The sequence below is a fragment of the Tenacibaculum amylolyticum genome (genome assembly GCF_964511145.1).
Lineage (GTDB): Bacteria > Bacteroidota > Bacteroidia > Flavobacteriales > Flavobacteriaceae > Polaribacter > Polaribacter amylolyticum.
The window spans coordinates 1-57671 of the sequence record NZ_CAZEFZ010000030.1 but is presented as its reverse complement, the minus strand read 5'-3'; the positions used below and the strand labels follow the sequence as shown (position 1 = coordinate 57671).

Sequence of the window (57671 nt, the reverse complement as noted above, 5' to 3'; positions counted from 1 at the left end):
TCCAGGCCTTGGGTGAAAATCTGCATAGAAATAAGAAATAAAGTCACCATTAGAATTGGTTACTTCGTATGTTTTTACATCTTCATGATATTTATCGATAGTATCAATTTCTTGAAATTGTAAATCAAATAAACGGTTTGCCACTTCAAAAACTCCATAGATTACATTTTCTAACTTAAAATATGGTTTTAAAAGCTCTTGATCTAAATCGAATAATTCTTTCTTTAACTTTTCAGAATAGTAAGCACCGTCCCATTTTTGAAGTTGCTCAATATTATCAAGCTTCTTAGCATAATTTTCTAAATTTTTAAACTCACGTTCCGCAGCTGGCTTAGCCTTGGTTAATAAGTTATTTAAAAAAGTTAATACTTGTTTTGGTGTTTCCGCCATCCTTTCTTCCAGCACAAATTGTGCATGCGATTCATATCCTAATAGTTGTGCTCTCTGATGGCGAAGAGTAACAATGTCTAATACGATTTGTTCGTTATTATTATCATTCTTTTGAAATCCTTTTTTGCCCATAGCAATAGCTAACTCTTTACGTAATTCTCTATTATCAGCATACGTCATAAAAGGAATATAGCTAGGATAATCTAAAGTAAATAACCATCCTTCTTTATCTTTTTGTTGCGCTAATAGCTTAGCGGCTTCTTTAGTACTATCAGGCAAACCTTTTAAATCATCTTCATTTGTGATAAGTAACTCATAAGCATTGGTGTCTGCTAATACGTGCTCTCCAAATTGCAATGAAAGTTTAGCTAATTCTGCATCTAATTTTCGTAGTGTTGCTTTTTTATCATCGTCTAAATTAGCACCATTTCTAGCAAAACCTTTGTATTGTTTTTCTAGCAACATGTCTTGCTCTGGTGTTAAGGTCAAAGCATCTTTTTGATCGTATACAGTTTTTACTCTTTTAAATAAGTCTGCATTTAAGATCATATCATTTTTAAACTCACTAAGCCAAGGAGAAATTTCTTTAGCAATTGTTTGAATTTCTTCATTAGTTTCAGCTGAATTCAAATTGAAAAAGATAGCAGTTATTCTGCTTAATTTTTCACCTGTATAATCCAATGCAACGGTGGTATTTTCAAATGTTGGGGCTGCTGAATTATTTACAATTGCTTCAATTTCTTCTTTTGCAAGTTGTATAGCTTCTTTTATGGCTGTTTTATAGTGCTCTTCCTTGATAGATTGAAAAGGAGGAGTATCAAATTCTTTTAATAAAGGATTGTTAATCATTATTGAATATTAATTTTAATTAAAGGGTATGTACAAATACTAATTTTAAAAGAAAGTATATAATTGCTAAACATAAAACCCAATATTATTAATGAAACAAAACCTCACAAATTGATGAACTTGTGAGGTTTATTATTCTTGTACTAAGGTACTTATTTTTTTACGTTTTTAGAAGCCTTTTCTACCTTTAGTTTTAATCCTTCTTTATATGCTATAATTTTATCTAAAACACATTTGTCTGAAGCTCCAATAATTTGTGCAGCTAAAATTCCAGCATTTTTTGCCCCATCTAAAGCAACTGTTGCAACTGGAACTCCTCCAGGCATTTGTAAAATAGATAATACCGAATCCCAACCGTCAATTGAATTTCTACTTTTTACAGGAACTCCAATTACTGGTAATGGACTCATACTAGCTACCATACCTGGTAAATGTGCAGCGCCACCAGCGCCAGCAATAATAACTTGAATTCCTCTTTGATGTGCATTTGTAGCATAATCGAATAATTTTTCTGGAGTTCTATGGGCAGATACAATATCTACTTCTATTTGAATATCCATACTTTCTAAAACATCAATTGCTTCTTGCATAATGGGAAGATCAGAATCGCTTCCCATAATAATTCCTACCATAATTTGTTGTGTTGAGTTGTTGTATATTATTTAGAAATAACTTTTACAGTTTCTTTTACTTGTTGTGCAATTGCTCTTGCTTTGTCTACATTTTCATGAACTATAGTTACATGACCCATTTTACGAAAAGGTTTGGTAATCTTTTTTCCATATAAATGAGGAGTAACACCATCTATACTCATGATTTCTTCAATATTTTCATATAAAACAGGACCAGTATGTCCTTCAGCTCCAACTAAATTTACCATAATACCAGCAACTTTACTTGCAGTATCTCCCAATGGAAGATCTAGAATACTTCGTACATGTTGTTCAAACTGATTGGTATAACTTGCTTCAATACTATAATGTCCAGAATTATGCGTTCTTGGTGCTACTTCATTTACAAGAATTTGATCATCTTGAGTTTGAAACATTTCTACAGCAAGTAACCCAACGAAATCAAAAGCGTCTGCAACTTTTAATGCTACTTCTCTAGCTTTTTTAGCTACAGTATCATCTATACGAGCAGGACAAATAACATATTCTACTTGATTTGCTTCTGGATGAAATTCCATTTCTACTACAGGATAGGTCTTAACTTGTCCTTTTTTGTTTCTAGCAACAATAACAGCCAATTCATTTTTAAAAGGAACTAATTGCTCCGCAATACATTCTCCTTCGGGTAAATTTTCTAAATCACTATAATCTTTTACAACTTTTACACCATTGCCATCGTATCCAAATCGAGCTGATTTCCAAACGAAAGGAAAGTCAATAATGCTATTTTGATAAGAGTGTTTTAGTTCTTCCAAATATGCATAATGCATGAAGTCTGCTGTGGGGATATTATATTGCTGATAGAATTTTTTTTGCTGCGCCTTGTTCTGTATAATTCTTAAGTTACTAGGTTTTGGATATACAGGAATTCCTTCACTTTCTAATTTATCTAAGGCTTCTATATTTACATTTTCAATTTCAATGGTTAATAAATCAACGTTTTTACCAAAATTATATACCGTATCAAAATCGAGTAAATCTCCTTGATGGAACTCATTACAAATTCGAGCACATGGAGCATCTTCAGATGCATCTAGAATTACCGTGTAAATATCTAATTTTTGAGTTTCGGCTAGTAGCATTCTACCTAATTGTCCGCCACCTAAAACTCCTAGTCTAAAGTTTGAAGAAAAATAATGTTGCACTTTTGTTAGTTTGTGTTGTTGTATGCACAAAAGTAAGAATCTTATCGAAGTAGTAATACGATTTTACAAGGTAATTTGCAATGCACTACTACTAATTTGCGTAACAGTATATTCTAAGGCAAAACATCCATTACCATCTATAGGAGAACCATTTAAAGAATTATATTCTTTTTGGCTACAAGGGCAAATTAATTTTAAACCATCAAAGGTCATACGGTTAGAACAATCTTTTTCTGGACACTGTAAATCATATACTTTAAAAGAGCTAGAAGTTCTTCGTATAATAATAACATCTCGTCCTCCTATTCTTGCTATTGTATGTCCACCTGGTACTTGAATATCTATAAATTGAGGGTTTGATAAATTAATTGTTTCATTCATGGAAATCCCTAAAAAACAATTACTCACAACAGGATTGTTAGAACAACCCATAAAAACAACACCTACTAATATTAGGAAAAATTTCTTCATGATACTTAAAGCTTTATAACTTAACAAACGGCGCTAATTTACAAATATTTTGTACATTTGTAAGACAATCTCATTCCTAGCGGACTGAGATTTTTAGATTTTTAACCCCTCGTTTTTGAGGCGTAAAGAAGTTGTTTAGCACTATTTTATAGTGAAATAGTATAACTCTTTGCGTAATGTAGATTAAAAAAGAGAAGAGATGAGTAACGTATCATATTATACAGAAGAAGGATTAAGAAAGCTAAAAGATGAATTAGCACATTTAGAGCAAGTTGAACGTCCTAGAGTTTCTCAAGAAATAGCAGACGCTAGAGATAAAGGTGATTTGAGTGAGAATGCAGAATATCATGCAGCTAAAGAAGAACAATCGTTATTAGAAACTAAAATAGCGAAATTAAAAAATGTAGTTGCGAATGCAAGAATCATAGATGAAAGTCAATTAGATACATCAAAAATATTAATACATTCTATTGTGAAGTTGAAAAATTCAACAAACGGAATGGAGTTTACGTATACTTTAGTTGCAGATAGTGAAAGTGATGTTAGAAATGGAAAACTTTCTGTAAACTCACCTATAGGTAAAGGTTTATTAGGAAAAAAAGTAGGAGATGTTGCAGAGATTCAAGTTCCAAATGGACTCATGAAATTTGAAGTTATGGAAATTTCTAGATAACAATTGAATAGAAAAATAGTACAGTAAATATAAAAACGTGTTGTTAAGCAACGCGTTTTTTATTTACTTTTACTTTAAGAGAAACAATATTATGGCAAGCATTTTTACAAAAATCGTTCAAGGAGAAATTCCATCATATAAAATAGCTGAAAATGAGCATTTCTATGCTTTTTTAGATATCAATCCAAATTCAGCAGGACATACATTAGTAATTCCAAAAAGAGAAGAAAATAAGCTTTTCGATCTGTCTAAAGATGAATATTTAGGGTTAATGGAGTTTAGTTATAAAGTAGCTAAAGCATTGGAGAAATCTATTCCTTGTGAGCGTATTGGAATGAGTGTAATTGGGTTAGAAGTACCACACGTACATGTGCATTTAATCCCGATACATACTATGGATGACATGCGATTTGTAAACAAACAACAATTGTCAAATGATGAGTTCGTAGCATTAGCCGCTAAGATTGCAGAAAACGTTGAATAGTTAGATGAGAAATATTTTTTTTGGAAGTATTATAAGTCTTTTCTTTTTTTCTTGTACTAGTAAAACGAAGAAAGTAGAAAAGGTTGAAGAGGACTTATACCAGTGCTTAATGAGCTCTTTAACTAAGGCAGAAGAAAAAAAATTAGATTCGATTATAACCGCTTATGAAAAGCATTTGATTGATAAAGGAATTATAGCTTCATCTGATGCGAGAAGTTATTGGGGTTTATATAAGAATATCGCAAATACTGGGCGTTATAATTTTTCAAATGAGTTTGATTTTGCGAATAAAGTGAGCTTTTTAAATAGAAAAGATAGCATTCAAAACCAAAAACTAGTGGATTGCCACGAGAGTATATTTGCATCAGAGAAGTATTTAAACTCTAATCAGTATGCATTATTAAAGCAAATAGAGGCCACAGGAAAAGCAAATTCTCCTGTAGTTGTGGCAAAATCTATGGTAAAACACTTAGCAGTTGAAGATTTTGAATTAAAATATAATCGTTTAAACACATTAATGTTTATTGAACGTTTGAAGTAGACAAAGGGACTTTTTGCATTTGAATTTCAAAAGTAGTCCCTTTTCCAATTTCAGATTTTTGCACAAATATTCTTCCTTTATGATAATCTTCAATTATTCGTTTAGATAAGGATAAACCAAGTCCCCAACCTCTTTTCTTTGTAGTAAATCCAGGTTTAAATACTTGATTAAATTTTGATTTAGGAATTCCTTTACCAGTATCGGAAATATGAATAAAGACTCTAGTTTCATTTGTGGTAAGTGTAACATCTATAGCTCCTTTACCTTGCATAGCATCTATAGCGTTTTTAATCAGGTTTTCAATTACCCAACCATATAATTCAGTATTTAATTTTACAGGAATTGTTTCTGCAACTGTATTAAAAGAAAATATAACTTGTTTAGAGCTTCTTGTTTGTAAATAATCAAATGCATTTTTAGTAATAGCGACCAAGTTATGTTCATCTAATTTAGGCAAAGATCCTATTTTCGAAAAACGATTGGCAATAATATTCAGTCTATTTACATCATTTTCAATCTCATCTACATATTGCTGACTAATGTTTTCGCTTCGTAAAATAGCAACCCAACCCAGTAAGGAAGATAAAGGAGTTCCTATTTGATGCGCTGTTTCCTTGGCCATTCCAGTCCATAGTTTATTTTGTTCAGCAACTTTATTGGAGTTGAAAAAGAGGTAAATTACCGCTAGAAATAATCCTAAAATTAAAATTAAAGCTATAGGATAGTAGGTGAGCTTATAAATTAAATCCGAATCTCTATAATAGATATATTCTGTTTTACCTAAGTAATTTATTTCAATTGGTTTGTTTTGTTTTTTCATTAAAGCCAATTGCTGTTGTAGGTAGAAAATATCGTCTTCTCTGTTTGGGTCTAAATTATGTACTTCTTTAATAGTTCCATTTTGACTTACAGAAATACAAGGAATGTCATTGTTACCAATAGCTTTCAGTTCAAGATTCATATTTGCATCTAAATCTGGATTATTTCCAAACTCTTCTATAGCAGTAGCAAAGAGTTCCATTTTAGCTCGTTCCTCTTGTTTGAACTTTTTGAAAAAAATATAGGTGTTCCATAAGATTAATGATACAATAGAAAAAGAAATTAATATGATTAATCTTTTAGCAGAAAATATGTTTCTAGAAAAACTCATTCGTCAAATATAAACTATTCCTAAAGTATAACTTTATAACCAAAAGCATAGTATATTTACAGTCTAGAATTCCAAAACAACATCCAAAAAATGTTAACTATAAACCCAAAAGAAATTCCTACAGGAAAATTACATCAATATTTATTGGGAGCTATAGCACCTAGACCTATTGCTTTTGCTAGTACAATAGATGCAGAAGGAAATCCTAATTTATCTCCGTTTAGCTTCTTTAATGTTTTTGGTGCCAATCCGCCTATTATGATTTTTTCTCCTGCGAGAAGCGTGAGAAATAATACAACAAAGCATACATTAGATAATGCAGAAGAAATAAAAGAGGTAGTAATAAATGTTGTGAATTACGACATTGTACAACAAATGTCTCTAAGTAGTACGATGTATCCAAAAGGAGTAAACGAGTTTGAAAAATCTGGACTTACGATGCTACCTTCAGAAGAGGTAAAGCCTTTTAGAGTAGCAGAATCACCTGTACAGTTTGAGTGTAAAGTAATTGATATTATTTATACAGGAAAAGAAGGAGGGGCAGGTAATTTAATAGTTTGCGAAGTTGTAAAATTACATATAAACGAAGAGGTATTAGATGCAGATGGGCAAATAGATCAATACAAAATAGATTTAGTAGCCAGAGCTGGAGGGAGTTATTATTCTAGAGCCAGAGACGGGTTTTTTGAAATTCCAAAACCACTATTTACATTAGGAATGGGAGTAGATCAAATTCCAGAAAACATAAGAAATAGTAACGTCTTAACAGGGAATAATTTAGGGATGTTAGCGAATGTTGAAGGGATGCCAACGCAAGAGAATGTTGATAACTTTGCGAAAGAACATCCACATTTAGTTGGAGTTACAGAGGAAAAAAAACATACATTTGCACAAGAGTATTTATTAAAGAATGATGTAGAGAGTGCTTGGAAAGTACTTTTAATTAAATAAGTAAGATTATGGAAGTTATAGGGAAGATCAAAATTATTAACGAAACACAAACATTTGGTAGCAACGGATTTAGAAAGAGAGAATTAGTTGTAACAACTGATGAGCAATATCCGCAAATGATATTAATTGAATTTATTCAAGATAAGTGTGATTTGTTAAATAATTTCCAAGTTGGACAAGATGTAAAAGTTTCAATTAACTTAAGAGGAAGAGAGTGGATTAACCCAGAAGGTGTTGCTAAATACTTTAACTCAATCCAAGGATGGAGAATTGAGAACTTACAACAGGCAGCTTCTCAAAATGTACCACCAGCAGATCAATTTCAACCTGCTCCGGATTTAACAGATAATGAGCCAGACGATTTACCTTTCTAATTTTAGAAAGGAACTATATAAAAAAGAGTGCAAAATTTTGCACTCTTTTTTTGTTGGCTATATATGAATGTTTTTACTAAATTTAGTGACTAAAATTGAAATGAATATCCGATAATTTATAATTAATAAACTGTAAGACGCTGCTTCTAATGTGTTAGATATGTGGTTTATTTTTAGGTTTTATCATAAAATAAATGAATTAAAAATTTATGATGAAGATTTAAAATCGGATAGTCAATAAATTAATTAACAACCCAAAAAAATCACAAAATGTTAAACGAGATTCAAAAGTTAGGAACTGAATTAACCAAAGTAAAACAACAATCAATTAATGGAGGAGGAATACCTGTAATATGTCGTGTTCTATGTCCTTCTTATTGTCATTGTGCTGGTCAAAGATATGATCAATGTGCATATCCAGATGGAAGACATTGTCATGCATTATAGTAAAATGTAAATAAAAAATCTGTGAAAATTCATTCGCAGATTTTTATTTTTAATATCACTTTAGTGAAATCTTATTTTTTATCAGGCATAGGTCCTCTTAAATGTATGATTAAACCATTTAAGAAATTCCTCAAAATCTGATCACCACATTCCATATACTTAGGATGATCTTCTTTTCTGAAAAAAGCACCTAATTCTGCTTTAGAAACTTTAAAATCTACTAATGCACAGATTTCAATAATGTCTGTATCTCTCAATTTATGCGCTACACGTAGCTTCTTAAAAATATCGTTATTTGTTAATGCCATAGCACAAAGGTATCATTAAAATAAGAGTTAAAGTACTATTAGCATTCGAAAATTAGAAACAAGACGACTATATTTAAAGATACAAGAACAAAGACTCTTTGATTTCCTAATAATTATAATTTAATCTGGATGTTCAATTTATATTTTTTAAGATCTAGATAAAACTAGTAAGGTTTAAGTGTTTGTAAGATAGTTGCTTAATTTTATAAAAAGAAGTCGAGTGAGTTCTGTTTACAGTTTCCATTAAAAGACCTTCCGTAATCTAAAGACGAATAAAATTGCTACAATACAGCTAATAGTAAGCACACCAAAACTATAAGATAAGTTGCTAATCTTAGAAATATAACCCATAAAAACAGGAGCGCTAACAAAACCTAGAAAACCAATTCCAGAGACAAATGAAATAGCTACAGGTGGTGTATAAGTTTTACTTCTACTAGCTAATCTAATGAGTTCTGGGAAAATTACTGAAAAACCAATTCCTAAAAAGCTAAATCCAACGATCGTGATTATGAATTGCGCTGTTAAGACAAGTAAATGGCCTACAATAGCTATTAAAAAGCCATAAAGAAGCACTTTAAAAGAGCCAATATTAGCGCTAATTCGATCCCCAAAAAAGCGCCCGAGCATCATAAAAAAGGAAAAGAAAAGAAACCCTAAACCTATTGCATTATCATTAGCATGTACACGATCTTTTAAAAATAAAGAGCTCCAATGTTCAATAGCCCCTTCATTTCCTGAAATAATAATTCCTATAAGAGCCAGTAGTAATAATGGTTTAAATTTAGAAAATGAAAATTGCTCTTTTTCTTTTTTGATATATGTTTTTATAGCATAATACTGTCGTATACAGAATAAGTTTACAGAGCTAACTAATAGAATTATAATTAAAAAATGAATATATGGTTGCTCTATAAACGTTAGCAATATTCCTCCAAGTCCAGCTCCAATCACACCGCCTAAGCTAAAAAAACCGTGAGCAGTTGACATAAAGTTTACTTGATCTTCTCGTTCTATTTCTGCTACTAAAGAATTCATTGCAATGTTGGTTATAGAAGAGAAAATACCAACAATAAATAAAGCAAGGCATAATTGGTAATAGGAAGTTGATAGAATTGGGAAAATATAAAATACAGTAAATAATAAAATTCCGATACCTGTAATCTTCCCAGTGCCAAACCTATTGATAATTTTAGGAGCAAAAGGAATACTTATTAAAGCTCCAATTGCAAAAGAGAATAAGGCAATGCCTATTTCGGCATCATTTAAGTTTAGTTTGTCTTTTACATAAGGAATGTAAAGAATCCAAGTCCCCATTAAAATGTTAATAGAAGCAAACACAAATAAAGGAGCAAAATACCTTGGATTGCTAACTATTTTTAAAACAGTTTTCATAGCCACAAAGGAAACTTACTTTTTTAGGAAAAAATGTGCGTTTTTATGCGTTTTATAATATTAAATAATCACTTCTTAACTTACTACAGAAAAAATGGCCCATGCGTAAATAGCAAACCTTAGAAATCTAAATAATCCGAAGATAACCACATTCTTAAAAGGATATTTAATCATACCAGCAGTTAAACAGCTAATAGCAAAAGGTAATGGTAATAAAGCTCCAACTAAAATTAAAAAACCACCCCATTTTTTAGTGTTTTTTAGGTGTTTAGCCATTTTTACTTCTAAGTACTGTTTTACAGCATGAATTTTTAAAGAAGCTTTTCCTATAAAATAAGCGGTAAGACCACCTAAGTAAGACAATGTAGCGAGTATAGAAAGGGTAACAAAAGGATCAGAAGTTTTTTTAGACCAAGCAATAAAAATTTCTGGAGGAATTAATCCTAATATTGTTTCAGAAATGAAAAACGTAATTAACAAACTAGTTCTAGAGAAAGTCTCTGTCATAGTTTGTAAGCCATCATTAATATTATAAACATATTTATTAAATAGTACTAAAGCAACAACTACAGCTACTATTGGCCAAAAAGCTTTTTTTAAACTTTCCCATATAAACATGTAAAAACCTGTACGTTGATAATAATTATGCAAACGTTTTACATGTGGATCTTTATTCTTCTTTTTATTTTTTTGATTCATTATCGTCTCCTCCAAACTTTTAGACCGCAAAAATAGCTCCCTTTTTACGATTATGAAAGCTAAAACTTACTATTTTTATGAGCTAAATCAACTAAATATGAAGGTAACGAAACTCATTGAGAATCTTTTTAAGAAATACATTCCTTCTCCGTTTACAATAGCAATACTACTTACACTCTTTTCATTAGGGTTAGCTTTTCTAGTAACAAAACCTCAAAATGAAGCTGTAGGAAACTATATTTTTACTGTTTTTGGATATTGGGAAGCTGGTATTTGGAATAATGATTTGCTTGTGTTTGCATATCAAATGATGTTAATCTTAGTACTAGGGCATGTATTAGTATTGAGTAAACCAATGAGTAATTTAATATTAAAACTAACAAAATATTGCACCAATACAGCAAATAGTGCCATGTTAGTAAGTAGTGTAACCATGTTAGTTGCGTTCTTTAATTGGGGGTTAGGATTAATATTTGGAGCCTTATTAGCAAGAAAAGTTGCAGAAGATGCAATTAAAAGAGGTATACAATTAAATTATCCTATTATTGGAGCTGCAGGTTATGTAGGATTAATGGTTTGGCATGGTGGGATTTCTGGATCTGCACCCATAAAAATTAATGAGAAAGGACATATTAAAAGTATTATGGAATCTATTTCTTCTGAGGAAGTTTTAGCTAAAATTCCAGAGGTTATTAGTTATAATGAAACAGTATTGAGTTGGTGGAATTTAATTATATTTTTGGTTGTACTAATAGCTATTTCAACTACATTTTATCTTTTAGGAAAAAGAGCAAAACCCACTAAAATTGAATTTGAATCTACACAGAATATAGATGATAAAGAAGAAATACAAACTGAAGCAGAAAAATTAGATAGTTCTAAATTTTTAGCTATGTTATTTGGTGTCTTAATACTAGTAACATTTATTTATAAATATCATACAAACATTCTAGAGCTAAGAATTACGCCAAACTTGATTAATTTCTTTATGTTCGGTTTGGCTATTTTGTTGCATGGAAGTTTTAAGAAATTCACGAATGCAATTGGGGTGGCTATTTCAGATGTTTCAGGAATCCTGATTCAATTTCCTTTATATTTTGGAATTATGGGAATTATGAAAAGCACGGGAATGGTAGCTATGATTTCTAGCTTTTTTGTTTCCATAGCAACTACAACAACATTACCAATTTTTACTTTTTTTAGTGCGGGATTAGTTAATATTTTTGTGCCAAGTGGAGGAGGACAATGGGTTGTGCAAGGACCTATTGTTGTTGAAAGTGCTTTACAATTAGGAGTTCCATTACCTAAAGCAATTATGGCATTAGCTTATGGAGATCAAATTACCAATATGTTACAACCGTTTTGGGCATTGCCATTATTAGGAATTACAAAATTAAAAGCAAAAGAAATTCTTCCGTATACGTTAATAGCCATGGTAGTGGGAACTATTGTTTATGTGGCGGGCTTAATTATTTTATAATGTATTTTTGGTTAGGAGAAGAGATTGAATTTCCACCATATGAATGCACTTCAAAAGAAGGAGTAATTGCATTAGGAGGAGATTTAACAACAGAAAGATTAGTATATGCATACCAAAGAGGGATTTTTCCTTGGTTTAATGAAGGTGAACCTATTGTTTGGTATAGTCCAGAAGAACGAATGGTATTATTTCCTGAAGAACTCAAAGTTTCAAAATCGATGAAACAGGTTTTGAGAAAGGAGGACTTTACAATTACAGAGAACCAGAATTTTGCAGAAGTAATTCAGAATTGCAAACAGATTTACAGAAAAGATCAAGATGGTACTTGGATTACAGATAGTATGAAGCAAGCGTATATACAATTGCATAAAAAAGGATTTGCAAAGTCTATTGAGGTTTTGAAAGGTGGAGAATTGGTAGGAGGATTATATGGAGTAGATTTAGGAAATGGCGTGTTTTGCGGAGAAAGCATGTTTAGCAAAGCTAGTAATATGAGCAAAGTAGCTTTTATATATTTAGTACAAAACTGCGGATATAAACTAATTGATTGTCAAGTACACAACGATCATTTAGAAAGTTTAGGAGCCAGAGAAATACCAAGAGATGAATTTCTAACTTTTTTGAATGAAAAATAAAGATGAAAGTAAGATGGCTAAAAGGTGTATTAAAAACTCACTCTAAATAGTATATTAGGTGTAGTTCTTAAACCAATAACAGTTTCTTCTATAATTTGAGTAGTATCTCCTTCTAGTACAGAAGATTTGTCAATCTCATTTTCTTGATTGTAAACATTTAAAAAAGAAAGGCCCAGTCTAGCTTTAGTTTTTTTATGCTTTCCTAATTTAAAATCATAAATAATACTAGCATCCAATCTATGATAATTTGCTAAACGAGCATTGTTCTGTGAATCATACACTAAGGCATTTTCAACTTGATTATCTACATTTACAAAAGAACGTGTACCTGAAGGTTGAGCATAAGGTTTTCCAGTAGCGAAATGCCAACCTAATGAAAATTGGAATTGCTTGAGTTTATAAGTGTTCGAAAAACTAATTACATGTCGTTGATCGAAATTACCAGGAAAATTAGAAGCTTGTAATGCCCCAAAATTAAATAAGGTTTTACTTAAAGAGTAGCTTAACCATGTTCTAAATCGGTGAATTCTCTTTTTAACTAAAATGTCAATTCCGTAAGATGTACTTTGCCCAGAAAAATAATCTTCATTGGTTGCATTCGTAAAACCTCTTGTAAAGGTGGTTAAACCTTTGGTATATTTATAATAACCTTCCACATCAACCTTCCAGTTATTTTTATCATATAAAAAACCACCTGTAAGCTGATGGTTGTTCAATACTGGAATTTCACTATCGTTAGCTAAAGTCCAAGTATTATTATCTAAGCCTAATTCATCAAATTCAAAAGTTATTAATTGACTAATAGATTGGTTTTTAATTTCGCCAGAACCTTTTAGTTTTAAGACAGGATTGATTTGATAATCTGCATAAAAACGTGGCTCAAAAAAAGTTGTATTAAGCTTCGATAAAATACTCATTCTAGCTCCAGAACGTATATGCCATTTAGACGAGTTGTATACGTGTTCTGCATATAAACTAGTTGTATGTAATGTATTATTTTGAATTTCATCTTCTATAGTTGCATCCACAAAATCAATAGTAAAAGCAACGTCATAATCAGCATAATCTGCTCCAAAAATGAGCTTGTTTTTTGAGTTTAGAAGTACTTCAGACGCTACTATAATTCCAAAATCTTGTACTGAATTTGTTCGATTATAACTTCCATTATCTTCTGTGTTTGTTTCTAATAAACTACTATCCGACTTATAATCGGAATAATTAATACTAGTCGTTAATTTAAAGTTTTTAGTTAGCCAATTATCAGATTGTAAGCTAAAACCATTGTTTTGTAAATTCAGTCTATCATTAGAAGTCATACCTTCCAAATTAGCATTTGCATAATCTAATTTGTTTCGTACAAATAAGCTACTAAAGTTAAGCTGGTGTTTTTCTGAAATTCTCCAAGTTGCTTTTGCATTAAAGTCAACAAAGTAAAACTGGTCTTTTAAAATGCGGAGTTCTTCTTCTTGTACTTGCTGATTGTTGTCTTCAATTTTAGTGTTTTGAAAGATTTTATTACCAAGTTTTCGATAAGTTATAGAGTTAAAAACATCTGTTAATGAACGTCTAGCCGCTATAAAAATTCCTAATTCATTTTTAATAATAGGAAGTTTTAGAAATGCATCTGAATGCAAGAGATTACTACCTATTCCAGCAGCTGTTTTAGTAAAAATATCAGTTGCAGAATGCATATCAATAATTCCAGAAATTCTATTTCCATATTTAGAGCTAGCTCCGCTTTTGTAAATATCTACTCTTTCTGTGATATACGGATTAAAAGCTGAAATCATCCCAAATAAATGTCCTTGATGATACATTTTTATGCCATCCCAAAGAATCAAATTCTGATCGGGAGTTCCTCCACGAATATGCAAGTTGGTAGCGGATTCTGTAGGACTGGAAATTCCAGGAAGCAGTTGTAAACTCTGCATTACATCAGATTCTACCAAACCTGGAAGTACGCCCATTTTGGTTGGACTTAATACAATAGAACCATCCTCTTCATTTTGGTTAAAACCAGAAGTTAAGTATTCAGAAACAACCAATACCTCATCTAAAGTATAGTTAGAAATAGTTTGCTGCTTGGTTGTAAGTACAATATTTTTTGCATCTATAAACTCAGAGTTTATATTGTTTTGAAGTTCAATTTCTAGTAGAAAAATATCTAAATTTAAAAGGCCTTTGTATGTAAAGTATTGCGATTTAAAAATAGCATCGTTATATGAAAAACGTATGCTAAAATAGTTTTCTACTTCTTTAACAACCTCTTCTAAGTCTGCTTTGTTATAAGAGACATGTTTGTTTTGACAAGCTACATCAAAAGATAAAAAGAAGAAAATAAAAACTACTAAAAATTGTTTCACTATTATTTTTTAATCGTCACTTTGTTATTTTCAAAGCTAAAAGGAATATTCATAGAAACAAAAATAGTTTTTAATGCATTTTCAACATTATCATGAGAAAAACGTCCAGAAAAATAAGCTGGTTTTAAGTTGTCTTTTCCTTCGATAGTAATATGAAACTGACGTTCTAACTCATTAATAACTTCTAAAATAGGAACATTATTGAAAGAACTTTCATTAGCTATCCAACTAGGAGTACTGTCGCTTATACTATATGATTCGTGTGTGCCGTTCTTTATCGTGTAACCTTTCCCTTTTGTTAATATAACTGGAGTTTTATTGGAAACTGTAACTTGCACTTTCCCTTCATAACAAATGACATTATAATAGTTATCTCTATTATTTACAATGAATTGAGTTCCCAACACTGTTACTGTACCTTGTTCTGTTTCTACCTGGAAAGTTTGTCCTTTTTTCACTTTAAAATAAGCTTCACCATTTAAGACAACCTTCCGATTATTTTTCCAGTTAAAACGACTGTATGTAATTTTTGAATAGGCATTTAAGACAACCTCCGAACTATCTGGGAGGAAAAAACTAAGATGCTCTGCCTGCTGTGTTGTATATTTTATGTTTTGAAAGAAAAATAAATAACTAAAAACAACAATCACTGCAGCAGCAACGCCGCTCATCCAATAAGGATACAACTTACGTGCTTTTTTGGGAGTTGTTTTTTGCTGTTCAATTTTATAAAGTGTAGCATTTAAGTTCTCAGCAATATCATGCTGTGGAAATTCTGCAAATTCTAAGGTGCCTATAATCTGTGTATAGTACTCATAATCTTCAGAAGCTTCAAAATCTTTCAGTTCTTTTTCTGAAAGTTCATTAGCTAACCAGCGAGCTAAAAATGTATCATCGTATTTTTCAGCCATAAATTTTAATTTGCGTTGTTATGTATACAACCGTAAGGGATGAAAAAACCCTATTAAATTTTATAATTTTTAATATCTTTTCGTAAACTTTGTAATGCTGTATGCATTCTTCTTTCTACTGTTTTTACTGAAATATCTAGCATTTCAGCAATCTCCCGATATTTCTTTTTCTCGATTCTATTCAGTAAAAAAATCTCTCGATCTCTTGGATCAAGTTTATTAATAGCATTGGTTAATTCTTGCTGAAATTCTTTTTCTCTAAATAAAAATTCAGGATCTTCTTTATTTATGTTAACTCTTTTCTGATTGCGATATTTTAAGATTACCTTACCATGTTCATACTCATTAAAAAAAGCATTTTTAGTAACTGTAAAAAGAAATGATTTAGCTTTCTCTAAAGGTACTTTAGCACAGTTATTCCATAACTTCACAAAAGCTTCCTGACTTAAATCCTGTGCCTGTGCTGTATCTCCGCATTTCAAATAAATAAAATTACAAACAGTTTGAAAGTAATCGTTAAATACTTTCTTAAAAACAAGTTCGTTGCAAATGGAGCTTAGTGATTTTGCCATATATACTAGATAGTTGCAACAAATATAAAAATTTCTATAGGGTAAATTCTTTATATCCTGTTAGGCTTATATAAAACGAAAAATACCCAAAATATGAACAAAAGTTTTAACCTAACAATAAAAGTATTGATTGCGCTAGCTTTTATTTCTATGAGTTTTAAAATTAAGCCGATAAAAGAATCTTTTGAAAACTTTTTACCTAGTAAAGTGTATAAGGTGCATTATAATTTTTATACAAAAGCAAATGATAAAAAGATTTTTGTAAAAACATATCTTCCTATCAGTAATGAAAGACAGCGAATTGTAGCAAAGAAGGAACAGTCGAATAAAATGACTTTCAAAATAAAAAAAGAAGAAGAGAATATTAGAGGAATTTGGAGAGCTAAATCTGGAAGTAAATTTTATACAATTAATTACAGTTTTGTATTTAAAGGTAAGGCAGCTCAATATAAAATAGCTGATAATTTACCGATTCAGACTTCAGAACATTTTAAAGACGATACATATGTAAGAGCAGAAGAACATATTCAAGTAGATCATTACAAGATAGATTCGCTTGCAAATAGTTTGACAAAAGGGACGAAAGATTTGAAATCTTTGATACGAAAATTATACGATTACGTATATCAAATTCCTTCAGCACCTATTAGAGATTTAACCAGTGCCTTAAAAGCTTTTGAGCAAAACCAAGCATCGTGTAACGGAAAAGCACGTTTGTTTGTTGCTTTGTGTAGAAATAGAGGAGTTCCTGCTAGATTAAAAGGAGGTTTGATTTTAGAACAAACAAAAAAGAGAACTTCGCATCTTTGGAGTGAAGTATATATTCAAGGAAAATGGATTCCTTTTGATGTATTAAACAATCACTTTGCGTATTTACCTGCCTATTATTTGGAAATATATACTGGGGATCATTTTTTAATAACACATACACCAAACATACTGTTCGATTATAACTATGAAATTAAAAAAGGAAATAACGTACCTTTTATCAATGCGACTTCAGATGGAGGTTTATTAGAACATCCAATATCGTTTATAGGACTTTCTAAGAGTAATCTAATCTCTCAGAATATACTTAATTTTCTAATTTTATTACCATTAGGTGGATTGTTAGTTGCCTTATTAAAAAATGTTATTGGATTAAAAATATATGGAATTTTTCTGCCAATTCTTATGGCATTTACATTTACCACTACAGGATTGGTTACTGGATTGCTTTTATTTTTTATTATCACTATTGTAGTAATGTTAATTTCCATTCCGTTACATACATGGGGATTGTTGCATACACCTAAAATGGTAGTCGTTTTATCGGCTTCAGTAATTTTAATTCTTCTATTACTTTCTATAGGATTGCATTATAAAATTCAATGGTTACAATCGCTTTCATTCTTTCCAATCATCGTTACTTCAATTACAGCAGAACGATTTACACGCGCTATTGAAGAAGATGGCTATAACAATGCGATTAAGAAAATGCTACAAACATTGGTTGTTATTTTGTTGTGCTACGTTGTATTTTCTTCAGCTACTATAAAAATTGTATTTCTTGTTTTTCCAGAATTGTTTCTCATCATTATTGCCATGTCTATGTTATTAGGAAAATGGATAGGATTACGATTGTTTGAATATCAGCGTTTTAATGCAATATTAAATTAGAAAGCTTATGATACGAAGTTTTATAAAAAAGACACTGCATAATAATTTTGAAGTTATGGGGATTAACGAACGTAATGTGTCGCTAATTTATCCGAATAACGAACGTAAATATTACAAACTTGCAGATGATAAAGTATTGGCAAAAAATATTTTAGAAGCACATGCAATTCCATGTTCAGAAACGTATGCAGTAATAGAGCGTATTAGTGCTATTGAAAAAGGATGGAAAAAAGTAAAGCATCATAAAAAAATAGCCATAAAACCAGCTAATGGAAGTGGAGGAGGAGGTATTAAGATTATACAAAAAACAATACATAATGAATGGAAGAGTAGTAGAAAGATAATTCCAGAAGAGGATATTTTTTTACATATGGCTTCCATTATTATGGGACAATATTCTTTGGGTTCAGATGATCGCGTTTTAATAGAAAAATGTATTGAACCACATCCTTTCTTTCATGAAATTTATCCTGCAGGGGTTCCTGATTTTAGAGTGATTTTACTCAATAGAGAACCAGTAATGGCTATGTTAAGAGTTCCTACAGATAAATCTGATGGAAAAGCAAATTTGCACCAAGGTGGATTAGGTATTGGAATTGATATGGAAAGAGGTGTATTGACCTATGCTTATGATGGAAGGCAATATTTTGGAATACATCCAGATAATGGGAACGCGATTTATGGAAAACAAATCCCGTATTGGAAAGAGATTGTAGACGCTTCTGTAAAAGCTGCGACTCATTTTCCACTCAATTATTTAGGCGTAGATATTGCTATAGATAAAGATTTAGGACCTTTAATTATGGAAGTTAATGTACGACCAGGGCTGGGAATTCAGCTAGCAAATAAGCAAGGAATTAAAAAAGTTTTAAAAAAAGTATAGGGTTTTTTGAGCACATCCTGTTAACTAGTTAAACAGACAAAAAGTATGAAATATCAAAAATCACCCTTTCCGTATATTTTTCTTTTAATAGGCATTTTAAGTGTTGCTATTTATTCCAATTTAGTTACAGATAAACAAATAAATGCACCTATTGTACATATGGTTGAAATTACAAAAACACCAGAATTTAATGCTACGGAACTAGCAATTGTGTTAGAAAAAAAAGAACCTCAGTTACTCGTAAAAAAATAAGATTCATTCAATTTTAAAAGTTTAAAAATATGAAGTACACAACATTTTTTCTTTGTGTTCTACTAACTACTAGTGCGTACTGCCAAGTAACGACTTCTATTTCATCTTTCAGTGGTTATGAACGGAATATTTACAAAGTTCCGAATAGTCTACTCTCAGAAGGAACGGTATTAGGAGAAAATGATTTATACGCCAGTAGTATTTATCAAGATATATTAGCAAAATTAACGTATGAAAAAATATGGAAACATAGTAGTTTAAAGTTTTATGTCACACCAGAAATGCGGTACTATTTTTCAGAACAAAACGCTCGTAGAGTATTATTGAATTCAAGAGTAAAGTATACGTATAATTTTAATAGAAATACGAAATGGGAAAATACCTTTAGCTTCAAGAAAAAAGATCAAAAGGGGCAAGATTTAGATGCCAATGAATTGAGTACACCTTTAGGGTATGATAGACTAAATCTTTCTTCAGCCTTAATCTTTAGATTATCGAAAAGAAATAGAACTAGTCTAGCAGTACATTATGGAAACAAAAGTTTTGATGCTTCAGAGAGTAGACAAATATCATATACTATTTATGGAGCTGATATTACATGGAAACAAGTACAATGGAAAAATCATTTGCTATATGCGTATGGATTCAATGCAGGGTTTTCGAGTAGAGCTTATGATATTTTTGATATCGAAGAGGAAATTACTAATAAAAGAACTTGGAATTATTGGAATGCGGAAGTTTTTTACAAATTACCAGTTCATAAGAAATTAGCTATACAGCCGAGTATTGGTTATGAAAAAAGAATGGATGAAACCAATAATCAGTTTGGATACGATGAACTAAATGCAGCTGTAAAAGTAAAATATAAAGGAGAACGTTTCAACTTTAGTATGTATCCTAGTTATGGATACAGAGTGTTTGATGAATTGAATATTCCAGGAACTTCAAGTCAGAAATTAAGATATCACTACATCAGAGCGAATATGAATATGGAATACCGATTGAACAAAAAGTTTTTGTTGCTTTCAAGAGCATATTTGATAGATCGTAATTCGAACAATAATGATATTACAACTACGGCGTATCGCTCTTACAACAATAATTATATAGGATTAGGTTTGCGATTTATTTTTTAGGGTAGATTTTGGAAAGTTTTAGTTAAGTCCAGCCTAATTAAAAAGGGTATGATTTTAAATCATACCCTTTTGTTTTTTAATATTTTTTATTCTTATCAGTATTAATGTGCAATACATGAGGAAATTCACGAAAAAATATTTTTATAAATTAAAATATTTGACTCAAACTAAATTAGTGTGTTAGGTGATATTTAAGTTTTCTCTTCCAATTCATTGTTTTAAACTTGAAAACAAGCATTTTGTCTTCACAAAAAAGTTTTTCTTCTTTAGTGAAAAGTTTGTTGAATTTGTTGTTCTTTCTAACTTTTTCATCTCGTAATACGTCAAGGAATAAATTTGAATATGTTCGTTGAGTAATTATTAATTTATTGAATCCACAAAATATAGGAGTGAATTCTTTGTTTTTATTGAGGAATTCAACAATTGCTTCAGTTACACCTGGCCAATCTTCTCTAAAAGGATCGTCAACGATTATTAAGCCTCCATCGACCAACATTTTTTTTGCAATTTCTAAGTCTTCTAGTGCCTCATTAGCATGGTGTCCTCCATCAACATGAAATAAGCGATACTCTTTGGTAAGTGAATCGATTGCGATGTTACTGGATAGACAATGGTGGACATTCCTTAAGTTATTATTACCATGTGTGTTAAAGTTTTTTTCAAAAAGAGTTTTATTTCCATGTCCTGATTTGGAAACATTTGCAGATTGATTTTCAAAAATATCACAAATATCTAATTGTTCATTTTTGTTTAGTAATTTAGAAAAGAAAATTGAAGATTTTCCATGATGAACTCCTATTTCAAAGCAATTTCCATTGATTTTATTTTTAGCTTGAACATTGTTTAAAATGTTTAAAATAAGCATTGCTTCTTTTTCAAGCCATCCTTCAACATGCTTTACGTTATTATATATTTTCTTTACTGCAGAGTGATCCATCATAATTTAGTGTTTTCGGGTATTGTTATACTTGCTAACGCCTAAATATACGTTTTACATATATTTTGACTTTATAAATTTAGGATATCCAATTAAAGAAAAAAATGTTATTAAAAAAGGAGACCAAAAACTGGTCTCCTTTTTAATTATAATTTTAGTCTTGGCTAAGCTATTTTAAGTTTGATAACTTTTATGTCTAGTTTTTATTGTTCAATAACTTTTTCACTAGCGTTTCAAGTTGCTCAATTTTTTTCTGTTGTATCTCAATCTTATCGTTCTGCTTTTCTAAAGATTTAATTTTCTTTTCTTGTTTAATAGTGTATAATGTTAATTCTTCAACTTTTTTTAGAAGCATCATATCCATTTCAGCTTGCATAACTCCATTTTTGGCAAATTCTTTTGCAGAAGGAATTTCAGGTAAGTGACTATTTTGTTTAATAAAGTTTTCCACTTCTTCAATGCTACGTAAATTATAATCTGATTTAAATACGTAGTCTGGTGCTGGTACATTTAAATCGATCTTTACTTCTTCTGCATGAATTTTTCCTTTTACAGTTAACCTCATATCAGGGTTTGTTGTTCCTATCCCTAAATTCCCATCTTCATCCAATACCATTTTATCTGTTAAACCTTTAGGTTGAAATCTAATTTTTCCTGTGGATGTTCTAACTACAAGTCCACCGGTTACACCACTATCAGTACCAATAACTCCTGAGTTTTTCCAAGAAGGAATGCCATTATAATTGTTAGAAGTAGATAATAAAAACATTCTTTTACCAATAGATCTTCCTACTGTAATACCACTTCTAGCTCTATTCCCAGTACTTAAGTTTGTTACTTCAAGGAATACGTCTCCATCTATATTTTTCTCAATATCTAAGAAGTTTGATGGTTCTTTAGTTCCAATTCCTAACTTTCCGTCTAGAACAAGATCATTTTTTAACTGCATTACATCTTTAGTTTCAGTGTTTTCAATAGTAGATGGGGTGATAATAGAAAATAAACTTGTATCTACAGCAACAGTAGAGCTACCTTTAACATTGATTAATAGTGTGTTTCCTGTAGAGACTAAATGGTAAATAGGCAATACTAAATCTCCGTTTGAATTTATTTCAAATTCACCGATTTTCCATTGATTAGCAATAGGTCCTAAAGATACTGGAACTTCTGATTCTTGATGAAAGTATGCACCTGCACCTACATTTCTACCTATGCTAAATCTTTTAGTATATTTCCCTGTAGTTAGTTGATAGTTGTAACCAGATGTAAGAGTTATTTCAACATATCCCCAAACTCTATTTTTTCCAAAATTGATGTATCCTACTTGGTTTGCTAAACCATTAACAAAGGAGGGAGCATGTTGACTCCATTCAAAATTTTTTTCTTGGCTAGTGGCAGTTATACTTGTAAGAATAAAAAGCATAATAACGATTTGCAATCTCATAATAATTTTTGTTTTCATAATAATTTAAGTTTATGTAGTTTATGTTTGTTCCCTTTTATAGCGGTCAAATATAAGGATTGTGATTTTATCTAAAATTAATTATTAATTGAATAATAAGGAAAGCTTAGTATTCTAAAAAAGAAAAGAAGGTCTAAAATAGACCTTCTCTTTTATTATAAGTTTGATTGTAAAGTTTTATAAGTTAGCGTAAAACAGAAAATTCAATGCTAGAATCTGTGAATACAGTATGTGTTTGTGTTTTAAAATCTTTTTCCTCTGCTTTATAGATGTTGTCTACATAAGTTTGCGGATTTAAATCTATTAAAGGAAACCAAGTGCTTTGTACTTGAATTTGTAATTTATGTCCTTTTTTAACTGTGTGGAATACATCTTGTAATTTAATATTTACTTCTGTCTTCTTATTCGGAGTAAAAGGTTCTGGTTTAGAAAAATCATTTCTAAAACGCCCACGCATTACTTCACTACGTACCATCATGTGATAGTTACTTAATTTTTGATGCGATTGCATATCTTCATTATCGTTTTTTAGATCAGAAGGATGTACATCAATTACTTTTACAATCCAATCGGCTGCAGTTCCTGTGGTAGCTACTTTAAGTTTTGCTAAAATATCTCCCGCAAGTGTAATATCTTCTTCTAAAATATCCGTTTCAAAAACTAAAACATCAGGCCTACGAGCAGCAAATCGTTGATCGTCTGTCATATATTTACGTGGAGTAAATACCGTTTTAATGTCTTCAGAATAAGGTACAGGTCGTTTAATATCACTAACAAACTGAACTTTTTCTATACTTTTTGGCGAAGTTGTTAAAGCTTGATCTGGAGATAAGAAAAATGTTTGTTTCTTAATATTTTTAGGTGGCCAAGCATCGTATGATTTCCATGCTCTTTTTCCAGTATCGTATACATGTGCTTCAGGTAAACCAGAATTTTTAGAACCGTCCCCTTTTAAGAAATGATTAAAGAATTTTGTTTCAACATTTTTTTGAAAGTTTAAAGAAATTGAATCTCCAAAATAATAGTTTCCAACAGTGTTTTTGACTTTGTTTCTAGACCAGCCACCATGATCCCAAGGTCCGAAAACCATTGTGTTGTAATTGTTAGGTTCATGCTTTTCAATTCCTTTATAGGTTTCTAAAGGACCATATAAATCTTCTGCATCAAACCAACCACCAACAATCATTGTAGCTACAGTTGAAGGAACTTTATTTAAGTGTTGTATAATTCCTTTACTCTTCCAAACAGAATCATAATTTGGATTGTTTACAATTTCTTTCCAGAAGAAATCATCTATTCGTTCGTTATTGTCTGCAACTTTAGAATCTAATTTTTCATATTGGAAATACTTATTTAAATTCTTTAAAGGACCATTGTCTAAAAAGAATTGGTATTGGTCTTGTGTTTTCATATCAGGAAAAGAATACCAAGCAGAATCAGTTGGTTGATCTTTATACGTTCCAAATAAAGAAATAGCTCTAAAATAACTTAATAAGAAAGCTCCGTTATGATGAAAATCATCAAAAAAGAAATCACCAATACAAGCTTGTGGCGAAGCAGCCTTTAATGCAGGATGTGCATCTATAGTAGAAACCGTTGTGTAATATCCAGGATATGAAATTCCCCAAGTACCAACTTTTCCATTGTTATGTTGGACATTATTAATTAACCAATCAATAGTGTCATATGTATCAGTAGTTTCGTCAGATTGCTTTGCCGTTTTATTTGGAATATAAGCACGCATATTATCATACACACCTTCACTCATCCATCTACCGCGAACATCTTGGTAAACAATAATGTTTCCTTCTTTCATTAGAATTGGGTTAGGTCCAATCCTTTTTCGAAATTTATCTTTTCCATACGGACCAGCACTATATGGAGTTCTTTGTAATAAAATTGGGTAGGTTTTACTTGTATCTTTAGGTGAATAGATGGTTGTATGTAACTTAACACCATCCCTCATAGTGATAGCTACCTCTTGTTTGTTGTAATTGTCTTTCACATAAGTGTCTTCAGCTGGAGCTTCTTTTGGGGCTTTTTTAGGAGTACAGCTACTTATTATAAAAACAAGAAGGAAAGAAAATTTTAATATATTTTTCATAATGAAACTTGGTTGCAAATATTTGGGTAAATATATAAAAATAAAAGAGGCTTCGTTAGAAACCTCTTTTATTGTAATACGATTTATTTTGGATCCAAAATAAGATCAATTCTATCTACAGCATCTTGTAAGTGATAACGAGTAACTGTATTTTTTGCAGTTGGAATGTTTCGTTTAATATCTCTTTTTAAACGCTTTAATTCACCTCTTACAATTGGTTTAATGTCAGATTGACTAACATTTACAGCAGTTTGCTTGAAATAACCACCATCATTTCTTCCTCTTTGATCTTTAGCTTTATTTAATAAAAAGTCTAAACGATCTAAGTGTGCTCTCTGTAAGTTTCTTTTGTATGGATCAATCGCTTTTTTAGTATATAATTCACTCCAAACTCCTTTACGTAAATCTCCCATCATACTAATTAATGTATATGCTTTCGTTCCATTTAAAGCTTCATTCTCAAGCATACGTGTAAGTCTACCAGGCTTTAAAATTCTGTTTAACGTACGTACTTGTAATCCACGAATACGATCACCAGATCCTGAAAATTGCGTTTTATCAAAAATGTTTTTATCTAATAACCATTTTGGTGTTTCAAATAATTGAACGTTGATAAATTTTAGTGCATTTTTTTGATGATTTTTATCTACGTGAGTATATACAGCACCGTCTTGACCAACAGCTTTGTAATGTTCATATACACCTCCAATATTAGAGCTTACATGTCCCATGTATCTATTAAACTGACCTAAAAGCTGTCCGTACATAGTGTTTAACTCATCATATGTTTCCCCTTCTTCAGTAGTCCATTCTTCTAACTTAGGTAAAATACGTTTTAGGTTTTTAATCCCGTAGTCACTTGCTTTAATAGCATCATCTCCTAAATCTTCAGTTTGAGAACTAGGATCGATAATATTTACCACCTGTTGATGACCAAAACGATATAAAGGATTGTCTGCTTTATCAGTAATCCATTTATTAAGAATTGGTTTTTCTTCTTTAGCAGTTTTACCTAAAATAGGAGCGTATCCCCAGTGAATTGCATATTTGTCATAAGGACCAATATCTGGCATTAAGGCAACACCTTTGTCTTCTGGTTGTGCGATGTAGTTGAAACGTGCATAATCCATAATTGAAGGAGCAGTTCCATATTTCTTTGTAAATGTTGCAGAACGTAAAGAATCTACAGGGTATGCAACAGAACTTCCCATATTATGAGGTAATCCGATAGTGTGACCTACTTCATGTGCAGAAACAAAACGAATTAAACGCCCCATAATTTCATCCTTAAACTTATTTGTACGAGCTTCAGGATTGATGGCAGCAGTTTGAATAAAATACCAGTTATGTAATAGAGTCATTACATTATGATACCAATTGATATCTGATTCTAAAATTTCTCCAGATCTAGGATCACTTACGTGAGGACCATTAGCATTAGGAATAGGAGAAGCTAAATAACGAACAACAGAATAACGTACATCTTCTGGGCTCCATTCTGGATCTTCTTCTTTTGTTGGAGGATCTTTAGCAATAATAGCATTTTTAAATCCTGCAGCTTCAAAAGCAACTTGCCAATCTTCAATTCCTTGTTTTAGATATTTACGCCATTTTTTAGGGGTTGCTCTATCGATATAATATACAATTGGTTTTTTAGGTTCTACCAATTCACCACGCTTAAACTTTTCAATATCTTCATCTTTTACTTCTAAACGCCATCTGTCTAAGTACGTTAGTGATTTACTTTTTTGTTCATCTAAACCATAATCAGTTTGAGACCTAGCAAACCACCCAACACGTTTGTCGAAATAACGACGCTTCATTGGTTTTTCAGGAAGTAAGATCATAGAGTTACTCATTTCTAAAGAAATAGATCCTACACTTCTGTTTGATGGTGGCTGGTTTGAAAGGTATGTTTTTACATGACGTACCTCAACGTTTTTAGGATAACTGTTAATGCGCTCTATAAAAGAACGCTCTTTATCCATACGTGTAATTTTATAACGTTTTCTGCTAGCCGCAGGAAAACCAATTGCTTTTACATCTTTTGTGAAAAAAGGTGTTGCATCTATTACTGTAGCTGTAGAATCTTTACTATATGCTTTAATAGGAAAAGAATATAATATAGGTTCAAAGTTTGAGTTTACAACAGCTTCATAAACAGGTAGAATACTATCAGCTACTACTACATGAGAAACGACTCTTAATAAAATGTTTTTATGTTTTTTTTGCCACTGTAGTACTTGCGTATTTTGCTTTCCACCACCGAAGCCAATTCCATTAGCAGTCTTAGCAATTCTTGTAACCATTAACATTTGCTTTCCTAATAAAGAATCAGGAATTTCAAATAAATAGTTTTGATCTTTTGAGTGAACTTTGAATAAACCTTCATCAGTTTTATATTCTTTTGTAACGACCTTATCATAAGGTTTAATACCTCCTTTTTTAGGCTTTGCTTTTGAAGCAGTCGTAGCAGCTTCCGTCTTTTTTTTATGATGTGTTTTGTTTTTCTTTCTTCGTTGGGCATCTACATTTAAAGAAACTCCAAGTACTAAAAGAAAGGCTAGTGCCTTGGTTATTAATTTTATATTCATTGTTAAATCGGTTGTAATGTTTGTCGAAATTAAGCATAAGGGATGCTATAGGTTCTTAACGAAATGTTAAAGGCGTGCTATTTCTCTTAATTAAAACAGAAAAATTAGAAATTACGCTTTTTTAAACAACATAAATTCTTCATAATGAGAAAAGTTTGCTTTTTAATTCTTTTAGTGCTAGTAACAATAGGTTGTACTTCTGTTGAAAGTAAAAAAGAAAAAGAAATCGTAGAGATTCAAAAAACGGAAAAGATATTTCCTAAATTAAATCCGAATCGATATAATGTAGCTTTTCTAATTATGGACGGAACTTATAATACTGAGTTAACTGCTCCTTTTGATATTTTTCAGCATACAATATTTAGAGATGGAATAAAAGCAATGAATGTATTTACTGTAGCAGATACAGATGCTGCTATTACTACTTTTGAAGGAATACGAATATTACCAGACTTTAATTACTTAAAAGATAGTTTACCTAAAATAGATATTTTGGTAGTTCCTAGTGCAGAACACCATTTAGATACTGATTTAGAAAATACGAAGATGATTGATTTCGTACAAAAAGCCGCAAAAGAAGCAATGTTTGTGACATCTCATTGCGATGGTGCTTTCGTGTTGGCTAAAGCAGGACTTTTAAAAGACAAAGTATCTACAACTTTTCCTTCAGATATTGAAAAAATGAAAGAAATGTTTCCTGAATTAGATATTCGTAAAGATGTTTTGTTTGTTCATGATGGAAAATATATTACTTCAGCTGGTGGAGCAAAATCTTTTGAAGCTGCTTTGTACTTATGTGAATATTTATATAATAAGGATATTGCAAAATCATTATCTAAAGGTTTAGTAATAGATTGGGATGTGAATACAGTGCCTCATTTAATAATTAAGAAATCCAATTAAGGCTTTAACATGCTCGGGTTGTTATACCCCATAATAATACCTGCTATAAGAGTAAAAGCTCCTACAATGAGTGCTATTATGAGAATAATAATAATTGCAACTATAAAAAAACGTAATAATTTTAAAAAGAGTTGTTTTAAAGATAAACAATACAGTTGCTTATATGCATATAAATAATAAGCAACAAAGGTAAAGGTGCTAAATATGTATATTTTAGGATTAATTAATAGAGCCAATAAGAAAAATAGCATAGAAAAATACATAGTAGTACCTTGTAGATAACAATTCATTATAATGTGTTCTCCATAATTATGTGGTTTCCTAAAAGTAAATTTACTCATTAAAGCATATAAAGGAATAATTAGAAATGAGACAATATTAAAGTAATTTACAAAAAAGGAATAGAAGGCATTTTGGTATTTTACAGCAAATTGCGCGCTTTTTTTCTTGTTTTGTAATTTTTTAAATTCTTTTTTAGTAACTGTTTCTTTGTACTTCGTTAAGTCCTCGTTAGCTAATGTTTTTAATTGCTCGCTTTTTTCTTTGTTCATTGAATTATTTATGTCTATAAAGTCTTCAGTAAAAGAGCTAAAAAGAAGAAGCGATAATGCTGAACCAACGGCTAAATAAGCAAAAGGGTTTACATATTTTTTTCTAGTGCCATCCAAATATTCATTTAAAACTTCTTGCGGTTTTAAAATCATTTTTTTTAAAGTGCTAAAATATAAGCTGTCCCAGCCAAAGCTAGCAAAAAGCTCTTGTAATAAATGCTTAAAGGTAATTCTATCTTTGATGACTTTTGCTCCGCAATGTTCACAAAATAAAGCATCATTTTCAAGAGTATTTCCGCAGTTTTTACAATTCATGGCTAGTTTTGGTTAGTTTTTTCAAATATATAAAAGTAATTGAGATATGTAGCGAGAGTAGGTTGTTAGAGGTACAAGTGTAATCTATATACTAAGGTATTATTCTAAAAGAATTAATAAGGAGAATGCTATAAAAACTGAGGGGGGTTGAAAATTTAGTTATTTTTATTAGATATAGTGTTTTCTTAAGAAAGAATAAATTAAATGTTAAAAAACTTATAATAATGTAAATTATTTGTTTTTAAAGAAAGATTTATTTAGCTTCGTGGTGGAGAATAAAGAAAAGGTTATTTGGAAATTTGCTATTTTAAATTCCCTACCAAATTATTACAAATGTTTTTAGTACTTATTATGATTATCCATCTATAGATGGCTGTTATGCTATTGCTATAATGTTACTGTTTTAGACCTGTTTCTTTATTCTTTTAGAAAAATGAATAAGAAATAGAATAAAAAATGCCAGATACAACCAATAGTAATCAATATAAGGAGACTACAACATCTCAAGATGGGAAAAATGTGATGCCATTGTTACAGTCGAATTCGCATTTCTTTCTAAGTGATAAAGATTTCACTCAAGCAGATAACCAACGTTTTGGAGCGATATCAGAGAGTGAATTTAGGACGACAAGTGTTGTTAGCTTTAGTGGGGAGAAGAATGTGTATGCTATGTGCCAAGGAACTGTTTTTCTACAGCCACAAGAAGGAGATAATAGTAAAGTTAATCTAATCTTAAAGCCTTTCAGGCAACCTATTCAAGGTATCCCTATTAAATACATTGTATATAGAGGACTTAATAAAAGTGATTTTATTACCAGTGGTAATACATTAGCAGGAAGTGAAACTTCAGGTTCTGGATTTGTACAACATATTTGGAGTGAATTTAATAAGTTTTATGAAGATAATCCTAATACAACAAAACCAGAATTTTCTATAAGTTTAATTGGTTTTCCTGAAAGCGCAGAAGATCAAACCGTAACTAATTTAATAGATAATTATTTTTATAAAATAGCTGTTGACGAAGGAACCACCGAAGAAAATCCACAAAAGGCATACGAACTTCCAACAATACCCAAAGGGATAGAATTAGGAACAGCAACAAGTACTTTTGGAATAGACATCGTCTTGAATACTGGAGATTATTATATAGAAAATGATCCCAATCCATTTAAATTAGACTTAACATATGCTAGAGCGGCAAGATATTCTTTAGATACGAGTACCATTACAAATGAATTTCAACAGAAATTATTGAAAGAAAACGCTACGTTATTTATGGATGTAGCAGCTTTTTATGGATTGCATACGAATGGAGGAGGAAAGATATATGTAGGTAATTCAGATACACCTTTAACTACCAAAGAAACGATTTTTGAAATGTTAAATGGTTTTGTGTCTAAAAACAAAACATATATATACATACAAGCAAACAGACAGCGTTCTTATAACTTTTATAATAATTATATAGCAGCTGAAGATAATGATAATACTGTAAAAATAGGAAATACTGTAGCCGATGCCGTTGAAACAATTTTTGGAACGAATAATTGGCCAGTTCATGAATTTGTAAGTTCTGAAAATGGTAGCATTGCACTCCAGTTAACAACAGATAACTATAAAAATGCATCAGTATATGTTGTAACAGGGAAGCTAACGTCCAACCACGAAGAGAATTTTGTTAGAAATAGTAATCTGTTAGAAGAAGAAGTAAGTAGTTATACAAAACCAATTGTATTTCAAACAGAAACAATTGCTACAAATTCAATAGGGTCTTATATTTCTATTATTTGTGAAGCAAAGCAAATGTTAGCACAAGAATATGTATCTCCAGATACACCAGATGTAGTACCACAAAACTTTATTTTAAAAGATATAGACGATGTATTTGGATTGTTAGATGCCAAAATAATAAATACAAAGTTGAGTAGTGCGAAGTTGCCAACAATTGTGGATGAAAAATTACAAATTATAAATTTTCCAAATACTTCAGAAAATAATGATATAGGAGTTATAAAACATCAAAAGATTGAGGACACCATTCCTGTAAATGAAAATGAAGTGTTGCAAAGGGTTACCTATGAAACATTATTGCATAATATGAAAAGGACTGGTTCATCTTATATGAAAACAAGTACGCCAGTAGTAGACGCTGCTAAAACGAGTTTACAAGATTATGGGGCAAATCACAAACGGTTTTATCAGCCTAATTCACCTTATTACTTAAAAACACAATTATTTACAGATAGAGGACAAACTATTACAGGGCTAACCTTAAAAGCTTATGAAGGGAATATGCCAACAAAAAAAATATTGGGAATTACTAAGGAGGAAAGCCAAAAATTAAAAGATGTAGCAGCTCAATATGGATTAAATAATTGCAAGGTGTTTTTTATAAATGATTTGTATAACGAAGACGAATACTTTATATCTAATGAGAAGAGCAAGTATAAAAGATATTCGATTTCTATAGTAGGTGAAACAAATGGAGATTTAACGTTATTTAAAATTCCAGAAGAAATTAAGGTGTATAGTATTGATTCCTATTTTTTCTTTTCAGAAAATTATTCGAAGTATTCGTTCTTGCTATACGGAGACTATTATTCAAATCTAGAAATTTAAGCTATGAAAGATTTTTTAGTAACAAAAGACGGAAAGTATTTAGATTATTCTTTAATAAAAACTAATCAAGATTTAGGAGGGCAAGACTCATCTTATGGAACAAAATTTAATCCTGAAAATTTTAATCTTATATTTTTTGATGGAAGTGGTAGGTTAGCAACAATTGGTCAATATATGGCTATTAATGAAGCGATTTCGGAAGAATTTAAGGGGTATATAAAAATAGATGATTTTTTTAAAGCCAAAGCATCTAAGAAAAGAAATAGTAATACTATATCAAATGCGCAAACGCATACTGAAATTATCAGAAACTTTAATGCTATTCCTCTTATTAACCTAAGTGATGTTCATCAACCAAAAGCAGGAGATAAAATTAACTTAGCAAAACGATATATTGCTTTTGAAGATGGAAAATATATTGTTAAAACGCAGGTGAAATCTTTTTTGTATCCAGAATATCCAAATGAGAACTATAAAAATATCGAGAGTAAGTTACCTGAAAATATTCTGTTTAAAAATATAAACGAGTCTTTCCCTGGTTATGAACAAAAAAACTATAAAACAGATATTGTAGATATTAATGTAGGCACAATTAGTAACCCAGATTATAAAAGTTATCTAAGTAATTATTTTACAAGTGTAAATACAAAGAAATTTAAAAGGGCTAATGGTGAGTCTACAAGTTTAAGTGCATCTGAAAGAAATGTTATAGAACAAATAATGATGATCTATAATAAACTATTCAGTTCCGAAGAATTTGTGACTGTACTTAATGAAAATAATGTATTAAGGAGCTTATTTATAAAACATTTTGAAATTATTAATGATATTAATTTTACTGTTTTAAACCAAAAAATATACCATAACTATTTTACAAAGGAATACTTCTATATTTTACTTCAGCGATTAAGAGAGTTTTATTATTCTAGTTTCATTGCAGGAATAAAGGCAGGCAATCCTTTGGCTAGCACAGATTCAAATCTTTATGGATACATCATAGGATTATTTGGACCTAAAACGATGCAATATTTGGATTATAAGGAAGATAAAATCCAACTCTTTAAAGAATTTTTACAAGGCAATTGGTTTATTACAGGAAGATGGAATCCTACGTTACCAACTATTAAGCTAACCGAAGAAGAAGTGCTTATAACGATGATAGAATCCATACCTGTTTATGATATTAATGGGAACATTACCAATATAGAAGAGGTAAATAAATTTATGAATTTGTTAGCGAATAAACCATTTTATGAAAGACCTTTAAAGGGAGCTACTGTTTTCGAAGATTTATATAAAGATATAGACCCTGATGTAGTGTTTGGAGGTGCTGGAGCTCGAGGAAGGTTTGCAGATGCCGTATACAGAATGTGGTTGGCTAGTAAATACAACCCTAAAAATAAAGCTACACAAACTATATACGAATATACTTATACTCCAGAAGATGCTCAGTGGAAATTTTACGATGATGCTCAAGAAAATAAAATAGATAAAGGCGCAGCACCGAGAGTATTACCATATGAGTCTGAAAAAAAATTATTCTGGTATTACGACAATATGCAATTTGAGTTTGATGAGGATAAAATACGTGCTGATAAAAAAGTAATTGAGACTTTTTATGGAGGAAATGTAAGTCATAATCGTAGTACATATAAACCACATGGGTATTATCATATATTTCAACCTATCAACCTGATAAATGCCTCTGTAGATACCTTTGTTAAGGTACCTTTTGACAGAAGTGTTTTAACTGATAATAATCTTAATACCATAACACCTTGTGATATAGAACAAGAGGGAAGAGGAAGTAATTTACCTATATTTTACGCAAAATATATTGATGATATAGGAGATAAAAAAGATAATGAAGAAACTATCATGTTACTTGTTGATGTTGTTTCAATTGTTACAGGTGGTTGGGGTATTGCCAGAAGGTTATTGACAGAAGGAGCTAAAATAGCAGTTAAAAAAGCATTTAAAAGTGTTGCAGAAGGAGGCTTTACGAGTGCAGCTATAGCTGCAGCTAAAGCAGAATTATTAGCAACAGTTCCAAATTTATTAAGTGTTCTTAAAACTGTAGCTGTACCTACTATTGAATTACTTTTGGGAACAGCCAGTTTAGTACATAAGATAGCTACTGGTGGATGTACAGATTATCACAATTGCAACAATGAGCCTCCAACCCAAGGCCAACCTGGCTTTAAGAAATACCAACGATGTCAGGCAATAGAAAAATGGTTGTTTGCATTGGAAATGCTTACGTTAAGTGGTGATTTTATTGCTAAAAAATTCTTCAGAAAATCAACAGCTGAATTGAATGATGTGTTACCAGATCCAACTACTAATTCTAACCCTTTTGATGATGTAGAAGGTTTTACTGCTGATGATTATAGTAAAGTTTATGAAAATATAAGTTCGTTTAATGAATTAGGCGAAGCTTTCACCCGATTCCTTCAACGTATGGAAGCGGATTATCCAAAAATTGCGGAAAAACTTCGAGATTTTACCTCAGCCCAACAGCAGGCTTTTTTATTAGATTTTGAAAATGTAGGGGGTGATGTTTTAGAAAAGTTAAACGATGCTACAATCATGGAGCGTTGGCAAAAGTTATTTGATGTAAAAGCTATAGATCGTACTAGAGTAGATGAAGTTTTAACAAATACACAACAGTATAATAATACTGTAAAGTTTTATGAACTTGATAATTTAGCAGATGCTTTAAACGAATTAGAGTACGCTAGAAGAAAAGAATTTTTTGATAGTTTTGTAGACCAAAGTGATGAATGGTTAGCTAAATTATCGGAGAAACCAGAGGCTATTGGTAAATGGAGTAGAATGACGGCTGATATGAAATTGGTTGCAAAGAATGAACCAGAAATGTGGCTGTATATAATTGCAGATTTACCTGAAGGGACTAAGCTTAAAAGAAATAGTGTAAATTCAAAGCTTACTGGTCCAGATGGAACAGTATATTATAATATGCCTGAAATTGGCCCACCTCCAAAGATTAACTTTAAAACTTTAATAAAATTTAAAAAACTATCTCCTGATGAACAAAGTACCTATTTAGAACAGGCATATAGTAGGTTTACGGCTAATGCATCTGGTAATGCCTATACAGATGATCCTTTAAGAGTATTTGAGGGGGTCGAAATACCAAGAACTAGAGGAGGAGAGGGTATATCACCAGATTTTGAGAATACTGGATTACGATGGCAACAACCGACTCCACCATATAAATTAGGAGATAAGTTATTGTCTGAAAATGAACTTAAAAAGCTTAATTTAGAATTAACAGAACCTCTTGATGATATTATTGAAAAAATTAATAATGTAAACGGTCAAATAACTGCTCAAATAACAGGATTAAAAGATCGAAAAGATGATTTTGCCAATAGTTGGATAGCTATTGGAGTAAATTCAAAAGATGGTGAGAAAATATTGAGAAAACTCAAGTTAACTTGGCATCATGTTGATGATTTAGATACTAATATGTCGTGTACTATGCAACTAGTTAGGAGGTTGCCTCATCAAGATATAAGTCATTCAGGTGCTGTTAAACAAATGGAGTGGCTTTATGATATAATAAATGATTTACCTTAAAAACAGTTAAAATATAATAAAAAATGAATCCAGTAAAAATAACTTTTGAACCTAATGATAATGCTATTACTTCTGAAGAATTAAATGAATTTGAAAACTCTCTAGGGGGCTTAATTTTACCAGAAGACTATAAGGAACATATGTTGATTTATAATGGTGGAGATGTGGAGCAATATGATATAGTTCATAAAGATTATTATGGTTTAGGTGATGGAGGGATTAGTGATTTTCTTCCTATAAAATATGGTAACTATACCATAGAAAAAGTTAATATAGCTTTATCTGATAGATTACCTGTGGGTTATTTAGTAATTGGTTATACGAGTGGAGGAGGAGATATAATTATGTCACTAAACAACGATGATACTTATGGTAATACCAAAGTTCGGTATACAGAAGGAGAAATAATAGAGTTATCACCATCATTTACTGAACTCCTTAATGATATGGTTGAAGCAGAAGATTGATTTTAAAAAACAAATAATTGTTTGATTATAGTAGAATGTGGAAACATAGAAATAAAAATTACTATGAAATTACAAGAGAGTTACAAAGAAAAATAATTGCAAAAGGATAAAAAGGCAGTGTTGTAGACGGAAATTTTAGGTTACAATTATATGGCCAATTAAATTGCAAATAAAGCAAAGACAATTCACTAAGAAAACCTCTTAGTAATTAGTTAGTAAAAAAATGAATAAGTAAAAGGAAAATTATGGCAGATCAAAATAATACACCTGTTATTATACCAAGATATTACCCTAAATTATCATCAATTTTAGTAAAAGAAGATATTCCAGATATTTTAGGGTTCGTTAAAGACGGAATTGTAAATCTTTTTGATAATATTCACTATAAAGATTTACAATACAATAAAAGTCCAAGAGGAGATGCGGCTTTTTATAGTTTGTCTATCATCTCTAAAAAGAGATTAGATATAGAAATACCTGGAACAGGAATTTATTTAATTTTAAATCCTGATCCAGATGGAGATTTCAATATTTCAGCATTTCCCATTACAGTAGAATACGAATGGAAAATTCTATCGTATTTACGCTCTTTTAACTTAGATCAATTCGATTTTTCTCCGCAAGCATTCTTTGAGATTGCATTACGTGCGCTAAGTATTTCAGAAGAGCAGGCGGTGACTAACTTTATAAATACATTTACAGTTCCTGTTGACGATACCGTAACTGCTTTAGAGCAATTTGTAAATGATATAAATGAAGCAAATAGTGGTATTACATTACCCACTCCAACAGAGGATACTTCGATTTCAACTATTGTAACAGAATTATATTCGCAATCAGGTAACTATGCGTCGTTTATAGGTTTTGCTACATACATTTTAAAAAATGATCTGGAAGAAACTAAAAGAAAACTAAAAGCGTTTTTTGAAAGCTTATTACCAGAAGACATTGAAGAATATATAAAAGATATTTTAATTCCTAAGTTTAGTGCAAGCTTAGAATTATCGGCAGGTATAGAATTTCCCCGTAATTTATTACAACCAGTGTATCCTGTAGATCATCCAACACATGCATTATTACCATTACCAATAGAAAATGCAGAAACGGGACATCCATTAGCAGGATTTACGTTTGGAAAAGCATTGTTTTATGCCAATACGGAAAATGGTTTTGGATATCAAGTAGATTTAGAGCTCAATACGATGACACCTGTAATGATTGGAAATTCAGGGATTATCTTAAATATAGAGCGACTTAAAGTAGATTTAAGTGACACGGAAAATATTCGAGAAGCAGATTTAGAAGGAAGACCAGCTACCTTTAAAGGAGTGTATGCAGATGAAGTATCAGTAACATTACCAGCTCAATGGTTCGATGGAGGAGATAATCACCCAGGAACAACTGCGAAATTAGGAGGGTATAGTATGCTAATTGGTTCAGGAGGTATTTCAGGAACCATCATACTAGAAGCAATACAAATAGGATTAGGGGTTGTTTCTTCGTACTATGAAGACAATTTTAAGATTCAATATCCAATAGAAATAACGGCAAATAGTGAAACTAAAACAATTGCTAGTTATAGTGAATTGTTGGTGCATTTAAATAGTTTAAATGGAGCATCATATCAGTTTACATATCCGTTTTCTGTATTTGACTTAGAAACACAAGCACTCAAAACATTTAATATAGCTTCTGAATATGCAACTTATATTAATGGTTTACCTTCAAATACTCCACCTCCAAGATTAGTGAAAAAGTTCGGAGAAAATGGGTTTGAAATTTGGTTTACGAGTTTTGATATCAGTTTTCAACAAGGAAAAGTTACAGAATCAAATATTAAAGGAGGTTTAAAAATACCACGATTAAAAGATGCTAAAGGAGACATTGCCAGTATAGAAATTTCAGGGCATATAGATGATGGAGGAGGATTTAATCTAACAGCTTCAGAACAAGATGGTTTTGAACCTATAAATGTATTTGATTTATTCAAGATATATATAAATTCATTAGAAATAGGAAGAGATAGCGGAGATGAACCGTTCTATTTAGGAACTTCTTGTGATATTGAATTTACAAACCCACTTATAAGAAGTTTCTTAGGAGATCGTAAACTAGGTATCGATCGCTTAAGAATTTATAGCGATGGTAGTTTAGAAATTGAAGGAGGATCAATCCCGCTTCCAAAAAGTTTCCCAATACCGTTAGGACCAATAGATATGATGGTTACAGCTATACACTTTGGATCTTTCCAAGAAGAACACAATGGTGTAATGCGTAAGTATAACTATTTTGGTTTTGATGGAGCTATAAGTATGGGACTTATTGGAGTAGAAGGTCGTGGAGAAGGATTGAAGTATTTTTATACAGTAGACGATGGACCGGGAAAAGAACCACATTCTTACATAAGCATTCAAACAATTGAGGTAGATTTAACAATACCAGGAAATGCGTCAGCAAGTGAAGCTACAGCAATTATAAATGGTTGGTTAAGTGTAAACGATGTAGAATATGCAGGAGGAGTATCACTTAAACTACCTAAATTAAAAATGGCAGGTGGAGCAAGTATGCGTTTGCAGCCTAAAGAGCCAGCATTTTTAATTGATGCTCATTTGGAGATACCTACACCAATTCCATTGGGAGCAACGGGACTAGGAATTAGTGGGTTTAGAGGTATTATGGGATTCAGATATGTGGCTGAAAAAGAAGCTGTAGGGTTGCATTCGCATGATGATAAATGGTACGATTATTATACGCATCCACCAAGAGGAATACATGCATCTAAATTTAATGGACCAGATAAAACAGAGAGCTACACAAATCCTGTTACATTAGGAGCAGGAGTTACCATAGGAACGGTAGGAGCTAGTGATGTTATTTCCTTACGTGTAATGGTGTTATTATCTATACCTAATTTATTAATGATAGATGGTAGAGCAAGTATTTTAAGTAAGGAATGGGGCTTAGATGATAAAGGAGAACCACCTTTCTTTGCTTTCATGATATTGGCAGACAATGGTATAGAAATAGGAGCAGGAGTAGACTTTAAGTTGCCTGGATCATCAGGAAGTATTATTGATATGCACGCATATATGCAAGCAGGTTTCTTCTGGGATAATCTTTCAGGATGGTACTTGAATTTAGGAACACGAGAAGACCCTATTGCAGCTAAGGTATTATCATTAGTAGAGATGCAAGCTTTCTTAATGCTTTCAAGTAGTGGTATTGCAGCAGGAGCTAAAGTAATTTTTGATATTAGAGAACGTTTTGGTCCTATTAGAGTAGAAGCGTGGCTAATTGCAGAAGTAGGAGGGTTTATAAGTTTCGAGAGACCTCAAATAGGAGGTTATATGGGAGTAGATGCTGGAGGAACAGTCGATTTATTCGGAATTATTGAAGTGAGTATTTCGTTCTCTGTATTCTTTGCTGTAGAAGCAGCCAGTCCATTCTTAATTTATGCAGAAATACGTGTTTGTGGAAGCATAAAAATATGGTTTGTAAGAATACGTATTTGTGCAAGAGTTAAAATCAAATGGGAGAAAAACCGACGTGTAGATAGAACTCCTATTCCACCAATAACGCCAATTTTAGCACCACTTCCAGCTTTAACTAATGAAGTAAACGATCAAGCAGCTAAAGGAATTCATATGTTAACTGGAGAAACTTTTGAGCTAATTAACTTTGGTGAAGCAGTACCAAATGCAAATAGCGATAAATTTGATGAAGTTATTTTACCATTAGATACGTATGTAGATATAAAGTTTGATAAATCGTTGATAGCTAGTAGTGAAGTTGCTAATGTAATAGGTAGTTATAATAACCCTCCAGAAAATTACGAGGACTTAATACCACCTGTTAAGGTTATTAAAGGAAATGAATTACGTCAGGTAAAACATCGTTATGAAATAACAGATGTTAGCATTAAAGCAGCCAAAGAAGGTTCTTCTACATGGGTAGATTACCATCCTTATGAAGCTTTATTGAAAGGAGAAGGTTTAAGTGAACAAGACTATAATGGAATTGGAAACTTACGTATTGGTCATTGGCAAAAATCGAGTAAAGAGTATAATGCAATTAGAATCTTAGCAACTTCTCCGTTTTCGTATACAGAGCAAGGGGAGCCAGGTTGGTTTATTCCTGAGCAAATAGGACTAACACATAGGACTTTTTTCTGCGAAGGAACTCGAAGAGATGGAGATTGTGTAAACTGGTTAAATAGTCCTTTAAACAGTTCATATTATACACAAACAAACTTCCCATATTATCATTCGCATCAAGGTGTTTTCTTTAATGTTTCACAAGGACAACGATCTAATGTAAATGGTGTTGTAATGAATTCTGGAGCTCAAGTCGTTAATGATTTAAATACATTTGGATTCAAACAATCGTTAAAGTTCCCTAATACTAGTGCGCTAGAGTTTAAATTACCAAAACCATCTAGAGAAGTAACTTTAAAATTAAGTACAGCAGCAGAAGGAGTAAAAGTAATTTATTATAAATCATACCTTCCAGAAGGAGCATATAGGATAGAGTATTTACCAGTAGCAAGTGTTAATTATACACCGTTAGAGTTAGCCGATTCCGAAGGGGTAAAGTATACAAATACCTCAGATGCTATTAGTAAAATAGAGATTTACCCAATTAGTGCAGATCAATTTGAAATAGATAGAATTTATGAGCAAATAGAGGCATTATTCTTAGAAACCTATGAAGAATATGGAAGTGAAATACCACTTGAAGCAGAAATAGAAATCCCAGCAAATTCAGCAGAATATAATAGATTATTAGGTGAATTAGATGCTTTGCTAGGAAGAGGTTGTTCAACAAATCCTCCACCTATCAGGAGAGGAATTGGTTATATGGAAATACAAGCTTCTAATTTTACACAAAAAAGATTTGAAGTAGGAAAAACAGTAGAAGAACCAGTGGTTTCAGATAGTTCATGTAATCCATGTGAGTTACACGGGGTGCTTTTAGACCATTATAATAATTGTTTTACAGATGAAGCAGAAGAAAATGAAGATTATAATATTGAGTGTTTAGAAGAATTTTTAAACTTTATTACAGGTTGTGGAACAAATACAGCTCCAGTAGTTACTGGAATCACATTCCCAGATGGAAATTGCTGTGAAAATGTGGTTACAGGTAGTGGAGCATCAGTTTCTCCTCTTGTAACTACAGGTTCAGGAAATTGTAACAGAGGTGTTGAGTTTACGATTATAGGTGCTCCAAACGAAGTTATAAAGTATGATTTAATTTTTAACCCTCCAGTTGGAAGAAATCAAACAAACGTTGCTCTAACTTTAGATAGTTTTGGTAGAGGTACAGTTAATACCTTTATAGGAGCTGGCCATTCTGCACAAGCAACAGGAGTAGATGAAGTGAGATTGAATATAATTAATACGGCTTCAAGTAATAAAACAGCTAGAGTTTCTATGAGTTTTTCAAATTGTCCAGTTTAAGAAAAAAAATATGTGTCGAATAAATTTTACAATACAACATACAGATGCTAATGGAGATGGACTTCAAGCAGCACAAGGAAGATATAAATTTAAAAACGAAGTTGCGTTTCAAGATATATTTAATATTAATTTATCTAACCCACAAACACCAGATATTAATGTAAATGGGGAGTATGATTTACAAGTTAGAGTACAAGATGTAAGAGGACTTTGGAGTGAGTGGTTTACTTCTCCAGAAGGATTTAAAGTAGGTAATTGTACACCAAATCAAAAACCAACTGTATTTGCTGGAGTAGATCAAAATATAGCATCGAATAATACAACAGTAACAGCAATTGCATCAGATCCAGATGGAACAATTGTCAGCTATTTATGGGAAGTTATGAGTGGTGGTCCATCAGTTACTATTATAAACCCTAATGCAGCAACTACAGAAATTACGGGGCTTATAGAAGGAACACATAGATTTAGATGTACCGTTACAGATAATGATGGTTTAACTGCGCAAGATGAGGTTGAAATTATATATATACCTAATGTCAATGAAAATAATCTATTCAAGGTTGTTAAAATAGATGCAGGTAGATTTAAACTGGAAACAAGTAGGTATATTAATACAGCAACGTTTATTTTAAATTATGTAACTAAAGTTGAGGATGATCGTGAAAGTCAGGATGGAAATGCTACGTATGAATATTTTTCACAAACAATACATTTGAATGGAAACTTTGATTTGCAAAACTCATCAGATAAAAACACGATTATTAATGAAATTGTTTCAAAGCCTACAGTAATAGGGAATGCTACTTTATGGGAGGTTACTAACGGTATTTTTAGTATAGAATTTAATACCATTTTTGGTTCCTCAGACAATGGAATGTCATATACAGTTTTAAATAGTGTTACTAATGTATCTGCAACCTAAGTATGTTATTTAATAATTATAAAGCAGTAATAAGCATCTTATATTATTTGTTAGGGGAAGATAATTTTGCGATAACAGGAAGTCTGGCAGATTATAAACATTTAGAAAAGGATGTTGTAATAAATGACATAGATCTAATAATTGTAAATGAAAAGATTTTAGAAAATTTGAACCCTTACTTTAAAATGGTAAGAACAAAAGCAATAGAAGATTCAAATATTCCTCATATTAAAAGGGTTTATGTTTACAATATACTATATATAAAAGTAGAAATATTTGTGAATGAGGTTTTTAAAGAAGTAGAAAAGAAGTCTTTTTTAAATATGTCTTTAAATTTTATAAATAGGAATGGAAGGAAAAAAGAGCTTTTAGACTTTATTGAATTGTCAACGAAACAGGAAGATAAAGATAGAGTGAAGAAATATACTCAAAAGCTGAATAGATATAAATAAAATGATTTATAAGAACTGCTTATGAAGTATAGAAAATAGCAGGGAATATAAGATATGAAAATAAAAAGTTACTAAGAAGATTATGACGCCAATAAGAGATCAAAAAATAGCAGCAGCGATAGGATCTGAGTTTACAGAATATAATTCGGTTTTAGCAAAATTAAAAACATGTAAAAATCCAGTACAGTGTAAAGAGTATTATCTAAGATTAAAAGTGTTGGCAAAAGATATTATGGCTAGCATAAAAAAATTGTGTAATACTTCTAATTCAAAACAGTGTGGAACATTATTACACGAGTTATGTTGGTTATCTGTAGAAGATTGGACATACAATCTGAATATACCAAGTCAAGATGCTATACAGCAAGATCATGAAGCAACAGTAGAGGCTATTAACAAAGCAGGGGCACCTATTTGGCGTCCAAACACAAAATATCATGTTGCATTTACCGTAAAAGATATTGTAGATGATAGTCATGAGCATGAGTACAAATATCACTATGGATTTAAAACTGCAGGAACTATCGGACATTATCATAATGCACCAAATGTAAATTATGGAGGGGAGCGAGATGCAGATGGTAAACTATTAAATCCAGATCAATACGCATTAACATCTTTAGAACAATATATAGATTATAGACGTTCATACCCAAATGCAAACGGAAATTTATTGCGCTCTAAACCATTATTCTATGGTCATGAGCACGCAAAGCTTCAAATATTTTATATAAAACCATATGTGCCTCATATGTTTAAAAATAAATGGGCGACGTATGGAGGAAGTTCAGATACATTTTTACCAGCTATAGAAACAAAAGATAATGAGAATAATAGCTTAGAAGCTTTCAAAGTCTTTATTCAAGATCCAGTTTCAAATGTAATTTTAGAGCATCCAATGCCTCCAGAAGTGGATGTAACGAATATTCCTCAGACAACTGAAGAATGGACTGAAGATAGTGAAATTCCAATGCCTCCAGTATTACAATATGTAAAGAATTTTGTGGAAGCGCAAGGAGGAACTTGTGGTTTTGATGGAGGAGAGATTATTAAGCCAGCAAGTCAATATACAAAGGTTACTTTCCAGAATTTAAAGCCTCGTAAAATGTATACAGCTATCATAACGAATGCGTTTGATGGTGAACGAAAACAAATACATGATTATGTATTCCAAACATCTCGTTATGCTTCTTTTGAAGAGCAGGTAAATAGTTATAAACTAGATGAAGAAAATACAACAAAAGCAGTATATACGCTAGATTTAGATGTATCAAATGATACAATTAACAAAGCTTATAGTACACTTGTAACAACAGAGGCAACTAATGATATTCAAGAAACAGAATTTCTAGATTATTTAGATAGAATCTTAGAAGGAATTTTCAAAATGACTCCTTTAGATCCTCCTGCAACAACTGAATTTAATATTATTCGAAATTCAAATGCAAACGATGCTATTGGTATATTAGTTAGAAGCCCAGAGCCTTTTAACGATCCTAAAATACCGTTAGAAGAAATTAAAAATACAATTGCTGTATTATCAAATGATGATCCAACTACAGTAGATGGTGATTATTCTGTAATCTATGCGAAAGATTATTCACAAGCATTAATTATGCATAGCAATAAAAAAATAGCAGCTACGAGTTTAAATATTCGTTTCCAATATAAATTATGGAATGGTGATAGTTATGCTATAAACGACACTGTGATAAGTAACATTCAAATAAATTAATAAGAAAAAGAGAAAATGAGCTTTATAAATAAATATAAAATAAGTGGTGAAATCACTGATAATAAATATACTAAATCAGTTAGTAAAGAGTTTGTTGAAGGAGAGTTTTCCTTTATTTATAATATAGCCAGAAATGCTAGTGGAAAATGTATTATAACAAAGCTTAATACTTCAGGGAATACTATCTGGGTAAAAGAAATAGAGCAGTTTGATATACATTACGTTCATACGATTGAAGAAGTATCTTCTAATTTATCAGAATATACAGCTGTGGCTACTTTTGGAGCTTCTCCAGAAGCATTTATATATTTAATAAAATTTGATACTAATGGTAGTATTCTACAAATAAAAAAAATAACAACACAATCTCATACAGGTCAAGAAGGAAGGTATGTTCAGTATTATAACAATCATTTTTTTATAGTTTTTAACAAGGAAGTTTTAAAAATAAATAACAATGGAGACCTTGTTCAAAGGTGGGAGTTCTCTAATACAAAGTATATATCTAATAATGCTTACTCATTTTATGTTGAACCAATAACAGGCTATATGTTATTTTTTCACCACGTTTCTACCGATGAAAATCTTGCCTATTTAGTGGTAAGAGATCAAAATTTTGCAAAAGTAGAAGAAATACAAATAAATTATCCTAATGCAGTAAGTAGATTAAATCCAAACGATGCAATATTTAGAAAAACAGATAATGGATTTGATTATTTCTTTTCAATGTCTAAAGAATATGGAGCAGAAAACCAAGAAGTTTGTCTTGTAAAAACAGAGAACAATCAAATTACATATAACAAAGTAATTGAGGTTACAAGTTACAATAGTTTGTTGAGCAACTTAACATTAGTAGATAATTATATTTATTACCAGAGTTTAGAAGGAATTTTTAAGTTTTCCTCAAATGACTTAACACCTGTGTGGCTAAAGAGAATTAACGGTTTTGAGCAAGTAGAAAGATTAATATATAATGAAGTAACAAAAAAAATAACATGTAATTACTCTGATTTTTCAGGTGTGTATAATTATAATTTCAAGGCATTTTATTTAGATAGCGAACTTAATAGTTGTGTAACCGCTATACAAAGTATTCCTTCACTAAATACTGTAAATTTAAATTTTACAATAACAGATGATTATACCGAAACGGAACAAAATCTAATTAATAGTGAAACAATTTCTAATGAATTTGTTAGTAAAGAATTAACAATTACAGAAATATGTCCAAGTAATATATTTGATATAACGCAAAGTACAATTACAGCTAGTCCTAATATTATCAGCACTAGTGGAATAGAGTTTTCAACAATAACAGTACAACTTAAAGATAGTAAAGGAGAAAATATAACTAATGGAGGAGAATCTATTATTGTTTTAACAACCTTGGGAACAATAAGTTCAACTGTAGATAATGGAGACGGTACCTATACTGCTTCTTTAAATTCGACAGAAGTAGGTTCATCATTAGTATCTTTTACAGTGAATGGAGTTGTCTCACCTAATAAAGTTAATGTCAATTTTATAGAGTCTCAAGATATAGATCATGAATATTTTGTAAAAGATTTAAAAGGGGCATATCAACCGTTTTTTATTAGTAACTTTTTATATCATGCAAATTATAGAAATCAGAGTAATGTATATAAGAATATTCCAGTAAAGATTATAAAGACAGATGTAAACTATAATATTTATTGGGCAAAAGAGACAACAAATATGCATTTTGTGCTTAATATTATTGGTTGTGATAATGGAGATGTAATTGTTTATGGAGGAGAATATGAAGAAGTAGGGGATATAGCCAAGGTAGTTTTACTAAGATTAAATACAGATGGAAATGTTGTATGGTTAAAAAAATATGATATAAATACTGTTAGGTATCATTCAGATGCAACTAGACGAACCTATATCGCTAAATTAGAAGACGGGAAATATATATTTAGAGGATTTAAAGAAATAGGTACCATAGATGAAAATGGTAATTTAATTAAAACCATTGTCGTTAAAGATACGAGTACAGATAATGATGTTATTTTTTATGATTTAACAATCAGTAGCGGCAAAATTTTTCTTTTAACATCTTCTCTTACAAGTGGAGATATATTAGGTTTAGTATCATTAGATAAAAACTTTAATCTTTTAACTAAAGAAGTAATTTATTTCTCAGATTATAAAAATACAATTGCTTCAATCCCTTGGATAGGTACTTATGAAAATAAACTTTTTGTCATAGCTCATGGGCGGGTTAGAAGAGAGAATAGATATAAAAAGTATCTAGTATCAATAAATGCAGATACACTGAAAGTAGAACAAACTATAGGAATAGGATACTTTGGACCTATATATTCTAGAAACACCTGGTTTTTAGAAATTAATGATGAAGGCTTATACTTTATAGAAGTAGATAGCGCTAAATCATCTTCAACTATTTATTGTAAGTTAGATAAAGAACTAAATTTATTATGGATAAAAAGACAAGATAATTATGATATAAATCAAGAGACTTCTATAATTTGTAACGATTTTGCATTATTAAATGAATCTTCTACTAGAAAAATTATTAAAGTAAATAGCAATATTGATCCTAATAATTGTTTTAATCCAACAGTTACTAATGAAGAACATATCACTGAGACTTTAACTTCTGTTGTAAAGAAAAGGGATTTCAAAAATATATCATTATTAGAGCAGTCAATACAAGAAGATAACCCAGTTGTAGTATTAAATAATTTTGATATATCTTTTATAGATGATTGTATTGCTATCATTCCTGTTGATTTAACTAAAAGTAGTATTGTAGCTAATCCTACATCTATCTTAGCAAATGGTACATCAGTTTCGGTAATCACAGTTACGTTAAAAGATGCAGGAGGAAATATAATAACGAATTCAACAAGTAATGTTGTTATACAGACCGATATAGGTAATTTAAGCACAACAATAAATAATAGTAATGGTACTTACACTGCAAACTTAACGAGTACTGTAGGAGGTACTGCTACATTATCTTTTACTGTAGACGGAGAAGCTTCTCCTAATGAAGCGGAAGTAGTTCTTACTCCAGTTACTTTAGAATTAACAAACTCAACAAAACTTCAATCTACGAATTTATATGTACAAGCAGCAGGTTCTACAGGGAATGATGGTAGTGTTAAAGGTGTTCATTTAAGATGGTTATTAAAAGGATACCTAGGAGATACTCATTTACCAAAAGGGAATAATGCAAGAACAACGCACCATTTTAATAAACCAGATGACTTTGTACGTATTTATAGAGCTCCTTATGAACCTCAATACGTAACTTTAGATTTCGAAAATCTGTCACCAAGTGTGGTAGATCATAGCAATTACCTATGGATTTATCGTATAAATGAAGTGCCGTTTTACGTATATTTTAAAAATAAATTACAATACAATAGGGTAAAAGGTACTACTAATGCATTAGCAAATAGTTTTAGTTTTATTCAGAATTATGGAAATAATATTATTGAAATAGATCATAAAACTACCTTGTCTTTTGCAATAACAATGAAGGCGGCAAGTACTTCAACAAATATTCAAGCAGAAGTTTTATCTGTAGAGGACAATACGTTAACTGCACCTAAATATGTTACAGCACGAAAAGAATTTGTTGGCGAAGGACGATTAGAAGAAGAAAATATTAGGACGCTTAGATTCAAAGCGAATCATATCAAAGAAATTCAATTTGAATTATATGCAGATGCATTAACTCATAATTTAGTAGAAGAGAAATGGGCATTTGTAGGCGAGTATGCTTTAACTACTGAAGATACTATAGCAGAAAACAGATTAGAACCTGAAAATAATACAGCTACAATTCATGGAGAGTGGCCTCGATTTAATGATGGGGATACTGTTAATAAAGACAATTACATAGATAGATGGAATGGAGCAGAAACACAACCGTATAATTCAGCAACTGAACCAGCGTATTATGAGTATTATGATAGACGTTTAAAAACAACGGTCAAACGTTATATAGAACTTTCAGATGCCAGCGCGAATAACCCAGTAGCAATGGAAGGAATACCATTTGGTACAACATTACCTGAAGGTGTTACATCACAAGAAGAAGATACACAAGATATTTCTAATTTAACAATACTACAGTTAGCTTCAATGGATTATCATTTGGCTAGAATGTTAGGATTAGGGCATATAGATACGAGTATAGATACAAATGAAGAAGCAAAAAAGTATGTTTACTTAGCTGAATATAAAACCACTCATAACATTAATAATGGTTTAAACGATAATGGAGCTAAAGATATTCAACATATATTTTTATCATTACCAACAGCTATAACTGATGAAAGATTACCTATTCCAGTTAATTTACAAGAACCAGTCTTAGGAATCCATAATTCAACAAATGAAAATATTACTGAATTAGTAGATGAAGAAGGGTATTTATATGATGGAAAACAACGTTTTATAAGTTTAATTAATGAAGAGTTACCAAATAATCAAACAAATTTAGGTTTCTTTGAGGAAAGAACATTGTTTAGTACAGCAGAAGCTACAACACCAGTATATGCGGGAATAGAATATAAATTATTTGATCCAGCGAATCCTAATTCTTCTAATTGGAGAAAACCAGAATTATCAAATACGTCAAAATATAAAAATTACGCTACAGGCGATAATTCTTCAGCTGAATTTAATGAAGCAGTTCCTATTTTAGTTCCTGAAGCTAATGAAGTATTATTTCTGCATAGAGAAAGAGAAGAAGGATGGCACCGATATGGTTCTTACGGAATCAATTGGTTTAGCCGATCTCAACAAAGTACTGTTTTTTGGGATATAGAAACAAGTTTTAGCCCACAAAATAGATTGTTGCCTCCATCAAATATTAAGGCTTGTTTAATTGTAGAAGAAAGTCCATTAATGTTAACTTCTGCTAAGGAGCAAGAACTGTTCGAAGCAATAACAACAGAGGATAAAACATTAGTTCGTTTAACGTTTGATCATAACATTAATCAAGATAAAATTACATATCAGATTAATGAAGACTCTATGGGCACGTTTACAGACCCATTACACGAAAATGCTATTTATAGAGATGACAAAGAGGTTTTTGCAGATAGAGTTAATCTTTTCTTTAGGAATAAACCACCAAAAACAGTTACAGGGAAAATAAAGAGTATTGAAACACATGCTAACAATGCTTTGGCTATTATTAGAACTGAAGATTATTTTTTAGTAAGTACAGAAACTACAATTACTCCAGAAGTATTGCCTAATGAATTTACCAATTTTGTGGGAAGTGTTTTCATGTTTAACGATACAAAATATATTGTTCATGAAGTAACGGCTTCAACAGTAGCTGATGAAGGACCAATATTTACAGTATATAAAGAATTAGTTTCTGAAGCAATGTTAAACGGTACAGAGCCTGATCCAACAGTACCTTTAGAGTTACCTACTTTTAGTGATGTTACGATGTTTAACACTGTTGAAAATATGCTTACGGAAAGTAATTGGAAAGTGGGAGAGTCTTCGGCAATTAATAAACTTGACTTTCAAATTAATATAGGAAACAATTGGCCAATACACAGAGAGGTTATAGATGAAGAAAGTATTAGCGGCGTTCCTGAGCAAATACTTGAAAAATCTAGAGGAATATGGGAAACCGCAGTTATTGAAGAAGCACGTAGGCCTGAAGAAAATATCTATGATGCTGAAGGAGTTTTAATCGCTGAACCAAAACATGTTGGAATGTATAAAATTACATTTCCTAATTCATTAGATCATCATGCTCAGTTTAATTCTCATAATGTAGATTGGTACCAAGGTATTGTTAGAATACATACACAGAATAATCCAACAAAGAAACGTAAAGTACTAGAAGTAGTAAAAATAGAAAATGTTGGAACATCTGATCCACTTGTTGTTTATGCATTGGATCCTCAATATCCAACAAATGTTGATAATGCAAGTAGTGTTCCAGGTTTTGATCCTATACTAACTGGTAGTCAAGAGGTGAATTTCTATCCAGGTTATAGAGTATACTTATATCACGATGCTACTCATCATTTAACAGAAGAAGCAATACTTCCAAGTAGAGGAGAAGGATTAAAATATTCTATTGTAGGATTACAATCTGTAGATCCAGATTACCCAGAAAGTGCTACAAATCCAAATGAATGGTATACTTCTAAGATTGGTCAACCAGCACAGTTCTTTGCACAAGAAGTTATCCGTCCAGAAATTCCATTGTTATCAAATGGAGAAGAATTTGTTTATGCAACAAGGCCAGATACATTCGGAAAATCAACATTCTCTTTAACACCAGGGTTTAGACACATACCACATGGAGTACAGTTTTATAGAAGTAATGATGATGCTATTTTAAATGCATTATATAAGCCGAGTACCGTTATAGAAATTAAAGAGAAATTAAAAGAAGATATCGATTCTAAATTTCATTTAGTAAAAAGATGGCAGAATTTATTAGGCTTTAATTTTGAATACGAAGAAACATTTCAAACAGATAATGAATTCTTTATATATCCGGAAGATGAAACAGGATATCGTTTCCCAAAACCAGATAAATATGAGTTATATAACTCTATAAATAATGTGTTAGAATATAGAAATGAGAATTATGGAACAACATACAGTTTATTAGATTTAGGGGATCGAGCTGATGATACAAATAATGGTGTAATAGGAGCTGTAAATTTAACAGATGTAGTAATTCCTAGGTTAGAATCAGAAGGAATAAATAATGATGTAACATTTAAAGATTATATACAATCTGTAATTCATAACGTATTTACACCGCTTACAGAAATTCCTTTAATGTATCAGTATATTAAAGGTTCAGATTACCAGCCAATAGCTAAAAAACAAGTAATTCGAGATGCAAGTGGTAGTTTATTACCACCTACAAGCAATAAGTTTGATATGGCTCCAATGGCTAAAAGAATGTCAACAGAGTTTATTAACGAAATTCCAGGAGCAGATACTCGTATTTTATTTACAGATTTCAATTTAGATGGTACTTCAGATAATTTATATTTCTATGCTATCAGAGAAATGGGAAGTACGATGCAACTAGGAGATTTTAGTCCTGTGTTAGGCCCAGTAAAATTAGTAAATACGAAACCGCCTAAAAGCCCAAGTGTAAGGAGAATATTACCAATTTTACAGAATAGAGTTTTAAATATAAACCCAGGTGTATCTGTAGAAATAAATGCATATCCAAAGGTTGAAAATATTAAGCAAATAAAGTTGTACAGAACATTAGAACCGAGTAAAGCTTTATCTGTTAGAACCATGGATTTAGTAACAACAATAAATCTTGAAACTGACGGACAACTCACAAATAACATTTGGAAGCTGAAAGATGAGTTTACAGATTTAGGTTATGTACCATATGGAGATCCTTTATATTACAGAGTAACGGCTTTAAGAGAAGTTGAATATGCAGATGGAAGTAATACTGTAAAAGATGGACATCCTCAAATAACAGAATATGTCCCATCAGAATCATCAAAACTATTAATAAGTAGTATTGTAGAAAATGCGAATCCAGAAGCTCCAACTTTAGAATATAATTTTGATGCAGATTCAACTGATGCTACACTACTTAATCATGTTATATTAAAATGGGATAAGAAAGTCCACAATGGAAAGTACCATGTATATAAAATGAATGCACAAGGTAATTGGGTGAATATTCATTCTTTGAGTTCTAATGTAGAAGATGTACAATTACTATTAGATGATACTTCTCTAGGAAATGGAACACTTAAGGTAACAACTGAAACTGGAGATGTAAAGTATCATCATTTTAAAGTTGTTTCAGAGAATTCAACAGGCATGATGAGTACAGAAGAAAAAATACTTACGATTCCTAATTTAAATAATATCGACGATGAAGAAGGTATCGGAGATATGATCGTAGAAAACACAAATATTGTTAGATAAATAAAAAAAATAGATTATGGCAGAGCAAAATAGAAGTACACTAAAAGAATATTTTAAAGCGGGGGCTAAGCCAACCGAAGAAGAATACAAAGATTTAATAGATAGTTTCGTAAGTAGAACGGAAGATGATTACGTAGAAACATTACCACCTTTACCTAACGCAACTACTACAAAAAAAGGAATTGCAGAACAAGCAACATTATCTGAAGTACAAACAGGTACAGATGATACTAGATTTGTAACACCAAAAGGAGCAAAAAGAGCGGTGGAAACCTTTGCGTCTTCATTAGCACCAGTTCAAAGTGTTAATGGACAAACAGGAGATGTTGTTATTAATATTATTGAAGAAGATAGCGGGTGGCAAACACCGATATTACTAAACGGTATTCAAAACTATGATAGTTCCTACCAAGGAGTTAGATACCGTAAAAAGAACGGTGTTGTATATATAGAGGGAGCAGTAAAAGGTGGTGGAGCAGGTTTATTGACTGTTATTTTTACGTTACCAGTTGGTTTTAGACCTAGTAAAAGACTTATTTTTAATGGGGGTAAGTCTGGTAGTACGCCTGTAAGGATAGATATTGCCACTGATGGAAATATACATTGCTATGGTTATGATACTACTTTAACAAGTATTTCAGGGATTTCTTTCCTAGTTGATTAAAAAAATGAAAATTTAAAAGAATAAAAAATGAGTACATCAAAAAATATATTAAAAACATATTTTCAAACAGGAGATTTTCCTACAGAAGCACAATTTGCAGAATTAATAGATAGTTTTCGTCATGTAGATGATGGAAAAGTAATTAGAAATTTCACGATAAATGCAAATGGAGACTTAACAATTACCTTAAATACGAATGAAACAATACAAATTGATCAATTTGTATTGCCTTCAAGTATGCCTGTTAGTTTTATAGATGGATTACAAAGTATTATAGATAATAGCGTTACCGTTGGTCAACTAAATGAAGCTATAGCTACTTCTGCTTATGGGATTAAATATTCATGGAATTCAGATGCAGAAAGAAATGCTCAAACTGGAATGAAAAAGGATGAGCAAGGAGTACAAAAGAATACAAGAGAGGTCTATAAATATACTGGTAGTAACTGGCAATTGTTTTACACACTAGATGCTGTACATAACCATGACGATCGTTATTATACAGAATCTGAGAGTGATGCTCGTTTTTTAGGAAAGACAGCCAAAGCTGCAGATAGTAATAGATTAGATGGGTTAGATAGTTCTCAGTTTGCAAGAACATCTCACAGTCATCCATGGGAACAAATTACAGATGTTCCTGCTACTTTTCCACCATCATCTCATAATCATGATGATCGCTATTATACAGAGTCAGAAAGCGATGCTCGATTTTTAGAAAAGACGGGTAAAGCTACAGATAGTGATCGATTAGATGGGTTAGATAGTTCTGCATTTGCTAGAATGTCGCATTCGCACTCATGGAATCAAATTACAGGCAAACCTTCAACTTTCCCTGTATCATCTCATAATCATGACGATCGTTATTACACAGAATCAGAAAGCGATGCTCGATTTTTAGGGAAGACAGCAAAAGCTTCAGACAGTGATCGATTAGATGGTATTGATAGTAGTGGATTTGCTAGACAAGAAATAATATCCGCTAAAACCCTTAGTACTGGGTGGTATACAATTGCAGTGAATAATGGGGATAGGGCTAGTGCGAAATTTGTCATAAGAGAAACAAGGTCAAGTTATCATCAAGCAGTTCATTTTTATGCAGGACATCATTTTGGTAATGGGAATATCATCACTGTATTATCAAATTCTTCTTATGCTAATGGAGGAGTGTTTAGGTACTTAAGAATAAAAGAAGGAAGTACTTATGATGGAGTTATGTTACAAGTATATATAGATGTCAACGACTCACCAGTATATGGTATTATTTTAGAAGATATCCAAGCAAATGGCTGGATTGCTAAAAATTGGATACCTGATGGAACGAACCCAGGAAACGTCTCTAATTTCAGTGCGTTAACAAATGTCGCTGCTCAGGTAGACTTAGATAAAACTTTAGGAATTAACACAACAGAAGGTTTATACTCTAAGAATCTTAAAGTTTTAACAGAAGGAACAGATTTATTATTAACGGATCAAGAGTTAAAATGGGAAGAAAATACTGATGGTGCCGCTATAGGTTTTAAAAACTCTTCTGATGCAGATACAGATAGTTATTTGTATTTTAAGACGCTTGATAACGGAAATGAGTATTTTAAGTGGATTCATCAAGTACCTCAAAGTGCTGGAGGAGGTCAAACTGAATGGATGCAATTGAAAGCACAAGGTTTAAAGGTTTTAGGAAATATCTATGCTAATAATGCTTTGGTTGCAACTCAGGCTTGGTCTAATGGAGCATTCTTAGGAAAGACAGCAAAAGCTACTGATAGTGATCGTTTAGATGGATTAGATAGCAGTGCATTTTTGAAAACCACTGACTTAAAAAAAATATCATATGAGCAATCAGGAAGAGATTTTGCACATGGAACTTTAATTAAAACTAATATAGATTATAGTAGAGATGGTGGTGACCCATGGCTATTAGAGATCCAAGGTAATTCTTACGGTTCAAAAGTACCATTTGATGTAAAATACCAAGGATACATATATAATGGTACTATTATAAATCATGGAGGTATTTCTAATGGAACAAAAATCAATAATTTAGAAGTATTTAATCATGGTGGATTTCTATGCTTTTGGTTCCCAAGACAAGCTTATTGGCAAGGTTTTAGTGTTTTTGTTAATGATAGTAATGCCGGAACCAAAGAGAATAGATTAGTTAGTATAACAGATGAAGTTATTCCTTCAGGGATAACAAAAAGAGTCGACTTATCATCTTCATTAAATCAATCATGGCATAATGGAAATGACGGAGCAGGTAGTGGTTTAGATGCAGATAAATTAGATGGATTAGAAGGGGCTGCTTATGCTAGAGCCTCTCATAATCATAATGATTTATACTATACAGAATCTGAAAGTAATGCTCGCTTTTTAGGAAAAACAGCTAAAGCAGCTGATAGTGATAAATTAGATGGTTTAAATAGTACCTCATTTTTTAGAGACAACGCAAATAATATAGGAAATTGGCAATTAGCATCTAAAACTAAAAATTCAGCATATGGATATGCTGCGTTAGAAATAAGAGAGGCTAATTTTGGAAGTTCACAAACAGGAGCAAATTCAGAAGCACCTCGTATTTCTTTTCATTGGGGAGGAAGGGTTGCTTCACAGATTATGTTACGTACTGATGGAGATATTGCTATTATGAATAATCCAGGTACAGGTTATGAACATTTTAGAGCTGCCAATATTTACTCAAATGATGCTTTAGTAGCTACTCAGTCTTGGGCAAATGGAGCATTTTTAGGTAAAACTAGTAAAGCAACTGATAGTGATAGATTGGATGGCTTAAACAGTAGTCAATTTTTAAGAGGAGATACTTATAACTCTGGGAGTTTTGGGTTTACTGATTCCTCGAGATATATTTTATATACAGCTTCTAATTGGGGATTATATTGGGATACCGGTTCTAATATAATGAAATGGAGAGGAGCAGGAAGCGATAGAATGTTAATTAACCTTGGAAATGGAAATTTAGAAGCCAAAGGCAGTATAACTGCACAAGGGAATATTCATGCGAATAGCCATATATATGGAAGAACTGTAAATGGAGCATATTCTAATTTATACCGATTTGGAGGTGTTTATTTAACATGGGATTCTGATTCATACGGAACAAATACAGAGCATTCTATTAGAAGTACTTATGGTAATACCTACGGAGATAGTCTTACTATGAATTCATTTAATAATATTCGTTTAAATATTGATTCGAATAACAATAATAGTAATTCAAAGTTTGAAATAGGTAATAACACTACGGGAACATCGAATGTACTTTTTTCTTTAGACGAGACAGGAACCGTAAGAGCCAAAGGAGATGTTGTAGCTTACTCCACTTCAGATATGAATTTAAAGAGTGCTATTAAACCAATAGCAAGTCCTTTAACGAAAATTAATCAACTATCGGGTAATGAGTTTGTATGGAACGAGAAGCAAACTACTTACGAAGAAGGTAGTAAAGATTATGGAATTATAGCACAAGAAGTAGCAAGTGTATTACCGGAAGCAGTTCGTAAGAATGAAGACACAGGACATTTATCGGTACGTTATGAAAAATTAATTCCACTTCTTATCGAAGGAATGAAAGAGCAACAAGGGCAAATTGAAGAACTTAAAACAAAGCTATATGGCACTACCAATTAGTGGAGAAATAAGTATCAAGGACATCTTAGTTGAGATGGGACAACCAACTCGGACGAATGTAAGTTTAAATACATTAGCACAAGAATGGCTTAACTTTACTGGAGATCTTACCTTTGGTGGACAGGATCATAAGTTAAGTGATTGGTATGGTAAAGTATGGAGAATTTCGATAGACATGTTGAATGAATTTAGAATATCATTTCAGTCGAATCCTTCGGATGGTTTCGGAATAAATAATGCTTGTTCTTTTACGCTGAATAGAACGGTATATCATAATGGAACAGGAGGTTATAGAAGTGCTCCAGATGTAGGAGATACCGTATTTTACTATGATGGAAAAATTGGTTTAGAAGAAGAGATATTAGATCCGAATGTGAAAATTCCTGTATTAGGTGGCACTGCAGAACCTTTTAATGGAGGAGGATTAAGTTATAAGACAGAAGAAAACAAAGTCATTGTAATTGAAAGTAATGGTAGAGTAAGATCAGTTCATACTTGTCAAGTACAAGAAAGAATACTATCTATTACCCCAACACTAATAGAAGAAGTGCCTCAATCTGGTGGAACCTATACTGTTTATGTAACTTGCAACGGTCCTTGGACAGTACAAATATTCAGTGGGCAAACTGAGTCTACTGTATATCCAACATCTGGAAATGGAAATGGAACTTTTAGATTAAGTATAAAGTCATCTGGAGCTATAGATAAGTTACAACTTTTAATAGGAGAAATTAGAGTATCTTCTGGAAGTAAGTCAGTATTTTTGAATTGGCATAGAAGTTTCTTGTTTGATGGACCCGGAGGGGGAGGACCTGGTGGAGGTGGACCTGGCGGAGGCGGACTT

General features: G+C 31.4%; 40 protein-coding genes (1 of these 40 running past the window's edge). 24 read left to right on the top strand and 16 right to left on the bottom strand.

Annotation, left to right across the window (positions count from 1 at the left end; genetic code table 11):
* From ACKTTC_RS10930 to ACKTTC_RS10915, 4 genes are all read right to left on the bottom strand, one after another.
* A protein-coding gene (locus ACKTTC_RS10930) for a M3 family metallopeptidase (RefSeq protein WP_408039863.1) crosses the window boundary here: on the bottom strand, window positions 1–1239 show its 5' portion. The gene continues 795 nt to the left of window position 1, outside the view; the window shows 1239 of its 2034 coding nt (coding positions 1–1239); its start codon is at window positions 1237–1239; its stop codon lies beyond the left edge, outside the window.
* A 152-nt stretch (window positions 1240–1391) separates the two neighbouring features.
* Entirely contained in the window at window positions 1392–1871 is a 480-nt protein-coding gene (gene purE / locus ACKTTC_RS10925) for a 5-(carboxyamino)imidazole ribonucleotide mutase (RefSeq protein ID WP_408039862.1), read from the bottom strand.
* Between the two features lie 26 nt (window positions 1872–1897).
* Window positions 1898–3055, bottom strand: a complete 1158-nt coding sequence (locus ACKTTC_RS10920; RefSeq protein ID WP_408039861.1) for a 5-(carboxyamino)imidazole ribonucleotide synthase — start codon at window positions 3053–3055, stop codon at window positions 1898–1900.
* A 63-nt stretch (window positions 3056–3118) separates the two neighbouring features.
* Complete coding sequence (locus ACKTTC_RS10915) at window positions 3119–3526, bottom strand: Rieske (2Fe-2S) protein (RefSeq protein ID WP_408039860.1); 408 nt, start codon at window positions 3524–3526, stop codon at window positions 3119–3121.
* A 199-nt stretch (window positions 3527–3725) separates the two neighbouring features.
* On the opposite strand from ACKTTC_RS10915, the gene greA reads away from it, so the two are divergent.
* From greA to ACKTTC_RS10900, 3 genes are all read left to right on the top strand, one after another.
* The gene (gene greA, locus ACKTTC_RS10910; protein ID WP_408039859.1) at window positions 3726–4199 is read left to right on the top strand and encodes a transcription elongation factor GreA; all 474 of its coding nucleotides are present in this window, start codon (window positions 3726–3728) and stop codon (window positions 4197–4199) included.
* 91 nt (window positions 4200–4290) lie between these two features.
* On the top strand, window positions 4291–4683 hold the full coding sequence (locus ACKTTC_RS10905; RefSeq protein WP_408039858.1) for an HIT family protein: 393 nt from the start codon (window positions 4291–4293) through the stop codon (window positions 4681–4683).
* A gap of 4 nt (window positions 4684–4687) precedes the next feature.
* Window positions 4688–5224 (top strand): hypothetical protein, encoded by a 537-nt coding sequence (locus ACKTTC_RS10900; RefSeq protein ID WP_408039857.1) that lies wholly within the window; start codon window positions 4688–4690, stop codon window positions 5222–5224.
* On the opposite strand, the gene ACKTTC_RS10895 is transcribed toward ACKTTC_RS10900, so the two are convergent.
* On the bottom strand, window positions 5205–6374 hold the full coding sequence (locus ACKTTC_RS10895; protein ID WP_408039856.1) for a sensor histidine kinase: 1170 nt from the start codon (window positions 6372–6374) through the stop codon (window positions 5205–5207). The genes ACKTTC_RS10900 and ACKTTC_RS10895 overlap by 20 nt on opposite strands.
* A gap of 90 nt (window positions 6375–6464) precedes the next feature.
* Here ACKTTC_RS10895 and ACKTTC_RS10890 point away from each other — a divergent pair, with 90 nt between their 5' ends.
* From ACKTTC_RS10890 to ACKTTC_RS10880, 3 genes are all read left to right on the top strand, one after another.
* Window positions 6465–7325: a flavin reductase family protein gene (locus ACKTTC_RS10890; RefSeq protein WP_408039855.1), complete on the top strand. Its 861-nt coding sequence runs from the start codon at window positions 6465–6467 to the stop codon at window positions 7323–7325.
* Window positions 7326–7333: 8 nt separating this feature from the next.
* Window positions 7334–7699, top strand: a complete 366-nt coding sequence (locus ACKTTC_RS10885; RefSeq protein WP_408039854.1) for a DUF3127 domain-containing protein — start codon at window positions 7334–7336, stop codon at window positions 7697–7699.
* Window positions 7700–7969: 270 nt separating this feature from the next.
* Window positions 7970–8146: a hypothetical protein gene (locus ACKTTC_RS10880; protein ID WP_408039853.1), complete on the top strand. Its 177-nt coding sequence runs from the start codon at window positions 7970–7972 to the stop codon at window positions 8144–8146.
* Window positions 8147–8217: 71 nt separating this feature from the next.
* Here the strand turns inward: ACKTTC_RS10880 and ACKTTC_RS10875 are convergent, their stop codons facing one another.
* The 3 genes from ACKTTC_RS10875 to ACKTTC_RS10865 all read right to left on the bottom strand — a co-directional run bounded on the left by ACKTTC_RS10875 (window position 8218) and on the right by ACKTTC_RS10865 (window position 10548).
* Window positions 8218–8454, bottom strand: a complete 237-nt coding sequence (locus ACKTTC_RS10875; protein WP_408039852.1) for a DUF1456 family protein — start codon at window positions 8452–8454, stop codon at window positions 8218–8220.
* A gap of 243 nt (window positions 8455–8697) precedes the next feature.
* Window positions 8698–9849: an MFS transporter gene (locus ACKTTC_RS10870; protein ID WP_408039851.1), complete on the bottom strand. Its 1152-nt coding sequence runs from the start codon at window positions 9847–9849 to the stop codon at window positions 8698–8700.
* A 75-nt stretch (window positions 9850–9924) separates the two neighbouring features.
* Complete coding sequence (locus ACKTTC_RS10865) at window positions 9925–10548, bottom strand: YqaA family protein (RefSeq protein WP_408039877.1); 624 nt, start codon at window positions 10546–10548, stop codon at window positions 9925–9927.
* 97 nt (window positions 10549–10645) lie between these two features.
* On the opposite strand from ACKTTC_RS10865, the gene ACKTTC_RS10860 reads away from it, so the two are divergent.
* Together ACKTTC_RS10860 and aat are read left to right on the top strand one after the other, a co-directional pair.
* Window positions 10646–12028 carry a short-chain fatty acid transporter gene (locus ACKTTC_RS10860; RefSeq protein ID WP_408039850.1) on the top strand — a complete coding sequence of 461 codons (1383 nt, stop codon included), beginning with the start codon at window positions 10646–10648 and terminating at the stop codon, window positions 12026–12028.
* Window positions 12028–12663, top strand: a complete 636-nt coding sequence (gene aat, locus ACKTTC_RS10855; RefSeq protein WP_408039849.1) for a leucyl/phenylalanyl-tRNA--protein transferase — start codon at window positions 12028–12030, stop codon at window positions 12661–12663. Before ACKTTC_RS10860 ends, aat begins: the two co-directional genes overlap by 1 nt.
* Before the next feature lie 29 nt (window positions 12664–12692).
* On the opposite strand, the gene ACKTTC_RS10850 is transcribed toward aat, so the two are convergent.
* The 3 genes from ACKTTC_RS10850 to ACKTTC_RS10840 are packed head-to-tail and all read right to left on the bottom strand — an operon-like array spanning window position 12693 to window position 16509.
* Window positions 12693–15026: a TonB-dependent receptor plug domain-containing protein gene (locus tag ACKTTC_RS10850; RefSeq protein WP_408039848.1), complete on the bottom strand. Its 2334-nt coding sequence runs from the start codon at window positions 15024–15026 to the stop codon at window positions 12693–12695.
* Between the two features lie 2 nt (window positions 15027–15028).
* Window positions 15029–15937: a FecR family protein gene (locus ACKTTC_RS10845; protein ID WP_408039847.1), complete on the bottom strand. Its 909-nt coding sequence runs from the start codon at window positions 15935–15937 to the stop codon at window positions 15029–15031.
* A gap of 53 nt (window positions 15938–15990) precedes the next feature.
* Entirely contained in the window at window positions 15991–16509 is a 519-nt protein-coding gene (locus ACKTTC_RS10840; RefSeq protein ID WP_408039846.1) for an RNA polymerase sigma factor, read from the bottom strand.
* 93 nt (window positions 16510–16602) lie between these two features.
* Here ACKTTC_RS10840 and ACKTTC_RS10835 point away from each other — a divergent pair, with 93 nt between their 5' ends.
* From ACKTTC_RS10835 to ACKTTC_RS10820, 4 genes are read left to right on the top strand one after another with little or no spacing between them, the layout of a single operon-like run.
* Window positions 16603–18168, top strand: a complete 1566-nt coding sequence (locus ACKTTC_RS10835; RefSeq protein ID WP_408039845.1) for a 7TM domain-containing protein — start codon at window positions 16603–16605, stop codon at window positions 18166–18168.
* A gap of 7 nt (window positions 18169–18175) precedes the next feature.
* Complete coding sequence (locus tag ACKTTC_RS10830; RefSeq protein ID WP_408039844.1) at window positions 18176–19051, top strand: sugar-transfer associated ATP-grasp domain-containing protein; 876 nt, start codon at window positions 18176–18178, stop codon at window positions 19049–19051.
* A 45-nt stretch (window positions 19052–19096) separates the two neighbouring features.
* A complete protein-coding gene (locus tag ACKTTC_RS10825) occupies window positions 19097–19303 on the top strand; it encodes a hypothetical protein (RefSeq protein WP_408039843.1) in 207 nt (68 codons plus the stop codon).
* A gap of 29 nt (window positions 19304–19332) precedes the next feature.
* Complete coding sequence (locus ACKTTC_RS10820; RefSeq protein WP_408039842.1) at window positions 19333–20439, top strand: hypothetical protein; 1107 nt, start codon at window positions 19333–19335, stop codon at window positions 20437–20439.
* A 172-nt stretch (window positions 20440–20611) separates the two neighbouring features.
* On the opposite strand, the gene ACKTTC_RS10815 is transcribed toward ACKTTC_RS10820, so the two are convergent.
* The 4 genes from ACKTTC_RS10815 to ACKTTC_RS10800 form a co-directional block, all read right to left on the bottom strand.
* Window positions 20612–21379, bottom strand: a complete 768-nt coding sequence (locus ACKTTC_RS10815) for a class I SAM-dependent methyltransferase (protein ID WP_408039841.1) — start codon at window positions 21377–21379, stop codon at window positions 20612–20614.
* Between the two features lie 193 nt (window positions 21380–21572).
* Window positions 21573–22838, bottom strand: coding sequence for a mediator of RNA polymerase II transcription subunit 21 (locus tag ACKTTC_RS10810; RefSeq protein WP_408039840.1), 1266 nt, complete (start codon window positions 22836–22838; stop codon window positions 21573–21575).
* A 184-nt stretch (window positions 22839–23022) separates the two neighbouring features.
* The gene (locus tag ACKTTC_RS10805; protein WP_408039839.1) at window positions 23023–24942 is read right to left on the bottom strand and encodes a CocE/NonD family hydrolase; all 1920 of its coding nucleotides are present in this window, start codon (window positions 24940–24942) and stop codon (window positions 23023–23025) included.
* Window positions 24943–25025: 83 nt separating this feature from the next.
* Window positions 25026–27536 carry a zinc-dependent metalloprotease gene (locus ACKTTC_RS10800; protein WP_408039838.1) on the bottom strand — a complete coding sequence of 837 codons (2511 nt, stop codon included), beginning with the start codon at window positions 27534–27536 and terminating at the stop codon, window positions 25026–25028.
* Window positions 27537–27680: 144 nt separating this feature from the next.
* Here ACKTTC_RS10800 and ACKTTC_RS10795 point away from each other — a divergent pair, with 144 nt between their 5' ends.
* A complete protein-coding gene (locus tag ACKTTC_RS10795; protein ID WP_408039837.1) occupies window positions 27681–28439 on the top strand; it encodes a DJ-1/PfpI family protein in 759 nt (252 codons plus the stop codon).
* On the opposite strand, the gene ACKTTC_RS10790 is transcribed toward ACKTTC_RS10795, so the two are convergent.
* Window positions 28436–29305 (bottom strand): DUF3667 domain-containing protein, encoded by an 870-nt coding sequence (locus tag ACKTTC_RS10790; protein ID WP_408039836.1) that lies wholly within the window; start codon window positions 29303–29305, stop codon window positions 28436–28438. The genes ACKTTC_RS10795 and ACKTTC_RS10790 overlap by 4 nt on opposite strands.
* A gap of 456 nt (window positions 29306–29761) precedes the next feature.
* On the opposite strand from ACKTTC_RS10790, the gene ACKTTC_RS10785 reads away from it, so the two are divergent.
* From ACKTTC_RS10785 to ACKTTC_RS10735, 11 genes are all read left to right on the top strand, one after another.
* A complete protein-coding gene (locus ACKTTC_RS10785; RefSeq protein ID WP_408039835.1) occupies window positions 29762–31924 on the top strand; it encodes a hypothetical protein in 2163 nt (720 codons plus the stop codon).
* A 3-nt stretch (window positions 31925–31927) separates the two neighbouring features.
* Window positions 31928–35527 carry an HNH endonuclease gene (locus ACKTTC_RS10780; protein WP_408039834.1) on the top strand — a complete coding sequence of 1200 codons (3600 nt, stop codon included), beginning with the start codon at window positions 31928–31930 and terminating at the stop codon, window positions 35525–35527.
* 23 nt (window positions 35528–35550) lie between these two features.
* On the top strand, window positions 35551–35994 hold the full coding sequence (locus tag ACKTTC_RS10775) for an SMI1/KNR4 family protein (protein WP_408039833.1): 444 nt from the start codon (window positions 35551–35553) through the stop codon (window positions 35992–35994).
* A gap of 245 nt (window positions 35995–36239) precedes the next feature.
* Window positions 36240–41453 carry a hypothetical protein gene (locus ACKTTC_RS10770; RefSeq protein ID WP_408039832.1) on the top strand — a complete coding sequence of 1738 codons (5214 nt, stop codon included), beginning with the start codon at window positions 36240–36242 and terminating at the stop codon, window positions 41451–41453.
* Between the two features lie 10 nt (window positions 41454–41463).
* The gene (locus tag ACKTTC_RS10765; protein WP_408039831.1) at window positions 41464–42378 is read left to right on the top strand and encodes a PKD domain-containing protein; all 915 of its coding nucleotides are present in this window, start codon (window positions 41464–41466) and stop codon (window positions 42376–42378) included.
* Window positions 42379–42380: 2 nt separating this feature from the next.
* On the top strand, window positions 42381–42830 hold the full coding sequence (locus ACKTTC_RS10760) for a hypothetical protein (protein ID WP_408039830.1): 450 nt from the start codon (window positions 42381–42383) through the stop codon (window positions 42828–42830).
* A gap of 82 nt (window positions 42831–42912) precedes the next feature.
* On the top strand, window positions 42913–44565 hold the full coding sequence (locus tag ACKTTC_RS10755; RefSeq protein ID WP_408039829.1) for a hypothetical protein: 1653 nt from the start codon (window positions 42913–42915) through the stop codon (window positions 44563–44565).
* Between the two features lie 15 nt (window positions 44566–44580).
* Entirely contained in the window at window positions 44581–52521 is a 7941-nt protein-coding gene (locus ACKTTC_RS10750; RefSeq protein ID WP_408039828.1) for an Ig-like domain-containing protein, read from the top strand.
* 16 nt (window positions 52522–52537) lie between these two features.
* Entirely contained in the window at window positions 52538–53185 is a 648-nt protein-coding gene (locus tag ACKTTC_RS10745; protein WP_408039827.1) for a hypothetical protein, read from the top strand.
* A 27-nt stretch (window positions 53186–53212) separates the two neighbouring features.
* Window positions 53213–56827, top strand: a complete 3615-nt coding sequence (locus ACKTTC_RS10740) for a tail fiber domain-containing protein (RefSeq protein WP_408039826.1) — start codon at window positions 53213–53215, stop codon at window positions 56825–56827.
* A partial coding sequence (locus tag ACKTTC_RS10735) for a BACON domain-containing protein (protein WP_408039825.1) occupies window positions 56811–57671 on the top strand: 861 nt, incomplete at its 3' end. The genes ACKTTC_RS10740 and ACKTTC_RS10735, both read left to right, overlap by 17 nt.

What these genes read in the sequence shown, in the direction of transcription:
- purE (WP_408039862.1), bottom strand. Translation starts at nt 1,871, where the DNA reads ATGGTAGGAATTATTATGGGAAGCGATTCTGATCTTCCCATTATGCAA.
- ACKTTC_RS10915 (WP_408039860.1), bottom strand. Translation starts at nt 3,526, where the DNA reads ATGAAGAAATTTTTCCTAATATTAGTAGGTGTTGTTTTTATGGGTTGT.
- greA (WP_408039859.1), top strand. Translation starts at nt 3,726, where the DNA reads ATGAGTAACGTATCATATTATACAGAAGAAGGATTAAGAAAGCTAAAA.
- ACKTTC_RS10905 (WP_408039858.1), top strand. Translation starts at nt 4,291, where the DNA reads ATGGCAAGCATTTTTACAAAAATCGTTCAAGGAGAAATTCCATCATAT.
- ACKTTC_RS10900 (WP_408039857.1), top strand. Translation starts at nt 4,688, where the DNA reads ATGAGAAATATTTTTTTTGGAAGTATTATAAGTCTTTTCTTTTTTTCT.
- ACKTTC_RS10895 (WP_408039856.1), bottom strand. Translation starts at nt 6,374, where the DNA reads ATGAGTTTTTCTAGAAACATATTTTCTGCTAAAAGATTAATCATATTA.
- ACKTTC_RS10890 (WP_408039855.1), top strand. Translation starts at nt 6,465, where the DNA reads ATGTTAACTATAAACCCAAAAGAAATTCCTACAGGAAAATTACATCAA.
- ACKTTC_RS10885 (WP_408039854.1), top strand. Translation starts at nt 7,334, where the DNA reads ATGGAAGTTATAGGGAAGATCAAAATTATTAACGAAACACAAACATTT.
- ACKTTC_RS10880 (WP_408039853.1), top strand. Translation starts at nt 7,970, where the DNA reads ATGTTAAACGAGATTCAAAAGTTAGGAACTGAATTAACCAAAGTAAAA.
- ACKTTC_RS10875 (WP_408039852.1), bottom strand. Translation starts at nt 8,454, where the DNA reads ATGGCATTAACAAATAACGATATTTTTAAGAAGCTACGTGTAGCGCAT.
- ACKTTC_RS10870 (WP_408039851.1), bottom strand. Translation starts at nt 9,849, where the DNA reads ATGAAAACTGTTTTAAAAATAGTTAGCAATCCAAGGTATTTTGCTCCT.
- ACKTTC_RS10865 (WP_408039877.1), bottom strand. Translation starts at nt 10,548, where the DNA reads ATGAATCAAAAAAATAAAAAGAAGAATAAAGATCCACATGTAAAACGT.
- ACKTTC_RS10860 (WP_408039850.1), top strand. Translation starts at nt 10,646, where the DNA reads ATGAAGGTAACGAAACTCATTGAGAATCTTTTTAAGAAATACATTCCT.
- aat (WP_408039849.1), top strand. Translation starts at nt 12,028, where the DNA reads ATGTATTTTTGGTTAGGAGAAGAGATTGAATTTCCACCATATGAATGC.
- ACKTTC_RS10845 (WP_408039847.1), bottom strand. Translation starts at nt 15,937, where the DNA reads ATGGCTGAAAAATACGATGATACATTTTTAGCTCGCTGGTTAGCTAAT.
- ACKTTC_RS10840 (WP_408039846.1), bottom strand. Translation starts at nt 16,509, where the DNA reads ATGGCAAAATCACTAAGCTCCATTTGCAACGAACTTGTTTTTAAGAAA.
- ACKTTC_RS10835 (WP_408039845.1), top strand. Translation starts at nt 16,603, where the DNA reads ATGAACAAAAGTTTTAACCTAACAATAAAAGTATTGATTGCGCTAGCT.
- ACKTTC_RS10830 (WP_408039844.1), top strand. Translation starts at nt 18,176, where the DNA reads ATGATACGAAGTTTTATAAAAAAGACACTGCATAATAATTTTGAAGTT.
- ACKTTC_RS10825 (WP_408039843.1), top strand. Translation starts at nt 19,097, where the DNA reads ATGAAATATCAAAAATCACCCTTTCCGTATATTTTTCTTTTAATAGGC.
- ACKTTC_RS10820 (WP_408039842.1), top strand. Translation starts at nt 19,333, where the DNA reads ATGAAGTACACAACATTTTTTCTTTGTGTTCTACTAACTACTAGTGCG.
- ACKTTC_RS10815 (WP_408039841.1), bottom strand. Translation starts at nt 21,379, where the DNA reads ATGATGGATCACTCTGCAGTAAAGAAAATATATAATAACGTAAAGCAT.
- ACKTTC_RS10810 (WP_408039840.1), bottom strand. Translation starts at nt 22,838, where the DNA reads ATGAAAACAAAAATTATTATGAGATTGCAAATCGTTATTATGCTTTTT.
- ACKTTC_RS10805 (WP_408039839.1), bottom strand. Translation starts at nt 24,942, where the DNA reads ATGAAAAATATATTAAAATTTTCTTTCCTTCTTGTTTTTATAATAAGT.
- ACKTTC_RS10800 (WP_408039838.1), bottom strand. Translation starts at nt 27,536, where the DNA reads ATGAATATAAAATTAATAACCAAGGCACTAGCCTTTCTTTTAGTACTT.
- ACKTTC_RS10795 (WP_408039837.1), top strand. Translation starts at nt 27,681, where the DNA reads ATGAGAAAAGTTTGCTTTTTAATTCTTTTAGTGCTAGTAACAATAGGT.
- ACKTTC_RS10790 (WP_408039836.1), bottom strand. Translation starts at nt 29,305, where the DNA reads ATGAATTGTAAAAACTGCGGAAATACTCTTGAAAATGATGCTTTATTT.
- ACKTTC_RS10785 (WP_408039835.1), top strand. Translation starts at nt 29,762, where the DNA reads ATGCCAGATACAACCAATAGTAATCAATATAAGGAGACTACAACATCT.
- ACKTTC_RS10780 (WP_408039834.1), top strand. Translation starts at nt 31,928, where the DNA reads ATGAAAGATTTTTTAGTAACAAAAGACGGAAAGTATTTAGATTATTCT.
- ACKTTC_RS10775 (WP_408039833.1), top strand. Translation starts at nt 35,551, where the DNA reads ATGAATCCAGTAAAAATAACTTTTGAACCTAATGATAATGCTATTACT.
- ACKTTC_RS10770 (WP_408039832.1), top strand. Translation starts at nt 36,240, where the DNA reads ATGGCAGATCAAAATAATACACCTGTTATTATACCAAGATATTACCCT.
- ACKTTC_RS10765 (WP_408039831.1), top strand. Translation starts at nt 41,464, where the DNA reads ATGTGTCGAATAAATTTTACAATACAACATACAGATGCTAATGGAGAT.
- ACKTTC_RS10760 (WP_408039830.1), top strand. Translation starts at nt 42,381, where the DNA reads ATGTTATTTAATAATTATAAAGCAGTAATAAGCATCTTATATTATTTG.
- ACKTTC_RS10755 (WP_408039829.1), top strand. Translation starts at nt 42,913, where the DNA reads ATGACGCCAATAAGAGATCAAAAAATAGCAGCAGCGATAGGATCTGAG.
- ACKTTC_RS10750 (WP_408039828.1), top strand. Translation starts at nt 44,581, where the DNA reads ATGAGCTTTATAAATAAATATAAAATAAGTGGTGAAATCACTGATAAT.
- ACKTTC_RS10745 (WP_408039827.1), top strand. Translation starts at nt 52,538, where the DNA reads ATGGCAGAGCAAAATAGAAGTACACTAAAAGAATATTTTAAAGCGGGG.
- ACKTTC_RS10740 (WP_408039826.1), top strand. Translation starts at nt 53,213, where the DNA reads ATGAGTACATCAAAAAATATATTAAAAACATATTTTCAAACAGGAGAT.